The sequence below is a fragment of the Streptomyces lydicus genome (genome assembly GCF_000717345.1).
GTDB classification, from domain to species: Bacteria; Actinomycetota; Actinomycetes; order Streptomycetales; family Streptomycetaceae; genus Streptomyces; species Streptomyces lydicus.
This window is the reverse complement of the sequence record NZ_JNZA01000044.1, coordinates 1-54,021: the sequence shown is the minus strand read 5'-3', so window position 1 is coordinate 54,021 and position 54,021 is coordinate 1. Positions and strand designations below refer to the sequence as shown.

Here is a 54,021-nt window from a genome sequence, read left to right as displayed (position 1 = left end):
TGGGTGAGGGGTGGGAGTGGGGTGGGGGGAGGGGGAGGGGGAGGGCCCCTACGGGAGCGGATCGTTTCCTCAGCCGTTGACGGCCGTGCCCTCCAGCACCTCGTGCCACCACAGGTCACGCCCGGGCTTCCAGGAGACGGGGCGGGAGCACCGGTTCACGACGAGCACGGTCCGTCGGGGCGCACCGCCTGCGGCCGTGCCCCGGGCCAGTGCGTGGTCGAGCAGCGGCTTCACCGGCCGTACCGCCCCGTCCCAGAACGCGGCGTCCGCCGTGATCAGCACACGGGCGTCGGACTCCCGGGTGCGGGCGACCAGTTCGGGCACCGTCAGCGAGACCGGCAGCGTCGTACGTATCGCGTCCAGCCGGCCGCAGGCGAGCGTGGCGATCACCGATTCCGGCACCAGCGGCAGATGCACGGCGACCCGGTCACCGGCCCGCACCCCGAGCCGGGCGAGCGCCGCGGCGGCGCGTTTGGCCTGGTCGAGGAGCATGCCATGGGTCAGCTCCTCCAGCCGTCCCGGCTCTCCGGTCCAGGTCAGGGCGATCCGGGACGCGTCCGGCTCCTGAGCTTCCCGGGCGTCATCTGCATGCTGTGAGATCACACTGTGCAACATGCGTGCCAGGATGGCGATCATCGATCAACGATCGCTGAACGTCCGCTGTACAGGGTCGGGGTCGGCGCCCGGCCGGTCCTCGCACCACCGCGCACGACCGCGCTCACGGATCATGCCCCTAGGGTCTTGCCCCCTTCCGGTGCACTCCATCCCTTCCTCTCGCTCCTGATTCCGTATTTCGTGTCCACGGTCCTGGGCGTGCACGTGCGCGGGGCTTGGGTGGCGGGGCTTGTGGCGCGGGACTTGGGCACGGGTTTTTCTGCGCGGGGCGTGCGCGCGGACGTACGGGGCGGGGGCCGTGCTCAGCCCGCCGTCGCGCCCGCTTCCGTTCTCGTGGCCTCGAAGCCGCCCGCGACGTCGCAGACGTCGTCGAAGCCGCGGGCCTCCAGGAGTGCGGCTGCGATCACCGAGCGGTTTCCGCTGCGGCAGTAGAGGACGACGGGGCGGCGGGGGTCCAGTTCCGTGATGCGGCCGGGGAGGGTGGCCAGCGGGATGTTGTGGGCGTCGGGCAGGGCGCCGGCCTCGTATTCGGCGGGGTTGCGGACGTCGACCAGCTGGGCGTGCGGCGGCAGTTCGTCGTCGTGCCGTATGCGGTGGCTGTGGCGGACGAGTGCGGGGGCGTGGTCCAGCACGGCGGCCGGGTCGGGCAGGTGGCCGATGACGTGGTCGTAGCCGATGCGGGCGAGGCGCAGGCGGGCTTCCTCCTCGGTGCCGGGGTCGGCGAGCAGCACGATCGGGGTGCCCGGTGCGACGACGCTGCCGGCGTATTCCGCGAACCGGGTGTCCAGGCTGGTGTGGAGCGATCCGGCGAGATGCGCGCGGGTGTAGGCGGCGAGCGGGCGGCAGTCGAGGAGGGCGGCGCCCTGTTGGTCGCGGGCGGCGAGTGCTTCCCCCAGGGTGAGGGCGGGTGGCGGGGTGGCGTCCAGGAAGGGGTGGCCGTCCCGGTTGAGGGCGGCGTCATGGGCGAAGTAGCCGGGTGTGGCGGGCTGCCCGGTGGTGATCAGCCGCACGAAGTCGGCCTCGGGCATGGGCTGCAGGGCGTAATTGAGGCGACGCTGGTCGCCGATGGTGGAGCTGGTCTCGGTGGAGAGGCTGCGGCCGCAGGCGGAGCCGGCGCCGTGTGCGGGGAAGACCCGGGTCGCGTCCGGGAGCACCATGAGTTTGGTGTGCAGGGAGCGGTAGAGGCGTACGGCCATGTCTTCCGGTGAGTGTCCGGCCGCGGAGAGCAGGTCGGGGCGGCCGACGTCGCCGACGAAGAGGGTGTCGCCGGTGAGGACGCCGAACGGCACGTCGTCGTCGGGCCGTTCATGGATGACCAGGCAGAGGGATTCCAGGGTGTGGCCGGGGGTGGCGAGGACGGTGAGGGTGACGCCTTCGCCGTCACGTGCGCCGAGGCTGATGCGTTCGCCGTCGCGTAACCGCCGTATGGGGAAGCCGGTTCGGGCGGCCTCTCCGAAGGCGATGGTGGCGCCGGTGGCCCGGGCGAGCTCCAGGTGGCCGGAGAGGAAGTCGGCGTGAATGTGCGTTTCGATGACGAGTTCGATGCGCAGTCCGGCGGCCTCCGCGTCGTGCAGGTAGTCGTCGATGTCGCGACGGGGGTCGACCAGGACGGCGCGTCCGGTGGTCGGGTCACCGATCAGGTAGGACGCCTGGGAGAGGCAGTCGAGGTAGTACTGCGCGAAGTGCACGGTGGGCCTCCGGGGGTCCAGGGGTGGGCGGGCGCCGCGTACGCGGTGGGCGGTGCCCGCTCCGGCCGGGGGGTGCGTTGTGCGGATGCACGGATGTACGTACATTAAGGATTCGGGTCGGCGGGCGACAAGCTGGGGGTGGCCCGCAACGAGCCAGGAGTCGGTCTGACCGCACGTCTTGACCGAGCGTCAGGGCGAGGTCGCTTCAGGTGCGTCTCGCCCGTACCGGCTCGCCCTGCCTGCCCCGGCACCGCAGCGCACCGCACGGCACCGCTCCACCCCGCCCCACCAGAGTCCCGCGGAGGAACAACCATGACGACCGAGCAGCCGGACGGCGCGCACGCTCCGCGCCCCCTGGACCGGCGCTCCCCGCTCCCCCTCTGGGCGCAGCTCTTCGCGGATCTGCGCCGGCGGATGGAAGCCGGTGCGTTCACCGAGGAGTTCCCGGCCGAGCACCGGCTCACCGGCGAGTACGAGGTCAGCCGGCACACCGTGCGCGAGGCGCTGCGCAAGCTGCGCGCCGACGGTCTGGTGATCGCCGAGCGCGGCCGGGCCAGCCGGCTGGACACCCGCCGCATACAGCAGCCGCTCGGCTCGCTGTACAGCCTCTTCCGTGAGTTGGAGGGGCAGGGCGTGGAGCAGCGCAGCGAGGTGTTGCGGCTGGAGCGGACCGTGGACGGCACCGTGGCGGGGCATCTGGGGCTGGTTCCGGACGCGCCGCTGGTCGTGCTGGAGCGGCTGCGGCTGGCGGACGGCGAACCGCTCGCCCACGACACCGCGTATCTGCCCGCCGAGATCGCCGAGCCGCTGCTGGCGGCGGACTTCGGGCACACGTCGCTCTACGGCGAGTTGTCGCGGCGCTGCTCGGTGAAGGTCACCGGGGGTCGTGAGCGGATCCAGCCGTTCCTGCCGGACGTGCGGCAGGCGTGGTTGCTGGGGCTGGCCGACCGGGAGGCGGCGTTCGCCATCGAGCGGCTGGGGCGGGCCGGGGAGCGGCCGGTGGAGTGGCGGGAGACGGTGGTGCGCGGCGACCGTTTCAGCTTCGTCGCCGAGTGGTCCGACGAGAGCCGGGCCGTCGCGCTGGCACCGCGGGCCGCTGCGTCGCCCGGCTCCTCTTCACCGGTGGTTTCGGAATCCGCCGTCTCATCGCCGGTGGCTTCGGCCTCCGCCGTCTCGTGTCCGTCCGCCTAGCGTGTCCGTTCTCTTAGCCCTGGCGACGCTGCCGTGCGGGCTGCTGATCGGGCTGCTGCTGGGGGCGCTCGGCGGCGGCGGTTCGGTGCTGGCGGTGCCCGCGCTGGTCGGTCTGCTGGGGCAGTCGCCGCACGAGGCGACCGCGGGTGCGCTGGTCGTGGTCGCGGTCGGCTCGGTGTCCGGTCTGGTCTGCCACGCCCGGGCGGGCCGGGTCCGGTGGGTGGCCGGCGCGGTGTTCGGCGCACTGGGGACGGCCGGCAGCTACGTCGGGTCCCGTTGGAGCGCGGCATTGCGGCCCGATGTCCTGATGACCGCCTTCGCCGGGCTGATGCTTGTGGTGGCGGCGATGCTGGTGTGGCGTGAGGTGCGTGCAGCGCGCGCGGCGGAGCCGACCCCGACCCGGCCCTTACGGGACCCGGCGCGGCCCGCCCTGCCCGCCACGCCCGCCAGCCCCGCCACTCCCCTCGCCCCCTCGGACGACCCGGCCGGCGGCCCCTCCAACTCCGGCACCGCTCCCCTCGGGGCCGTCCGGGCGCACCGCCTCCCCCACTCCCGCACCGCGCTCCTCTCCCGGCCCGTCCGGATCGCCGTCACCGCGTCCGCCGTCGGGCTGCTCACCGGCTTCTTCGGGGTCGGCGGCGGCTTCGTCGTGGTACCGGCCCTGACCCTGGTGCTGGGCCTGGACATGCCGGTCGCCATAGGGACCTCGCTACTCGTCATCCTCATCAACTCCCTTACGGCGCTGGGCACCCGGGCCGGTACCGGAAGCCTGGACTGGCCGCTGCTGGCCGGCTTCGCGGCGTGCGCCGCGATCGGCAGTCAGCTGGGCAACCGCCTCACCACCCGTCTGCGCCCCCGAACCCTGACCACAGCCTTCGCCACCCTCGTCACCGTCCTCGCCCTCACCATGGCGACCACCGCCCTCCCGCACCTCTGACCCGACCGTTCACCCACCACCCACCACCCACAAACGACCAACCGTCCGCCACCGAGTACCCACCCCACCCCGACCGTTCACGCACCCCGTCCCCAGGAGGACCCCATGACCCCCGCACCCGCCGCCCCGTCCCGCCACCAGGTCCTCATCGTCGGCGGCGGCAGCGCGGGCATCACCGTCGCTGCCCGCTTACGTCGTGCCGGTGTCCACGACATCGCACTGCTGGAGCCGTCCGAGACGCACTGGTACCAGCCGCTGTGGACGCTCGTCGGGGGTGGCCAGGCGCCGTTGCGGGCCTCGCTGCGCACCGAGGCGGACGTCATGCCGCCGGGCGTGCGCTGGCTGCGGGAACGCGCCACCGCCGTCGATCCGGCCGCCCGCACCGTCACCACCGCCTCCGGCCGGGTGCTCTCCTACGGGCGGCTGGTCCTGGCGCCCGGTCTGGAGCTCGACTGGGACGGCGTGCCCGGCCTCGCCCCGGCGCTCGGCCACGACGGGGTGACGAGCAACTACCGGCCCGATCTCGCCCCGCTCACCTGGGAGTTCATCCGCCGGATGCGCCGTGGCACGGCGGTCTTCACCATGCCGTCCGGGCCGGTGAAGTGCGGCGGCGCCCCGCAGAAGATCGCGTATCTGGCGGCCGACCACTGGCGCAAGCGCGGGGTGCTGAAGTCGATCCGCACCATTCTGGTGCTCCCGGAGCCCGCGATGTTCAAGGTGCCGGTCTTCGACCGGGCGCTGCGGGAGACGGCCCGCCGCTACGGCATCGAGGTGCGGCTGAACTCGGAGATGACCGGTGTGGACGGCCCGGCGCGGGAGGCGGTGCTCACCGATCACACCACCGGCACGGCGGAGACGGTCCGTTACGACCTGCTGCACGCCGTACCGCCGCAGCGGGCGCCGCGCTGGCTCGCCGACGGCCCGCTCGCCGACCCGCAGTCCCCCTACGGGTACGTCGCGGCGGACCGCGAAACCCTTCAGCACCCTGACTTCCCCGACGTGTTCGTGCTCGGCGACGTCGCCAACCTTCCGACGTCCAAGACGGGCGCGGCGATCCGCAAGCAGGCCCCGGTCGTCGTCAGCAATCTCCTCGCCGGGCTCCGCGGGCGCCCGGCTTCCGCCCGCTACGACGGCTACACCTCCTGTCCCCTGGTCACCGCGCGGCACAAGATGCTGCTCGCGGAGTTCGACTACGACCTGCGGCCCACGCCCTCCCTTCCGTTCATCGACACCACCCGCGAACGCACCGACATGTGGTTCCTCAAGCGCTACGGCCTGCCGCAGCTCTACTTCAGGGCCATGCTCAAGGGGCTCGCGTAACGGCTCGGGGTGGCGGGCACCGCCCGCCACCCCGAGAGGCCGTTCGCGGCGCACGGCGGCTCGGGGCCGGGGTCGTGCGGTCCGCTTACGCGGCGAGCACCTCGGCGTCGGCCGGGTGCAGGTCCGCCACCACGCATGCCACGTTGTCCGGCGCACCCGCCGCGTGGGCCAGGGCGATCAGGTCCGCCACGGCCTGCTCGGGGGTTTCGGCGGCGGTCAGTACGTCCTGGAGGGACTCGGGCGGGACGACGCCGGTGAGGCCGTCGGTGCACAGGAGGTAGCGCTCGCCGGGGCGGGCGTCGAGGAGTTGGAGGTCGGGGGTGAACGGGCTGCCGCCGTCCAGGGAGCGCAGGAGCTGGGCGCGCTGCGGGTGGGACGGGGCCTCTTCGGGGGTGAGGCGGCCCTCGTCGATGAGGGACTGGACCAGGCTGTGGTCGTGGGTGATGCGGAAGAGGCCGGAGTCGCGCAGGACGTAGGCCCGCGAGTCGCCGAGGTGCAGGAGGGCCAGCTGGGAGCCGGCGCGGAGGAGGGCGGTGAGGGTGCTGCCGGTGGCCTCGTCGGCCGTCGGCGCGGCCCGGTGGGCGCGGCGGGCCGCTTCCTCCAGTGCCGACAGGGGGTCCGTGCCGGCCGGGGCGTCCTCCAGGTGCTGGAGCGCGCTCACGGCCGCGGCCGCGGCGCGGCCGCCCTCCGGGCCGTAGCCGTCGGCGACGGCGAGCAGTCGCGGGCCCGCGTGGGCGGCGTCCTGGTTGGCGGGGCGGACCAGGCCGCGGTCGGTACGGGCGGCGTAGCGCATGGTCAGTGGCGTGGCCGAGGCAGTCATGGGGGCGGTGTCCTTCCGCTGAAGTTGGTCGACGAGGAAGGCGGCCAGGTCGCGGCGGGCGGCGGTGTCGGCTTCGACCTGGGCCCAGTACGCGGCGACCGCCTCGGCCGCCGTGTCGGGCATCAGTTCGCACACCTCGCGGATGCGGGTCAGCGGCATGCCGAGCCGGCGCAGCCAGGCGACCAGGCGGGCCCGCTCCAACTGGGCCGGGGCGTAACGGCGGTAGCCGTTGACCGGGTCGACGTGGGCCGGCGGCAGCAGGCGCAGCTCGTCGTAGAGGCGCAGGGCCTTCGGCGAGAGCCGGGAGGCGCGGGCGAACGCTCCGATGGTGAGAAGTTCCGCACCGTCCGCGTCGTGGTTCATGCCCCCGCCTCCCTCCGGCGTCCGCCGGTCCGGCCGTTCCGTACGGTCCGGGCCGGCTGTTCTTCCTCGTACCGGGCGTCTGCCCGGCCCTGCCGATGCTGGGCCTTCCCCCAAGGACAAGGTCAACCGGCGGTTTCCGCCGCGTCCCCCGTCCCCTTTCCCAGCTGGTTGAGCGCCCCCGCGGTCAGCGCCTGGACGCCCATGGTGAGGGTCGGCCGGGGCACCGGGACGAACCGCGGGGAGTGGTTGGAGGGGATGTCCTGGGCCAGCCGGCCGGCGGCGAGGGCGGTGCGGAATTCCTCCGGGTCCCATCCGCCGAGCCACCAGTAGTAGAGCGGCGCCCCGGCGGCGGTCGCCAGGAGGCCGGCGTCCTCGCTGCCGGTGGCCGGCTCGTAGGCGAACAGCCGCTGTTCGCCGAAGACCCGGGTGAACTCCTCGTTGACCGAGCCGAGGGTGGCGGCGTCGTTGACGGTGACGGGGAAGGAGTCGAGGAGCTCCGTCTCGGGGTCGCGGTCGGCGCCGGAGGCGGCGGCCTCGGCACGGGCCATGCGGTCGATGGCGGCGAGCACGGAGGTGCGTACGGTCTCGTCGAAGGTGCGGACGCTGAGCCGTACGACGGCCCGGTCGGGGATGACGTTGGCGCTGTCGCCGGCGTGGAAGGAGCCGACGGTGACCACGACCCGGTCCTTGGGGGCGACTTCGCGGGACACCACGGACTGCACCCGCTGGACGAAGGACGCCGCCATGAGCACCGGGTCGGTGGTGGTCTCGGGGCGGGAGCCGTGGCCGCCGGTGCCGTGGAAGGTGATCTGCAGGCTGTCGGCGGCGGCCATGCAGGCGCCCGGGCAGTACGCGATCAGGCCGGCGCCGAAGGGGGCGACGTGCTGGGCCAGCACCACGTCGGGCGTGGGCACCAGGTCCTTGTCGTAGAGGCCGGCGTCGATCAGCGCACGGGCTCCGCTGCCGACCTCCTCGGCGGGCTGGAAGAGGGCGATCAGCGTGCCGGACCAGTGCGCGCGGCCGGCGGCGAGCAGGTCGGCGGCGCCCAGCAGGCAGGTGACGTGGACGTCGTGGCCGCAGGCGTGCATCCGGCCGGGGACCGTGGAGGCGTACGGCAGGCCGGAGTCCTCGGTGACGGGCAGCGCGTCCATGTCGGCGCGCAGCAGCACCACCGGGCCGGGGCCGTTGCGCAGGACGCCCGCGACGCCGGTGCCGGCGATGCCGGTGGTGACGTCGTAGCCGCTGCGGGTCAGCCGGCGGGCGGCCTCGGCGGCGGTGCGGGTCTCCTCGAAGCCGAGTTCGGGGTGGCGGTGGAGGTCCTCGTAGAGCGCCACGAGGTCGTCGAGGCGGTCGTCGAGCGGGGCGAGGACGGCGGTGGGGGCGGAGTCGGGGGCGGCCGCGGGGGCGGTGTGTCCGGTCGTGTCACTGTCGCTCATACGCGCATTCGACCATGAACGGCGGCCGGGCTTCGAGCCTCCCGGCGTACCCGGTCGCCGCCGCGCTGGCCGGACTTGGCGGTTGCCCGCAGCACTGTCCGTGACACCGCAGCCCGCTGCTGCAACCGTGGATCAACCCGCCTGCGAGCCGTGGCGCTGGCAGGCCCGAGCCGAGGACCGGAGGCCGACGTTGGCCACTTCACCCCACCGACCGAACGGCGAGCCGCACGACATCACCACACATCTGATGGACCAGGCCATGGGCCATCTCTTCTCCGCGGCACTGCGCACCGCCGCCCGGCACCGCCTCGCCGACCACCTCTCCGGGGGCCCGCGCACGGCCGAGCAGCTGGCCGCCGCGACCGGCACCCACGCCCCGCATCTCCGGCGGGTGCTGCGCTACCTCGCCACCCGGGGCATCTTCCGGGAGGACTCCTCGGGCGCCTACCGGCTGACGCCGGCCGCCGAACCGCTGCGTACCGACGTGCCCGATTCGCTGCACTCCGCGGTGCTGATGATGACCGACGCGATGTTCCTGCGGACCTCGGCCGCACTGCCGGACGCCGTACAACACGGCGGCCCCTCCTTCGAGCGGACCTTCGGGGCGCCGCTCTTCGAGCACCTGATGGCGGACCCGGTCGCCCGGCGGCTCTTCGACGACGGGATGGCGTCGCTGTCCGCGCCGGTGGACGAGGCGGTGGCGGACGCCTATCCCTTTCCGGAGACCGGCACGGTCGTGGACGTCGGCGGTGGCCGCGGCGGTCTGCTGCGGGCCGCGCTGCGCCGCCGTCCGCAGCTGACCGGGGTGCTGTTCGACCAGACGCCGCCGCTGGCCCACCACCTTCTGGACGGCGACGAGTTGAAGGGCCGCTGGCGCACCGAGGAGGGCGACTTCTTCGCGTCCGTGCCTCCGGGTGGGGACGTCTATGTGCTCAAGCATGTGCTGCACGACTGGTCGGACGAGGACTGCCGGCGCATTCTGCGGAACTGCCGTACGGCGACGGCGGCGGGCAGCCGGCTGCTGATCGTCGACGCGGTGCTGCCGCCGGGCAACGCGCCGCACTTCGGCAAGACCCTGGACGTCGCGATGATGGTGGTGGTCGACGGGCAGGAGCGGACCGCGGAGGAGTTCGCGACGCTGCTGTCGGCGTGCGGTTTCCGGCTGACCCGGGTGCTGCCGACGTCTGCGTTCCCGTCGGTGGTGGAGGCGGTCGCCGAGTAGCCGGCGGGCCCTCGGCCGTACGACACACCGCGCTCCCTCACCGGCGGCACCGCCCGCCCGCGTTGTACTGAGGGCGGCCCCGCCGGGCCGACGAGAGGAGCTGATGTGCCGGACCTCATGCAGGCGCGCCGCCGCGACGAGGAGCACCGCACCGCGACCCCGCTGGAGCTCTTCTTCGACCTGTGCTTCGTCGTGGCGGTCGCCCAGGCCGGCCGGCAGCTGGCGCACGCGCTGACCGAGGGGCACTGGGGACACGGCATCTCCGGCTATCTGATGCTGTTCTTCGCCGTCTGGTGGGCGTGGATGAACTTCAGCTGGTTCGCGTCGGCGTACGACACCGACGATCCGCTGTACCGGGTGGTGACGCTGGTCCAGATCGTGGGGGTGCTGATCCTGGCGGCGGGGGTGCCGCGCGCCTTCGCCGACAGCGATTTCACCGTCGTCTGGTGCGGGTACCTGGTGATGCGGCTGGCGATGGTCAGCCAGTGGCTGCGGGCCGCGCGCGGCAGCCGGGGCACCGAGCGGCGCACCGCGCTGGGCTACGCCCTGGGGGTGACGGTCTGCCAGGTCGGCTGGCTGGGACTGCTGCTGCTGCCCGAGGGCGATGTGCTGTGGGTGTTCGTGGTGGTCGGGCTGATGGAGCTGGCCGTGCCGGCCCTGGCCGAGCGCTCGTACCAGACGACCTGGCATCCGCATCACATCGCCGAGCGGTACGGGCTGTTCACCATCATCGTGCTGGGCGAGACGATCGCGGCGGCCACCGTGGCGGTGCAGTCGGCGCTGGACGAGCACGACGAGCTGGGGACGCTGCTGCCGCTCGCGGGCGGTGGGCTGCTGGTGGTGTTCGCGGCGTACTGGATCTACTTCGCCGTGCCCATCCATCTGCATCTGCGCTCGAACCGGCAGGCGTTCCTGTGGGGCTACGGCCACTACCTGGTGTTCGGCTCGGCGGCCGCGGTCGGGGCGGGCATCGAGGTGGCGGTGGCGCAGGCGTTCGACAAGGCGCAGCTGTCGGCGTCGGCGGCGGGCGCCTGCGTGACCGTGCCGGCCGCGCTGTTCATGTTCACCGTGTGGCTGATCCACTCCCGCCATCACAAGCGCGGCCCGGCGCAGCACCTGGTGCTGCCGGTGTCGTCGGTGCTGGTGCTGGCGTGCACCTTCGCGGGGTCCTGGGCGGTGCCGGCGGCCGGTCTGGTGGCCGCCGCGACGGTCGCCGCGGGCGTCACTCTTACGGCCCGTCAGGGCACCGCTCTGGAGCAGTAGGGCGGGGCCGGCCGGCGTGCCGTCACCCGTCTCGGGGAGTCCGTCCCCGCGCCGGTCGCGGCGCGGACCGCCGGATACCGCCGGCCGGGCCCCGTCCGGTCCCCCGTAAGCGTGCCGAACGGCCGTACAGGGTGTCGAACCACTCTGATCCCGCATCAGATTCGGCCATCTTCCCGCCCCTCCGGAAAGGGCACGTCACCAGCGCGGCGGGGGCTCCGCACCACCCCCTCTCCCGCCGCTTCCCCGCCGATTGGCCGTCAATTGGTCACCGATGGGCCCCACTTCTCGTCTATTCGTGCTCCTGTTCCCCACGGTTCACGGAGGCCACCGGAGGCGCGCTGACGCAGAAGCGGTAGGGTGCAGATTGCCCTTTTTATGACAGGGGAACTCCTACGGGAAGCCCCGGGGGCGACCGCCGTCCGTACCTGGAGGAGACGCCAGCCATGGCCCGCCACGCCCAGTCCCGCGCACGGACGAGACTGTCCCGGCGCAGCAAGGCCGTGAGTGGTCTCGCCCTCTCCACCCTGGTCGGTACCGCCCTGTGGGCGTGGCCGGCCTCGGGTGACGACCACGACATCCGGACCGACGCCAAGAGCACCACGTCCGCGACGGCTTCCGGTCCGGACACGCCACGGACTCCCGCCGTCGCGCCCAAATCCGCCCCGAACGCCGCACGCGGTCCGGTCACCGACCGGCCGATCCCCGGCCTCAGCGACGAGGTCCGCAACCGCATACCTGCCGACAGCCGGCAGGTCCTGGTCGTGACGGGCGAGGACATGGACTCCTTCGAGTCCCGGGTCGTCCTGTACACCCGGGAGGAGGACTCGGACGACTGGGAGCCGGGCCCCACCTGGTCCGCGCACAACGCCGCCCACGGCTGGACCGACGACCACCACTACGGCGACCTGCGCTCCCCCATCGGTATCTACTCCCTCACCGACGCCGGCGGCCGGCTGCCCGCGCCCGACGGCACCAAACTCCCCTACGACCACAACAAGAGCTTCGTCGCCGACGGCACCGGCGTGGAGGGCGAGCCGCTGGCCGGCGCCTTCGACTACGTCATCGCCATCAACTACAACCGGGAGGCCGGCTCCTCCCCGCTGGACCCGCGGCGCCCCTGGGGCGACGCCAAGGGCGGCGGCGTCTGGCTGCACGTCGACCACGACGGCCCCACCCAGGGCTGTGTGAGCCTCAAGCCGAAGGTGATGCGGCAGCTGCTGCGCACCCTCGACCCCGACCTGCACCCGGTCGTCGTGATGGGACCGGCCGATTACTGAGCGGGCCGACGCCTGGCCGCACCCCGCGGGGCCGCGGGACGCCCTGACCGACGTCCCGGGCCTGCGGGTCGGCCATGCGCAGCGGACCGGGCACGGCCGGCTGACCGGCACCACGGTCGTCCTCGCCCCCGAGGGCGGCGCGATTGCGGCCGTCGATGTGCGCGGTGGCGGCCCCGGCACCCGGGAGACCGACGCGCTGGACCCCCGCAATCTCGTTCAGCGGATCGAGGCGGTGGTGCTGACCGGCGGCAGTGCCTTCGGGCTTGACGCGGCGTCCGGTGTCGTCGGCTGGCTGGAGGACGCGGGCCGCGGCTTCCGGGTGGGGCCCGACCCCGCGCAGGTGGTGCCCGTCGTCCCGGCTGCCGCGCTGTTCGACCTGGGTCGCGGCGGCGACTGGCGGGCCCGCCCGGACGCCGCGCTGGGCCGCGCCGCCGTCGAGGCCGCCGCGGCCTCCGCCCCGGGCGCCCCGGTCGGCGAGGGCAACACCGGCGCCGGCACCGGAGCGGTGGCCGGCGGCTTCAAGGGCGGCATCGGCACCGCGAGCGCGGTGCTGCCCTCCGGCGTCACCGTCGCCGCGCTCGCCGCCGTCAACGCCGCGGGCTCGCCGGCCGACCCCCGCACCGGCGTGCTGTACGGCCGGATGTGGCAGGGGCTCGGCACACCGCCCCCCGCGGAGGTGCACGCCGCCGCGCAGCGCCGGCTGGCCGAGGCCGGGGAGACCTCCCGGGCCCGCGCGGCCGGCTCCGTCCACCCGCCGCTGAACACGACCCTCGCCGTGGTCGCCACCGACGCCGCGCTCACCCGCGCCCGGGCCCACAAGCTCGCCGGCACCGCCCACGACGGGCTGGCCCGCGCGCTGCGCCCGGTCCATCTGCTCTCCGACGGCGACACGGTCTTCGCCCTGTCCACCGGCGCCCGCCCGCTCACCTCCGAGGGACCGGCCGCGGACCCCGCCTTCGGCGTGCACGCCGAGGCCGGCGCCCTGAACGAGATCCTGGCGGCCGGCGCGGACGTGCTGACCCGCGCGGTGGTACGGGCCGTGCTGACCGCGGAAACGGTCGACGGCCCGGGCGGCCTCTTCCCGTCGTACCGGGAGCTGTACGGCGCGGCCGCCGGCTGAGCCGCCGTCAGTCGGGGCCGGTCAGACCCCTACGGCTCCCAGCAGCGACCCCGCGGCGTAGGTGACGGCCATCGCCACCACCCCGCCGCCCACGTTCCGCAGCACCGCCCGGCCCACCGGCGCGGCCCCCAGCCGGGCGCTGCTCCATCCGCACAGCGCCAGCGCCACCAGCACCGCCAGCACGGTGATCCACAGCCGCTGCCCGGCGGGCGGCAGCACGATCGCCAGCAGCGGGAGCAGCGCCCCGACCGTGAAGGCGAGGAAGCTGGCGCCGGCCGCGTGCCACGGGTTGGTGAGTTCGTCGGGGTCGATGCCCAGCTCGACCTCGGCGTGGGCGCGCAGCGCGTCGTGCGCGGTCAGCTGCTCGGCGACCTCCCGGGCGAGCTGCTCCTCCAGGCCCTTGCCCCGCAACAGCTGCGTCAGCTCGACGAGTTCGGCCTGCGGCTCGGTGGCCAGTTCCCGCTTCTCCTGGGCCAGGGCGGCCTTCTCCGAGTCCCGCTGGGTGGAGACCGACACGTATTCCCCGGCCGCCATCGACAGGGACCCGGCCAGCAGGCCCGCCAGCCCCGCCGTCAACAGCGCGCCGCGGCTGTCGGTCGCCCCGGCGACGCCGACGACGAGTCCGGCGGTGGAGACGATGCCGTCGTTGGCGCCGAGGACGGCGGCACGCAGCCAGTTGAGGCGGCTGCCGAGCCCGCCGCCGTGCGCCTCGTCGTGCTCCGGTGTCTGCAAGGTCATCGAAGGAGCGTCTCATCCGGACCCGGCCCGGCACATCCGGCGCGACGGTGGGCCGGACCGCTCACCCCGCGTGCGTCCTGGGGCCGTTGCCGGTCCGCCGGGTGGTACCCCCGCTCGACGTCCCTGCACCGGCGGTGATCGGCCGGTGGTAGAAACGGCCGTATGTCCGCACCACCCCCCTCCCGGCCTCCGAAGCCCCCACCGCCCACGCTCGTCCAGCCGGCCCCCCGCACCCCCCGCACTCCCCCGCCACGGCGCCGACTGTGGTGGCACCAGCTGATATTGGGGCTGTGGTACCGGCCGGTGGAGGTCATGGACGAGGCCCGGGACCGCGGCGCCTGGAGCGCGGCGGTGCTGCTGTCGCTGATCAGCGGCGGCATCGGCGTGGTGTCGATGGACGCGTTCCGCGGCCAGTGGGCGGCCGACCGCACGGCGGCGCTTCAGCTCGCCGGGATCGCCGAGGCATGTGTACTGGCCGCCAGCATCGTGCTGGGCGCGGTCACCCATGCGATCGCCCGCACCCTCGGCGGCACCGGCCGCTTCGCGCCGACCGCGAGCCTGTTCATCGTGGTGTTCTGGGTGACGGATCTGCCGCGGATGGCGATAGCCGCCTGGCTGCCGACCGGCGCCACCTTCGTGCAGGCCGCGACCTGGACGACGTGGGGGTTCGGCTACGTCCTCGCGGTGCTGCTCATACGCGGCCAGCACCACCTGCCGACGCGGAAGTCCGCGGCGGCGGTGTCGGTGCAGATGCTGGCCGCGCTGGCCCTGTTGAAGCTGGGCCCGGTCCGCTGATCAGCTGCGGCTGGTGAGCTGCCGTACGAGGCCCTCGAACGCCGCGCGCTCCGCGGCGCTCAGTTCCACACACTCCGCGGGCGGACCGGCCGGCCCGGTCTGCCGCGGCACCGACCCGAGCAGCTCCGGCGACGAGGGTCCGCCCGCCAGGGGGAGGCCCGGAGCGGCGGAGGGCAGTCCGCCGGGGCCGCGCAGCCCGTAGCGCTCCCGCATCTCCCGCCGGTCGCGGCGCATCGCCGCCTCGTACCGTCCGCGCCGCAGCAGTCTCGTCATCGCGACGGCCCACACGACGGCGACCGCGAACAGCACGCCGAAGCCGATCTGCTGCAGAATCGATGCGGAGGGGAGCATGCGGTCCTCCCGGACGAATGAGGCGCTGGGTGAAGCCAGTAGACACCACACCTCGGCAGTGACGACAGGGGATCTTGGGACTTAAGTCCCGAAGTGACACATCTCCTATGACATTTCGCCACATTCCCGGCACCTGATCAAGGTCGGCCGACCGCCCCGGCGGCGAGTGCGACCGGGTCGCCGTCCCGGCAGGGTACGGCCCGCCCCGTTGGACATGCCGGAGCCTTCCCCCGGTGAAGATCGTCGCCGACCATGACGGCACACCGCCCGCGACGTGAGGAGTACGCACGTGCCGCAGCCGCACGGCCGAGACCCCCGGACGCCCGCCGACGCCCCACCGCCCGCCGCTCCACCCGCCCGCGCCCTGGACGGCATCCTCGTCGCCGACTTCAGCCGCGTCCTGGCCGGACCGCTGGCCGCCGCCACCCTCGCCGACCTCGGCGCCGACGTGATCAAGGTGGAGCGCCCGGGCGCCGGCGACGACACCCGGGCCTGGGGCCCGCCGTTCACGGCCGACGGGACGGCCGCGTACTTCGACGCCGCGAACCGCTCCAAGCGCGGGCTGGCCCTGGACCTCGGCGATCCGGACGACGCGGCGGCGGCCCGCGAACTGGCCCGCCGGGCCGACGTGCTGATCGAGAACTTCCGGCCGGGCTCGCTCGCCAAGTACGGCCTGGACCACGCCGCCACCCGGGCCGCCAACCCGGGCCTGGTGCACTGCACGATCACCGGTTTCGGCTCGGGGCCGGGTGCCCGGCTGCCCGGCTACGACTTCGTCGTCCAGGCCGTCGGCGGGCTGATGAGCATCACCGGCGAACCCGGCGGCACCCCGCTCAAGGCGGGCGTGGCACTGGTGGACGTCCTGACCGCGAAGGACGCCGCCACCGGGATCCTGGCCGCCCTGCACCACCGTCAGCGCACCGGCCGGGGACAGCTGGTGGAGGTGAATCTGCTCTCATCCCTGCTGGGTTCGCTGGTGAATCAGGCGTCCGGCCATCTGGCCACCGGCCGCGATCCGGAACCGATGGGCAACCGCCATCCGAGCATCGCGCCGTACGAGACGCTGGCCTGCCGTGGCGGGCAGCTGCTCGCGGTGGCGGTGGGCAACGACCGCCAATTCCGGGCGCTGGCGGGGGCACTGGGGGCTCCGGAGCTCGCGGAGGATGCCCGGTTCGCCCGCAATCATGACCGGGTGCAAAACCGTACGGATCTCATCAAAGCACTGGAAAACCGGCTGGCCGCCGACACCCCGCAGGGCTGGACGGAACGGCTGTCCGCGGCGTCCGTCCCCTGCGGGCCGGTCAACACGCTCTCGGAGGCGCTGGAGTTGGCGGCGCGGCTCGGGCTCGATCCGGTGACCCCCGTCGGCGAGGGCCGGACCCCCCAAGTCGCCAGCCCGCTCCGCCTCTCGGGGACGCCGGTGACCCAACCCTTCGCACCACCCCGCCTGGACGAGGACGGCATCCCGCTGCGAACCTGGCTGGCGGGGCCGGACGACCATCCGCTACCTTCGCGAATGTGACCTTGGTCACAACATCGCCATACCCGCAACCAAATCCGCCCGTAGGTGCTGTTTACCAGCACGGAATCACAACACCCTTGTATGGAGCAGCTCGTGACATCGCCGGACAACACCGCGCCCGCTCGGTCCCGCACCCCGCACCAGCTTCTCCAGCCGGCCGAACAGACGGTGCCGGGCGCGCCGCGGCGCACCCGCCGAATGCGCCGCACGCTGGCTGTGACCGCCCTGTTCGCGGCGGGTGCGCTGGCCCTGACCGCCTGCGGTGGCGATGCCTCGGCGGGTGGGAACGACGACGGCAAGAACGGCCAGGCGGGCGCGGACGCCGCGGCCAAGAAGGACGCGTCGGACGCCAAGATCCAGGTCTCGTCGAAGGACGGCGCCACCGACGCCAGCATCAACGACACCGGGGTGAAGGTCACCGGCGGCAAGTTGACCGATGTGAAGCTGACCGCCGCCGACTCCGGCAAGGTGATCGCCGGCGCCATATCGGCCGACGGCTCGTCCTGGAAGCCCGGCGTCCAGCTGGAGCGCGGCACCAAGTACAAGCTCGTGGCGAATGCCAAGGACGCCAAGGGCCGTTCGGCCACCGAGAACGCCACCTTCACCACGGTTTCCTCGGCCAACAGCTTCATCGGCAGCTACACCCCCGACGACGGCAAGACCGTCGGCGTCGGCATGCCGGTGTCCTTCAACTTCGACAAGGTCATCAGCAACAAGAAGGACGTCCAGTCCCACATCAAGGTGTCCTCCAGCAGCGGCCAGGAGGTCGTCGGCCACTGGTTCGGCTCCCAGCGCCTGGACTTCCGGCCGGAGGACTACTGGAAGGCCGGCTCCAAGGTCACCATGAAGATCGACCTTGACGGCGTGAAGGGCGGCCAGGGGATCACCGGCGTGCAGTCCAAGACGGTGTCGTTCACCATCGGGCGCTCGCAGGTCTCCACCGTCGACATGAACACCCAGCAGATGACGATCAAGCGGGACGGCAAGACCTACAAGACCATCCCGATCTCCGGCGGCAGCCCGCAGCACCCGACCTACAACGGTCAGATGGTGATCTCGGAGAAGTTCGAGCAGACCCGGATGGACGGCTCGACGGTCGGCTTCGGCGGCGAGTACGACATCAAGGACGTCCCGCACGCCATGCGGCTGTCGTCCTCCGGCACCTTCATCCACGGCAACTACTGGGGCTCCTCGTCCGTGTTCGGCAACTCCGGCACCAGCCACGGCTGCGTCGGCCTGCGGGACAACAAGGGCGGCGGGGGCGACACCCCGGGCAAGTGGTTCTTCAACGAGTCGCTGGTCGGCGACGTCGTCATCGTGAAGAACTCGCACGACAAGATGGTCCAGCCGGACAACGGCCTCAACGGCTGGAACCTGTCCTGGTCGGACTGGAAGGCGGGCAGCGCGGTCTGACGCGCCCGGTACACACCACGGCGGTGGCCGGTCCCTCCGGGGGCCGGCCACCGCCGTCTTTCGTCCGCCCGCCTTGACGGCCCGCGCCGGGGCGCGGGACCGTCGAGGCGGATGGCCGGATCCAGGGGGAGGCGGGAGCATGGACGAGGGTCTGCGGTGGCACCGGTCCAGCTATTGCGACGAGGGCGACCGGGCGTGCCTGGAGGCGGCCTTCGAGCCGGACCGCGCCCGCGTGCACCTCAGGGACTCCCGGCAGCCCGGCGGTACCGCCCGGCTCACGTTCCCCGCCGCGGCCTGGTCGCTCTTCATCGCCGCGACCACGGCCGACTGAGCCGGCCGACCGTGGCGGCTGCTCAGCGCCGGGCCAGCAGCTCCACCACGCCCGCGAACCCCTCGCTCCCGTGGCCGTCCGCCACCCGGCGCCGCATCAGCTCGAAGACCGGCGTGAAGAGTTCCGGGCTGACGCCCTGCGCGCGGCTGACGTCGCCGATGCCGTCGTGGGCCACCTGCATGGCGAGCGGGGAGCCGGTGACCGCGTAATCGCCGGCGTCGACCTGCGCCGCCATCGGGGGCAGTGCGTCGGCCATCGCCGTCAGCCACGGCACCAGCAGCGTCGTGGTGAACTCCGCCACCGAGCCGCCCGCCGACCGCACCAGCGCGGCCGCGTGCGCGAAGCCGCCGAACATGCCGTACATCCCGCTCAGCAGCGCCAGGTCGTGGAGCGCCGCACGGCCCGGCTCCGCCCCCAGATAGACGCTGCGGGCGAAGGAGTCGAGCAGTTCCCGGTGCGCCTCGAAGGCGTCCGGCGCCCCGCTGTAGAGCACGAACGCCTGCGGGCTCGCGATGATCTCCGGGACCGCCATGATGCCGCCGTCCAGATAGGCGGCCCCCAGCCCGGTCACCCGCTCCGCCATCGCACGGGCCTCCTCGGGCGACCCGTTGGTCACATTGACCACCGTCCGCCCCTGCCAGGCCGCGCGCCCTCCGCCCTGCTCCAACAAGGGGACGACATCGGCGTAGTCGAGGATGCAGACGAGGACCACCTCGCTCGCGGCGACCGCCTCGGCCACCGACGCGGCGTCCCGCGCGCCCCGCGCCAGGAGTTCCGCCGCCCTGCCGGGCGTCCTGTTCCACACCGTCACCCGGTGTCCGGCCGCCAGCAGCGCCCCGGCCAGTGCCCGGCCCATGCTCCCCAGTCCGAGTACCGCCACGTCCCGCGTCGTCTTCTCCACCGTCGCCACCGGTCAACTCCCCGTCTCGTCACGTCATGAAGCGGCCGCCGGGCTTCGTGCCGGCGGCCGCTTCCTCAGTCTTGGCGGGGGCCCGGCACCGGACAAGTACGCACTAAAAGGTGCGTACGCACCTTCAGGTACGTGCCGGTGGCCTACGGGCCGGGGCTCACGGGTGGTAGTGCTCGGCGACCTTCGTGGCCGCGCCGTTCACCACCGTGACCCGGACGTCGACGGAACCGAGGCGGGCAGCCTTGCGCAGGTCGGCCAGGCTGCAGGAGGTGGTGCCGTAGCCGGAGCCGTCCGTGTGGACCCGGCCGTCGGGCGCCTCGCAGAGCGCCGCCGCACCGAGCGCCTTGGTGCTGTCGGTCAGGTGGAACGCCTGCTCCATACCGTCCTTGGGCGCCACCGTGAGCTTGTCCTCGGTGAGCCACTTCAGCGTGCCGACCCAGGTGCCGCCGACGCCCTTGTTCCCGGCGGAGGCGCCGCCCTGGCCACCTCCGCCGGACGCCGCCGTCTTCCCGGCGCCCGTACGCGAGACCCCCTTGCCCGGTGCGCTGCCGGAGCCGCCCTTCGCGCCGCCGTCCGCAGCGGTCGGGTCGCCGGCCGAGGAGGAGGACGCGGCCGGTGCCGGGTCGCCCCCGCTCCGGCAGGCGGTCAGCGAGAGCGCGGCGGCGGCCAGCAACGAGGCGGCCGCGAGACGGCGGGTGCGGCGGAGGGTGGCGGTGGCGAGCGGCATGGGACGTTCCCCCGGGCTGGCGAGTGGTGAAGGGTGCCCTTCGGCGTGGGCATCCACGACTCTGGCCGCGCCCGCTAAGGATCCACTAACAGGCGGGTAACAGCCCCTTCGGCAGCTCTTAGCAGGTCAACGGCCCCCACCGGGCCGTTCTGCCGGTGGGGGCCGTGAAGGCGCGGGGACGCGTCCGGGAGGGATCAGGCGGCGACCGTCACCCCGGAGGCGTCGGAGGCCGAGGTGTCCGCCGGGCTGCCGGCGGAGGCCCCCCGCAGTCCCTTGAGGAGGATGACCAGGGCGGTGCTGACGCAGGTGCCGATGGCGATGGCGAGCAGGTACAGCAGCGGCTGGCCGATCAGCGGGACGACGAAGATGCCGCCGTGCGGGGCGCGCAGGGTGCAGCCGAAGGCCATCGACAGGGCGCCGGTGACCGCGCCGCCGGCCATCGCCGAGGGGATGACGCGCAGCGGGTCGGCGGCGGCGAAGGGGATCGCGCCCTCGGTGATGAAGGAGGCGCCGAGCACCCAGGCCGCCTTGCCGTTCTCCCGCTCGGCCTTGGTGAAGAGCCGGCCGCGGACGGTGGTGGCCAGCGCCATCGCCAGCGGCGGGACCATGCCGGCCGCCATCACGGCGGCCATGACCTTCAGGCTGCCCTCGTTGGGGTTGGCGAGGCCGCCGACCGCGAAGGCGTAGGCGACCTTGTTCAGCGGGCCGCCGAGGTCGAAGCACATCATCAGGCCCAGGATCGCGCCGAGGATGATCGCGTTGGCACCGGAGAGGCCGGACAGCCAGTCGGTCAGGCCCTTCTGCAGGGCCGCGACCGGCTTGCCGACCACCAGGAACATCAAGAACCCGACGATCACCGAGGAGATCAGCGGGATCACCACCACCGGCATGATGCCGCGCAGCACCGGCGGGATGGTGACCCGTTGGATCGCCATCACCACCGCGCCGGCGATGAGGCCGGCGATCAGACCGCCGAGGAAGCCGGCGTTGATGGTGAGGGCGATGGCACCGCCGACGAAGCCGGGCACGAGACCGGGCCGGTCCGCCATGCCGTACGCGATGAAGCCGGCCAGCACGGGGACGAGGAAGCCGAAGGCCACGCCGCCTATCTGGAAGAGCAGGGCCGCCCAGCTGGTGGCCTCGGTCCAGACGAAGTGGTCGGCGACGGACGGCGCCTTGTTGATCGTGTAGCCGCCGATGGCGAAGGCGAGCGCGATGAGCAGACCGCCCGCGGCGACGAACGGGACCATGTAACTGACGCCGGTCATCAGCCACTTGCGCAGCCGGGTGGCGTAGCTGTCGGTCGCGCCGGCGCCCTTGTCCATCGGGGCGGTGGGCCGCGCGGGGGCGCTCACCTCGCCGCGGGCGGCCTTCTGGCGCACCTCGGCGATGAGTTCGGCGGGGCGGTTGATGCCCGCCTTGACGCCGACGTCGACGATCGGCTTCCCGGCGAAGCGCTCCTTGTCCCGTACCTCGACGTCATGCGCGAAGATCACGCCGTCCGCGTCCGCGACGAGCTGCGGGTCGAGCCGCTTGAACCCGGCCGAGCCCTGCGTCTCGACGAACACCTCGACGCCGGCGGCGGTTCCGGCCTTCTCCAGCGACTCGGCGGCCATGTAGGTGTGCGCGATGCCGGTGGGGCAGGAGGTGATGGCGACGATACGGAAGGGGACGGCGGGCTGCGCGGCGGGTTCCGGGGGCGTGGGCTCGGCGGCGGCCGCCGTGGGCTCGGCGGCGGCCGGGGTGGAGGGCTCCGGGGCGGCCGGGGGCGTGGCCTCCGCGGCAGCCGTCGTGGGCTCCTCGGCCGCCTCCCCCGCGCCGGCCTCGTCAGCGCCGGTCGCGTCGGCACCGGTCGTGTCGGCCGCGCCGGCCTCCGCCGCCTCCGGTGCGTCCCCGCGGATCAGCGACGCCGCGCGGCCCGGCTCGGTGGCGGACCGCAGTGCACCGGTGAACTCCCCGTCCATCAGGTGCCGGGCGAGCGTCGACAGGATCGACAGATGGTCCGCGTCGCCGCCCGCCGGGGCCGCGATCAGGAAGATCAGGTCGGCCGGGCCGTCCGGCGCGCCGAAGTCGATGCCCGAGGCGCTGCGCCCGAAGGCCAGCGTCGGCTCGGTGACATGCGTACTGCGGCAGTGCGGGATCCCGATCCCGCCGTCCAGCCCGGTCGGCATCTGCGCCTCGCGGGCGGCCACGTCCGCGAGGAAGCCCTCCAGGTCGGTGACCCGGCCGGAGGCGGCCATCCGCTCGGCCAGCGAGCGGGCGGCGGCGTCCTTCGTTTCGGCGGACAGGTCGAGGTCGACCAGTTCCGCGGTGATCAGCTCACTCATCGCGGGCTCCCTTGCGCGCGGTGCCGCCGGGGTGGCGGCGGGGACGGAACGGGGGGTGACAGGGGGCGGAGGGCAGACCGGGGGCGCGGCGGGCGCCGCGGGAGCCGGCCCGGTGCGTGGTGGTCATGGCACGGGCTCGCTCAGTTCGCGGTCGCACGGCACCTGGTCCGTGGTCCGCACGGCCGCCGGGTCCAGGTCCGCCGGGGTGGGCATCGCGCTTCCCGGCAGCTGGACGGCGGCCGCGCCGTGCGCCACCGCGGCGGCCAGCGCGGCCACGCCGGTGCCGCCCGCCGCGAGGAAGCCGGCGAGTGAGGCGTCGCCGGCGCCGACGTTGCTGCGGACGGCGGCGACCGGGGCGCTGCCGAAGTAGCTGCCGGTCTCGTCGACCAGGAGCTGGCCGTCCGCCCCGAGGGACGCCAGGACGGCGCGGGCGCCGCAGGACCGCAGCTCCTCGGCCGCCTTGACCGCGTCGCCCAGGGTCGCCAGCGGACGGCCGACGGCCTGTGCCAGCTCCTCGGCGTTCGGCTTGACGACGTCCGGGCGTTCGGCCAGCGCGGCGGTCAGCGACGGTCCGGAGGTGTCCAGGGCGATCCGGGCCCCGGCGCGGTGGGCCCGGGCGACCAGCTCGGCGTACCACTCGGGTGTCAGACCGCGCGGCAGGCTGCCGCAGCAGGCGATCCAGTCGGCGCCCGCCCAGCGCTCGCCGACCTTCCGCAGCAGCGCCTCGGCCTCCTCGCCGGTCAGCTCGGGACCGGGCGCGTTGATCTTGGTGAGGGTGCCGTCGGGTTCGGCGACGGAGATGTTGGAGCGTGTCTGTTCGGCCACCGGCACGCCCGCCACCTCGATGCCCTCGGCGCCCAGCAGCCCGGCGAGCGCGGCGCCCGCGGGGCCGCCCAGCGGGAGTACGGCGAGGGTGCGGTGCCCGGCGGCGGCCAGCGCCCGCGAGACGTTGACGCCCTTGCCGCCGGGGTCGATCCGGTCGGCGGTGGCCCGGAGCACGGCGCCGCGGTCCAGCGCCGGGATCTCGTACGTACGGTCCAGGCTCGGGTTGGGGGTGACGGTGAGGATCATGCGCGTACTACTTCCGTGCCTGCGCGCTCGATGGCGAGGGCGTCGTCGGGGCTGAGCCCGGTGTCGGTGATGAGCAGGTCCACGTCCGACAGCTCGCCGAAGCGGGCGAAGTGCTGCTGCCCGAACTTGGCGGAGTCGGCGAGGAGGACCACCCGGCGGGCGGCGCGGATCAGGGCCCGCTTGACGGCGGCCTCCGCGAGGTCGGGGGTGGTCAGGCCGCCGTCGGCGGAGAAGCCGTTGGTCGCCAGGAACAGCACATCGGCGTTGATCTCGCGGTAGGCGCGCAGCGCCCAGTCATCGACCGCGGCCCGGGTGCGGTGCCGGATCCGCCCGCCCACGAGGTGGAGGGTGAGCCCGGGGTGGTCCGCCAGCCGCGCGGCGACCGGCAGCCCGTGGGTGACGACGGTGAGCTCGGCCTCCAGCGGGATCTCGGCGGCGAGCCGGGCGGCGGTGGTACCGGCGTCCAGGATCACGCTGCCGTGGGTGCCGCCGTTGTCGCCGCCCGGCAGCTCGGCGAGCGCGGCCCGCGCGATGCGCTGCTTCTCGTCGGCGGCGACGGCGTCCCGTTCGGCGAGGTCCGGCTCGAAGTCCAGCCGGCCGGCGGGGATGGCGCCACCGTGCACCCGGCGCACCAGGCCGGCCCGGCCCAGCGCCTTCAGATCGCGCCGTACGGTCTCGGCGGTGACCTGGAACTCCTCCGCGAGGGAGAGCACGTCGACCCGCCCGCCTTCACGGGCGAGCCGCAGAATCTCCTGCTGGCGCTCCGGTGCGTACATCTGTGTCTGTGTCCGTTCCATGCCCGAACCTGTGGTTTCACCACCAGGCTACGACTCGATTTCCGAGAAGTAAACAGATTCGGGCCAACGTCAGACCCAAACGGACATGGAAGGCCCGGGGCCGCCCCGGGGCCGCCCCGAAACCGCGGCCTCCGCGCATACAGGAGCCCCGACGCCGCGAAGGGCACCGGGGCTCGTTCTTGCCGGACGGCTGGACAGGGGCAGGGAGAGGGGCAGAGGGCAGGCACAGCGGGCGCCGGGCCCGGGGCTCACCCCGCCGCACGGGAGGGGCGCACGGGACCGACGGGGGCGGCTTACGCCGCCGCGTCGAAGCCCGTGTCGTGCGCCATCCGCTTCAGCTCCAGCAGCGCGTGCTTCTCTATCTGCCGGATCCGCTCGCGGGTCAGGCCGTGCTGCTTGCCGACCTCGGTCAGCGTGCGCTCGCGGCCGTCCTCGATGCCGTAGCGGGCCTTGATGATCGAGGCCGTGCGGTGGTCGAGGCGGTCGATCAGGTCCTCCAGCTCCTCGCTGCGCAGCAGCGTGAGCACCGACTGCTCGGGGGACGCGGCGGAGGTGTCCTCCAGCAGGTCACCGAACTGGGTGTCGCCGTCGTCGTCCACCGACATGTTGAGGCTGACCGGGTCGCGCGCCCAGTCCAGCACGTCGGTGACACGGGCGGGCGTGGAGCCCAGCTCGCCGGCGACCTCCTCGGGCTCCGGGTCGCGGCCGTTCTCGCGGTTGAACTCGCGCTGCACCCGGCGGATCCGCCCCAGCTCCTCGACGAGGTGCACGGGCAGCCGGATCGTGCGCGACTGGTCGGCGATGGAGCGGGTGATGGCCTGGCGGATCCACCACGTCGCGTACGTGGAGAACTTGAAGCCCTTGGCGTAGTCGAACTTCTCCACGGCGCGGACCAGGCCGGCGTTGCCCTCCTGGATCAGGTCCAGCAGGGGCAGCCCGGCACGCGGGTAGCGGCGCGCCACGGCGACGACCAGCCGGAGGTTGGAGCGGATGAAGACGTCCTTGGCCTTGGCCCCCTCCTCGATCAGCGCCTCCAGCTCCTCACGGGTGGCACCGGCGGCATTGCCGTCGGTGACCTCACCGTCGAGGATCTGCTGGGCGTAGACACCGGCTTCGATGGTCTGGGACAGCTCGACCTCCTTGGCGGCGTCGAGCAGGGGCGTACGCGCGATCTCGTCGAGGTACATGCCGACCAGGTCGCGGTCGGCGATCTCCCCGCCTACGGCGCGAACACTGTGGCCCCCGTCGGAAGCGGTGGTGCTCTCCTGACGACGGGCGACGGCACGGGTTGCCATGCGTGTGCTCCCTTTGCGATGTTGGGGTCTCCCCTGCTCGAGCGAAGCCGAGAGCTCGGGGAAGGTCGCGGGACGGTGGGGCGGGCCGGTTGGTGGTGCACCGACTGGGATGCTCGCCGAGTGGCCCGTCCGAAGGAAACAACGGCTGGAATCCGGACAGAATTCCCACCCGGCACCGCTATTTTTCTGATCATGCAGTACCCTGCCGCCCTACCAAGGGGGCCGAATGCCGGTAGAACCCGGGGAAGTGCAGGTCAGGGCGGGCACGGAGCAGGATCTCCAGGCCCTTACCGATCTTTACAATCACTACATCCGTGAGACTTGCATCACCTTTGACACGGAGCCCTTCACCGCCGAGCGGCGCCGCCCGTGGCTGCTCTCCCACCCCCAAGACGGTCCGCACCGCCTTCTGGTTGCGCAGGAGGCAACGAAACGGGCGAAAAACCCGCACAACGGGTCAGCGAAGCCCGTCGGGTCGACTACCCCGGCACTGCTGGGATACGCCACCAGCAGCGCGTTCCGTCCGAAGGCGGCGTACGCCCCGTCCGTCGAGGTCACCGTGTACTGCGCCCCGCACGCCGCCGGCCGGGGCGTCGGCACACTGCTCTACGAGGCCCTCTTCGCGGCGCTGGCCGCCGAGGACGTGCACCGCGCCTACGCCGGAATCACCCAGCCCAACGAGGCGTCCACCCGCCTGCACACCCGTTTCGGCTTCCGGCACATCGGCACGTTCACGGAGGTGGGCCGCAAGTTCGGCCGCTACTGGGACGTGGCCTGGTACCAGAAGGACCTGCGCTAGCCCCGGCCCGGACCGGCGGCCGGCCGCTCCGGTTGACGGGGGCGGCCCCCGGGTGTCGCCTGGACGGAAGGGCAAGCGAGAGGAGCCCGTCATGGACCAGCACGCTCACCACCGGGCCGCCCGCTCACACGGCACCGTAGAGACCGAGCACGGCGCGACCCGCGCCCGGCCCGCCGAGCAGCCCTCACGACTGGCGGCCCTGGCCGACCGTGTCCCGGCGACCGTGTCGCTCCCGATCATCACGGCCCTCGCCTTCGGCTGCTTCACGATCTTCCGCGCCCACAGCGGCGGCATCAAGGGCGGCCAAGCCGTCCTCTACGGGCTGGCCGCGGCCGTGGTCACCGGCGCCCTGGGCCTCGTGGTGGCGCATTTCCAGTCGTCCATGCTCACCGAGACCCGGGCACTCGCCTACGGCGCGCTCTTCGGCTGCGCGGTGGGCTGGAACTACAGCCTCGGCGGCGAGTCGGTCCTCAAGTCGGTCGGCTTCGGCCTCGGGATGGGCGCGGCCATGTTCGTCACGGCCCTGTACATCTTCCGCGGCCACCGCGTCCGCGAGCCGCACGGCGAGCACCGCCCGCACAAGGAACACCGCAGCCGGCACCTCCCCATGCCCACCCACTGAGCCGTCCGCTCCCGAGCCTCGCCGACCCCGCCCCGGCGGCCCGCGCGCTCACCCGGGGTACGGCGTCGCGTCGTCCGGCGTCCGGCACACGGCGCACAGCGGCCGGCCCCCGCCGGCCCATACTTCCGGCCACGGCTCAGCCCCGGGCGGTACCAACGGCCTAGGACGGAAGCCCGTTACGCGGCCCGGCCGGCGAACCTAGCCTCGGGCCATGGACACGACGAGCGGCACCCTCGACGAAGCCCTGCAGCGCCTGCACTCCTCCGGCCCCGAGTTCCGGGGCTTCCTGAGCAACCACGGCCCGATGGCCGTCGAAGCCCTGGTCCGCAACGGCCGGCAGCACACCGTCCACCGCTGGCTCGACGCCTACGCGCGCAAGCTGGAGGACGTACCGAGCGCCCGGGACCGCATCACCGACGCCAACTGGCAGGCGGCGCTGGGTGACCCGCGCCGGGTCACCGACTGGACCCGGTACTTCACCGACCGGCTCGCCGAACAGCCCTGGCGTGCGGTGCTCGCCACGTGGTGGCCACGGCTGCTGCCCGGTATCGCCGGCGCCGCCACCCATCCCGTCATCCGCGTGGGCCACGCCGTACGCAGCCTGCTGACGGAGGGCGAACAGGGCCCGCGCCGCGCGGAGTTGGCGCACGCCCTCGGCTACTGGGCGGCCCGCCACCTGCCGCTGCCCGCCACCGTGCGCCCCACCGGCCGCGCCACCCCGGCCGAGGCCCTGGCCGCCCTCCCCCGCGTCGCCGACCAGCGGGTGACACCGGTGGACGGCTACGCCCAACTGCCCGGCACACCCGGCTGGTTGAGCACCACCGAGTCGCTGCACGTCCCCCGGGACCCGGACGCGGCACGCGAGGGCCTGACGGCGCTCGTACGGGCCGCCACCCTCACCTACGCCGGCCACGGGCACGGGAACGGCATCATGCTGGTGCACGCCGCCACCGCGCCGAACGCGGTACTGCGCACCCTGCCCGCGCTGCCCCGGGCCCTGTGGGCGGACTCCTACGCGGTGGCCTGGGCGGCGGCCTCGGCGATCACCGCCGTCTACGCCGCCGACGCGCCGCGACCGGCCCCGGACGCCGCCGGGCTCGCCCCGGAAGAGGTCTTCGAGCGGGCGGTCGCCAACGGCAACGAGCACGCGATCAAGTTCGCGGACACCGCCCTGGACGTGGCGGCGGCCGCCGAGGACGGCGACACCCGCGCCCTGTCGGCGGCCCTGAACGCCGTACGGCTGATCGACACCGAGGACTGAGCGGGCGGTGCGGTGGGCGGTCCGGCCGATCGGCGGCCCGCCCGTCCCACCGCTCAGCCGTACTGCACCGACCGCTTCGACAGCCCCATCCAGAATCCGTCAATCACGCTCCGCCCGCTGTCGAGCTGCCCGTGGGCGTCCGCGGCCCCCAGCGTCACGAACAGTGGCGCGAAGTGTTCGGTCCGCGGGTGGGCCAGCCTGCCGGCCGGGGCCCGGTGCGCGAAGTCGAGCAGGGCGTCGACGTCCTGCGCCGCCAGCGCCTGCCGGCCCCAGTCGTCGAACTCCGCCGACCAGGCGGGCGTCCCGCCGTCGGCGTGCCGCAGCGCCGCCAGGTTGTGGGTGAAGAAGCCGCTGCCGACGATCAGCACGCCCTCCTCGCGCAGCGGTGCGAGCCGCCGGCCGACCTCGAGGAGCCGGCGCGGTTCGAGGGTCGGCATCGACAGCTGGAGCACGGGCACGTCGGCGTCCGGGTACATCTCGACGAGCGGGACGTAGGCACCGTGGTCGAGCCCCCGGTCGGGCAGGTCCGCCACGGGCGTGTCCGCCGTACGCAGCGTCCGCCGGATCCGCTCGGCGAGCTGCGGGGCGCCGGGGGCCGGGTAACGCACCCGGTAGTAGCGCTCCGGAAAGCCCCAGAAGTCGTAAACGAGCGGCACCGTCCCGGTGGCGCCGAGCGCGAGCGGCGCCTCCTCCCAGTGCGCGGAGACGATCAGTACGGCCGTCGGGCGCGGCAGCCCCGCGGACCAGGCGGCCAGTTCGCCCGGCCACCACGGGTCATCGGCCAGCGGTGGGGCGCCGTGGCTGAGAAACAGCGTCGGCATGAGGGACATCGCATACTCCACGGCGGCACACTGGGCGGTAGTCGGTACACCGAAAACATTCAGCCACCGCAACCGCAGTACTTGAATGTTCAAGCGTTACGGATCCAGTCTAACGCGACGTTGTTAAAACTTAAATAACTCTCGGAGCGGTGAGAGAGTGGTTGGTATGAGCACCGAACCCGCAGTAGAGCCACGCTGGCTCACCGACGAGGAGCAGTTCGCCTGGCAGTGCTATCTCCACGCCACCACGCTGCTGGAGGACCACCTCGACCGTCAGCTGCAGCGCGACGCCGGGATGCCGCACGTCTATTACGGCCTGCTCGTCCAGCTCTCCCGTGCGCCGCGGCGACGGATGCGGATGACCGAGCTGGCCCAGAACGCCAAGATCACCCGCTCCCGGCTCTCGCACGCCATCGCCCGCCTGGAGAGGAGCGGCTGGGTGCGCCGGGAGAACTGCCCCTCCGACAAGCGGGGCCAGAACGCCTATCTCACCGACGAGGGCATGCGGGTACTGGAGAAGGCCGCACCGGGGCACGTGGCGGCGGTACGCGCCGCGATCTTCGACCGCCTGACCCCGGAACAGGTCGGCCACCTCGCCGAGATCTGCCAGGTGATGACCGAGGGACTGCAACCGCAAGGCGCCGACCTCCCCTGGCTCCGCTGACGCATCGGCGGAGCCGGGAGAGGCCGGCGCCTGGGGGGTGAGCGAACCGGTCCGGCCGGTGCGCTCACGAGTGAGGCACGTGAGGTAAGTGAGGTAGGAGTCCGGTAAGAGTCCGCCCGGCCTCCTCCGGCTCAGTGCGCCAGCACCGGGATCTGGACCTCGTCCCCGGCCGCGGCCGGGGCGTCCTCCGAGGAGGCCGCCCGCGAACCGCCGCCGGGCCGCCCGGTGGTGATGAGGGTGAAGGCGATCGCCCCGGCCAGCGCCAGGATGCCGACCGCCCACCAGATGGCGGTGGAGTAGCCGTGCACCATCGCCTGGAGCTTGAGCAGGTCAGCCGAGCGCGCGCCGGCCGCGTGCGAGGTGGCGTACGCGGTGGTGGCGCTGGCCGCGATGGTGTTCAGCAGCGCCGTACCGATCGCACCGCCCACCTGCTGCGAGGTGTTGACCATCGCCGAGGCGACACCGGCGTCGCGCGGCTGGACGCCGTGCGTGGCCAGCGACATGGCCGGCATGAACGCCGTACCCATCCCGAGGCCCATCAGCAGGAAGCCGGGCAGGATCAGCGCGGGGTAGGACGTGTCCAGGTCGATCTGGGTCAGCACCAGCATGCCGAGCGCGGCGACCGTGAAACCGGGCGCCATCAGCAGCCGCGGCCGGACGCGGGTCATCAGCCGGGCACCGATCTGCGTCGAGCCGGTGATCATGCCGACGATCATCGGGAGGAAGGCCAGGCCGGTCGTCACCGGGGTGTAGCCCTTCACGATCTGCAGGTAGTAGGTCAGGAAGAGGAAGAGACCGAACATGCCGATCACGGCCAGGCCCAGCGAGGCGTAGATGCCCGCGCGGTTCCGGTCCATGACCACCCGCAGCGGCAGCAGCGGGGCCTTCACCTTGGACTCGACCAGCACGAACGCCAGCAGCAGCACGGCCGCCGCGGCGAACAGGCCGAGCGTCGGGCCGGCCAGCCAGCCGTCGGACTCGGCGCGGGTGAAGCCGTAGACCAGCGAGACCAGGCCGAGGGTGGCCAGGATGACGCCGGGGACGTCCAGCCGGGCGGGGTTGCGGCTGCCCGCGGGCTCCCGGATGACCAGCAGCGCGCCGGTCGCGGCCACCACGGCGAACGGGATGTTGACGAAGAACGTCCAGCGCCAGTTCATGTACTCGGTCAGTACGCCGCCCAGGATCAGGCCCACGGCGCCACCGCCACCGGCGATCGCACCGAAGATGCCGAACGCCTTGGCGCGCTCCTTGGCCTCGGTGAAGGTCACCGCCAGCAGGGACAGCGCGGACGGTGCCAGCAGCGCACCGAAGACACCCTGCAGCGCCCGGGCGCCCAGCAGCACGCCCTCGTTGGCCGCGGCGCCGCCGAGCGCGGAGGCCACGGCGAAGCCGACCAGCCCGATGACGAAGGCCCGCTTGCGTCCGAACAGGTCGGCCACCCGGCCGCCGAAGAGCAGCAGACCGCCGAAGGCCAGCGCGTAGGCGGTGATCACCCACTGCCGGTTGGCGTCGGTGATGCCGAGGTCCCGCTGGGCGGAGGGCAGCGCGATGTTCACGATGGTCGCGTCGAGGACGACCATCAGCTGGGCGAGGGCGATGAATATCAGCGCTTTCCAGCGCCGGGGATCGACGGGTACGGCGGTTTCAGGCATGGCGGGATCCACCTAGTGGTGCGTAAAAGAGCGAAGAACGGGACGGGTGGTGCGGGTGGAGCGTCGGGGCGGGCGCCCGGCCGGTGCCGGCGCGCCGCCCCGGTGGTCGGTTACGAGCGGCGCCTCAGGTCGTCCAAGGTGGCTGCGGAACCGGGCAGTTCGGAGCGCGCCGGCGCCTGCAGACCGTCCAGGAACAGCTGCAGATGCCGGTGCACGAAGCGGTCGAAGTCCTGGCACCCGCTACTCGGCAACGGCCGGGTGAGCTGGGTGATCGCGACCATCAGGTCACCGACGGCGACGTCGGTGCGCAGCTGGCCGCTGTCGCGCGCGGCGCCCATGACGGCCTCGACGGCCGCCTCCAGGCGTTCGCGCGCCGCGAGCAGATCGGGGTGGTCACGGTCGATACCGTCGGAGAGCAGCGGACACAGGGCCCCGATCCGTTCCGCCACCGCGTCGTGGACGAAGCGCCTCAGCGCCTGGAAAGCATCGGACTCCTCGGCAAGGGCACTCTCCGCACGGTCCGCGGTACGGGACATGACGGAGAGCGTGACGTGGTGGATCAACTCCGGGCGATCCGCGAAGTGACGGTAGAGCGTCGCATTGCCGACCCCCGCACGTCGAGCGATTTCATCGAGCGGGGCCTCGGCCCCGAACTCGACCACCGTCTCGCGGGCGGCCGCGATGATCCGTTCGCGGTTGCGCAGGGCATCGGCCCGCAGACGGTGCGGCTGCCCCTGCTTCCGGGACTTCACGCACGTGGCGACGTCGGTCATACGGCTCACTCCTCTCAACGGCACGGTGGGGGGAACGGCGGCCCACGACGTACCGCCGCGGACCACGCCCCCCGGTCTCGAACCGGGGAAGCACTCCCCGTTTCTCGAACGTCTGGTTAAACGGGGAGACCGTCCCCGGTTATTTCCCACCCCGGCTGTGACCCGCACCACAGCTCCGGGTGGCCGGGTGACCCCAGTGGATGTAACCCCGCGCGCGGGGGAGCAGCGGGCGCCCCAAGGTGGGCGGTATGAGGCTGAAGGTAACCGCGGTGCTGGCCGCAGGCGCGGCCACCGCGGCTGCGGCCATAGCGCTGGGCTCGCCGCCGAGCGCGGTGGCCATACCTCCCGGGCCGGGCGTCCCGCCGAGCGGCCCGTGCGCCCTGCACGGCATCACCGACGACGTCGCCGAGTCCGCCGACACCCCCGCCGGCTTCGCCCGCTCGTCCGGTGTCGTCCGGGCCCTGACCCTCTTCATCGACTTCCCGGACGCCCGCGCCACGATGCCGCCGAGCATGCGCTTCGCCGAGTTCTTCCCCGCCGCGACGGAGTACTTCCGCATCAGCTCGTACGGCAGGCTGAGCTATCTGCCGATACCGCTGTTCCGCTGGATCCGCATGTCACGGCCGCTCGCGGCGTACGGCATCCAGCGCGGCACCAACTTCGACCCGGCCTCGGACGGCGGCTACCACGCCCTGGCCCAGGAGGTCGTGCGCGCCGTCGACCCGATGGTCGACTTCCGCGCGTACGACGTCATCAACATCATCGCCTCCCCCAACGCCGGCCCGCCCGCGACCCGTACGGTCCTGTCGGTCACCTTCAGCGGCGGCGACATGGGGATGAAGACCGCCGACGGGGTGCCGTTCCGGAACGCGTCCTTCATCTGGAGCCGGCAGACCGGACTGAGCGCCTTCCGCGTCCTCAACCACGAGAACGCCCACAGCTTCGGCCTGCCCGACCTCTACTACACCGACGAGCGGCACGCCCCGCCGCCGGTCGGCCACTGGGACCCGATGGACGAGGACTGGGGGCCGAGCAACGACTTCGTCGGCTGGCACAAGTGGAAGCTCGGCTGGCTCTCCGCCGGCCAGGTGCACTGCGCCCCGCCCCGCGGCACCCCCGGCGAACACACCCTCACCCCGATCGCCTCCCCCGACGGCACCAAGATCGTCGTGATTCCGACCTCGCCGCACACCGCCCTGGTGGCCGAGGCCCGCACCCGCGGACTGCTCGACCCGGCCGTCTGCCGGCCCGGCATCCTGCTCTACCACGTCGCCACCGACGTCCCCTCGGGCGGCGGCCCGCTCCGCATCGTGGACGCCACCCCGCACAGCGGCGGCTGCTTCCAGGCCAGCAGATACGTCGACCCGGAACTGACCGACGCCACCTTCCGCCCCGGCGAGTCCTACACCGACCCGGCCAGCGGCGCCTCCGTCACCGTCCTCACCGAAAACCCCGACGGCACCTACCGCATCCGCGTAACCCCCGCCCGAGCCTGACCTACTCGCCCCCTCCCCCTGCTCCCCCTCCTCCCCCTTCCTCCCGCCAATGCTGCCGTCCGATGCTGATCAGTCGCAGCTGCCGGCGGGCGTTGCGCACCACCCGCTCGGCCGCCCCCTCGGCCCCGTCCTCCTCGGCGTCGAGCAGCGCGGCGGCCGTCGTCACCAGCCGGTCCACATACAGCTCGGCCAGCATCCGCACGTCGTCGTCCCCCCAACCCGCCGACACCGGCTGGGTCTTGAGCGCCGCCGCGACCTCCTCGGCGAACCGGTCCAGCTCCCCCGCGATGGCCTGCCGCACCGCCCGCACGCCACCGTGCCGCTCACGCGCCACGAACCGGATGTGCAGCGGGTACTGCCGTACGTGCTGCTCGACGACCGCGACCGTACGGTCTATCCGCTCCTCGGCCGCGTCCTGCTCGGCGAGGATCGCCCGCACCATCACATGCAGACTCCCCAGCGCCTCCTCGACCAGCGCGACACCCAATTCCCCCATGTCCCGGAAGTGCCGGTAGAACGCGGTCGGGGCGATCCCCACCATCCGCGTCACCTCCCGCAGCCCCAGGCTGCTCAGGCTCTGCTCCTCCAGCAGGCCGAGCGCCGCGTCGAGCAGCGCCTGACGGGTCTTCTGCTTCTGGGCCTGCCGGACTCCTACGGTGTGACTCATGTCATCCAGTAAACAACCGTTCTCCGAACTTCTCCACCCGGGAGGGGTCGTATGCTGGAGTCACTGAGTGAACAACTGTCCTCCGAGTGGGAAAGGCAGATCATGCTCTTCCTCGTCGCAGCCCTCCTCCTGATGGGGATCGCGCTGGGCACCGCGGCACACCTCCCCGTCCCCGTCACCCTCCTCGCGGCAGCCGTCATCGCCGGCTGGCTGCTCGTCTTCTTCCTCCGCGAACGCCGCCACCGGTCCGAGGTGACCTCCCGATGACCACGCTCACCCACGCCACGCCGAGCGCCACTTCCGCGACCTCCGGGTCCACCGGACGCCCCGCCTCCCGTTCGCGCTCCCACGCCGACGGCATGGCCGTGGCCTCCTTCATCCTCGGCCTGCTCGGCACCCTGGTCCTCAACCTCGTCCTCGGCCCCTGCGCCCTGATCCTCGGCGGCCTGGCCCTGGCCCGCGGCACCAACCGCCGCGGCCGCGCCCTCCTCGGCCTCGCCCTCGGCACCGCCGACCTCCTCCTGCTCGCCCTCCTGGTCACCACGGACGGCACCGTCAGCTGGCACATCGGCACCTGACCCGGACCCACCCGGCCCCCGAGTGGCGACGGCACACGGCGAACCCCCCACACAAACGCCCACGACCACCACATCCGCTACGCTGTCCTGGGCTCAGGCCCATGCCTCCGTAGCTCAGGGGATAGAGCACCGCTCTCCTAAAGCGGGTGTCGCAGGTTCGAATCCTGCCGGGGGCACCAGCGCAAAGGCCCCGGACCGATCATGGTCCGGGGCCTTTTGACGGCGGTCTTTGACGGCAGTCGCCTCACTCTCCGCCCGGAGCACATCCGGATCCTCTGTAGCGCGCATTACCAATCGCTCGGACGCGGACGACCCCGCTCAGGGTTACGCGATCGCTACGCCAGCCGTCGAAGCACTTCCCTGGCGCTTGGCAGCCGACACGCCTGGCGTGCATACCACGCGTCACAAGTGCTCAAGCGACAGGAAGCCCTACTTTTTGCGAGTGGTGAGTAACCTCGCAGATCGCCGGTTCCGTTGGCAATTTCAGGCATCCGCTCGCCAAGATTCAGCTACCTCGACACAGAGCCCGCCGGGCTTCCTACGGCATCCGGCGGGCTCTTCTCGGGCCACGTGTCAGTTCTCAGAGACGGGACCCTTCCATGCACCGTACACAGCACGCGATTGATCGCGGGCTAGTCCACCGGGCGATGCACCTCACACTGCTCACCCTCGGCGCTGTAATCGCCGGGCTTGTCACCGGGATCTTCGCTGCGCGTGCGGGCGACTTCACCTTTTATGGCGCGACCGCCGCCGGAGCAGCGGCGGCCGTAGTCGTCTTCACGCTCGGGATCAAGGCCCTGGAGTACCTCCTCCGGGAGTGACCAGGGCGAACGCTCCCGGGATTCACGCCCCCGCCGATTTCCAAGGCGGGGGCTGTTCCGTTAAAGAGACTCTGTTGATCCGGCTCCGCCGCTCATGCTGGAGGGCAGACGACGCTTGAGCAGCCAGTCCATGTGGCTGATCGCCTCCCGCTGAGTGTCGTGCACGACGTGCGTGTACACGTCCATCGTGATGCTGATCTGGCTATGCCCCAGGATCTCCATGATGACCCGTGGGGCGACGCCGGCCGCCGTAAGCAACGTGGCGCAGCCGTGCCGTGCGTCGTGCAGCCGGACCACTCGCAGTCCCGCATCGGCTGCTACCCGCGTGAAGGACCGGTAGACGTTCCGCGGCTCGACTGGCCGACCGTTCCTCGTGGCGAACACGTACCCCTTCTCGGACCACGCGACTCCGGTGCGCGCGAACGCTTCCCGCTGCCTTAGCCGGTGCCAGCGAAGCGGCGCGATGCACAACGCGGGCATCGGGACCACCCGCTTGCGGCGGCTCTTGGGGTCGTCGTCGTACAGCATGCCGCGCCGGCGCTGCGTCTGCTGACGCACGTGCAACACCCGGTTGTCCAGATCCACATCCGACCAGCGCAGGCCCACCAGCTCCCCGCGCCGCAGGCCCATGGCGATGGCCAAGACGAACGCGGCATAGAGCGGGTCTCGCCGTGCGGCCTCCAGGAACGCCAGCGTCTCCTCCAGAGACCACGGACTGATCTCGCGCTGCTTCACCCGGGGCGGTTCCACGAGCGATGCGACGTTCCGCGTAATGAGTTCCTCGCGCCCGGCAGCCGTGAGTGCGGTACGGAGCACACGGTGTGCTTCCTTCGCGGTCGCGGCCGTGCTGGTGCTCTGCATGCGCGTGGTGAAGCGGCGCACGTCGGCGACGCTGAGCGACTCCAGCCGCTTGGTCCCCAGCAGAGGGATCAGGTAGCGGCGCACGTGCATCTCGTACTTGTCGTACGTGCTCAGCTTGCGGCGCGGTTCGATGTACTGCGCCAGCCAGTACGGCAGCCACTCGGAGAGTTTGGCGGAGCGGGTGGGCGTCGGGATGCCCTGACGGGCGCGGCGCACCAGTTCCTGACGCTTCTCGTCGCACTCCTCCCACGTGCTGCCGTACACCGTCTTGCGAGCGCGGGTGCCGTCCGGCTGGGGAACGTACACGCGGCCCTCGTAACGGCCGTCCTTTCGCTGCCAGATGCTTCCGGCACCGTTCGGGTTTCGCTTGCGCGCCATCAGGCGGCCTCCTCAAGACGGTTCTTCATGTACGTGGCCACCGCGTCTGCCGGAACGCGGCGCAAACGCCCTTCGGTGAAGCTCGGGAGCCGCTTGGACCGGATCAGGTCGTAGACCTTGAAACGGCTCATCCGGAGCGCGCTCATGACCTCGGGCACGGTCAGGGCCTGGTGACTTGTGGGCAGGGGGGAGTTCATGTGGTGACTCCTCTGGGATGACCTGCGAATGGAGTTGGGGGCCTCTCAGGAGCCCGCGCCTGTCCGAGGTGCGCATTTCTGCGTCATCGCGTCACGCACGTCATTTGCGGCTCTGACCTGCGGTTATGAGGTGACGCGGGCAGCTCGGGGCGTGTCACGGTGCGGGGCGGAGTTCTGTCACCTGTGACGCGGGTGACGTGGGCTGACGCAGGTTTTGCCGTCTGCGTCACCGCTGTCACCGCTGGTCAGGGGCCGGGTTCAGGTGGCTGGTGACGTGGGTGACGCAGGATCTCTTCTCTTAGGAAAAAGAGGGTGGTGTCTGTGGTGGTGCGGCGCGGCTCAGGACGTGAAGAAGGAGCCGCTTCGCGGCGCGCCTTGCGCAGCGGCGGCAAGCCGCCGGAACAGCAAGAGGAGCACGCCTGTCGCGGGGGTGCTCCTCTTGCTTGTTCAGTGCGCCGCCGTGACGGCGCGGGTCAGAACGCGGCTTCCTGCTGGTGTGGGGGCAGTGTCGCGGGGCGGGTCATCTCGATGTAGCGGGCGGCGCTGGTGCGGCCCCAGTCGATGAGGACGCCGCGTGCGGCGAGGGTCGGCTGGAGGCGCTTGAGGCGGTCGGAGAGGACCTTGCCGGTGGTGGGCCAGCCCTTGGGCAGGGGACGGCACTCCTCGCCGCTGTAGAGGCTTGTGAGGCAGTGCAGCCACTCCGAGGACGTCATACGGACTTCCGTACCCGCGTCGAGGCCGGCCGCGTGGTTCAAAACCGTCTGCGCCAGCAGGTCACCTTCGATGACGTCGTCGTTGAGGTCATCGAGGCTGGCCCGGTACGCGGCCAGCGAGCCGAAGCCGGTAGCCGCATCGAGCTGCGCGCACAAATGGGCGAAGTCGGCCATCCGCAGGTCCGTGGGGGTCTCCGCCTGCGCGGCACGCACCTTGACCGTCAGGTCCAGCAGGGAACCGAGCACGGCCGGCAGAATCTCCGCGTACTCCGTCCACAGCTCTGCCTCGGTTCGCCGCACCCGGGGCCGCACCAGACGGAGCGGCAGGAGGCGTTCGGCGAGGTCCGGCCGGATGACACCGACGTCGATACCGGTCAGGAGCATCGGGCGCCGGTAGCGGGAGCGGACGACGTCCCCGTCGGTGAAAAGCGCGCGCTTGATGCTCTCGGCGCCGGTCACGATGCAGCACATGAGGTCGGACAGGTCCGGGGGCAGGTGAGAGAGGTTGTCCAAAGCGGTGACCCACCCGGCGGCGACGGCCGTGATCATGTTCTCCTCGTCCTTCGGCGCCCGGCGCAGGTCACCGCTCATCCCCTCGATGATCCGCACCAGCATCCGGCCGCCGGTGGACTTTCCCGCCCCCTGGGGGCCGGTGAGGAACGGGGCGGGCACGGGCACGGACGGCTCCAGGCAGCCGATCAGCCAGGCGATGGCCAGGCACTCGGTCTCGGCGCTGGCGAAGTTGCACAGGCGGAGCAGGAGATCGATGCCCTTGCCGTTGGTGTCCTGGGCGGGCAGGGGGAGTTCGCCGGTGAGCTGGGTGCGCCGCCAGCAGACTTCCTGCGGGTCGGGGGTGCGGATGTCCCAGCCGGTGGGGTGGATGCGGACGGACTTGCCGTCGTCGCGGCCCAGGTCGAGCCAGGTCGCACCGTCGAATCCGGGCGCCACGCGGATGTGGGTGGGCTGTACGTCCTCGGTCAGTGCGAGTGCTTCGATCAAGTCCAACGCCTCCTTGAGTGCCGTGCCGTTGAACACGCCGACCCCGTCCCTGTACAGGCCGACCATGAGTTCCTGCCGGTGGCTTCCGGTCGTGCCCTGGGAGCGGATGGGCCGGGCCACAGGGTGGCCGTTCTTCTGCGCGTACACGGTGCCGTCGATGGTGCGGAAGTACCGGAAGTGCGCCTGCGCGTAGTCGGTGATGACCTCGCGGGCCGGGGTCTTCTCGTCCTCGGACATGGCTCACATCCCCAGTGCAGTGCGGGCGTTGGTCCACGCGTCCGTGCAGTGCCGGACGCTCTCACCCTTGGCCTGCGCGGCGGTGAACAGCCGCGCGACGTGGGTGTCGGTGAGGCAGCCGCACCGGCCGTGCGTGGACAGCACGGCGAGGAACGTGCGGTAGACGGTCGCGTGCACGCCGCTGCTCGCCTCGGTGATGCGCTGCTCGGCCATGGCGATGCCCCGGTCCAGGTAGGCGGGCGTGCGGTGCCGGCACTCCCCGTTCCCGGCCCGTGCGGGCACGGCGACCGCATGCGGTGCCGGGCGGGTTGTGGACGGCTTCTTCACGGCGAGCGCGCGGACGCCATCTGGCAGGGCGGTCATCGAGCTGGTGCCGGGACCGAGCCACCGGGCGTAGGACATGGTCGACTTGATGTCGACGCCGTCACGGACGCCGTTCACGGAGCGCATCGTGCCCCGGTAGATCCAGTGCTCACCGCGCGTTGTCGGCACGATCCGCGTGGCGGGCAAGGCGGCTTGAGCCCATGCGATGGCGTCGGCGTTGTCGAGGTCGACGACGGTCAGCCCGGCGCCGCCGGGGTGGTAACCGACGCACACGGCCTGCCGCCACGCCGCCACCCACGGGGGCGAGGTGATGACGGCCGCCTCGATGGTGGCAGCGGCCCAGGCGTGGCAGGCCCCGGGGCAGCGGCACGGGCCCGCAGTTTTCATGTTCGGCCGGCCGCCGCAGGCGTTCTTGACGCATGCCGGGCAGTTCCCGAAAGGGACCTTGCCCTTGCGCAGCGGCAGCACGGGCAGGCCGTAGTTTGCGAGGCGAAGAGCTGTGCGCAGGTGCTCGCTCATGCCGCCACCTCCAGCATGCGGGAGGGGAGGAGAGCGCGGCCGATGCACTCCGTGAAGGCGGGTGGGATGGCCTCGGTCAGCTCCTCGCGCACGTCGGTCCACGTGATGCCCATCGCCTGCTGCATCTCCGGCACGGTGGCCTTGCCCCCGCCGGCCCCGTACGGGGCGACGTAGGGCCCGTCGCGGTAGACGCCGTGCCGATAGCCGCGCACGTACCCCCGGTGCTTGGGGTGCGCCGGCTGCGGCATCGTCCAGCCGCCCAGCTCGAAGTTGCGGTGCCGCAGAACACCGAGGTGGAACATCTCCCCGCACAGCCACACGTCGCGGCGGACGGGGGCTTTGCCGGTGGGCTGCTCGATGACGTAGGGCAGGCCGGTGGCGTCGAGGAGGGCGCGGAGTTCGGGGATGAGCTGGACGTGTTCGCGTCCCCAGCCGCGCGACTTGTTGGTGCCGACGGTGAGGGCGCATCCGGCCTGGCACGGCGGGGAGGTGTGCACTGCTGCGAACCGGGCGATCTCCCCCGACACGATCAGGCCGGCGAGGTATTCGAGCGCGTCGGCCCGGACGAACGAGTGCGGATAGTTGGGGCGGTCGACGATGTCGACGCCGATGACGTCGAAGCCGGCCCGGTGGTAGCCGGTGGCCGCGCCGCCGGCGCAGCAGAAGAGATCGAGCAGTAAGGGCCGGTGGTCGTCTCGCCGGATGTCGGTGAGATGGGTCATGCTGGAGACCTCCAACAGGTCTGTAGCGGGCTGGTTGGCAAGAGCGGCCCCGGATTCATTGGCGTGAGACAGGGGCCGCTCTTGGCGTAGCTAGCCGTGGAAGTGGTTGCGCTTGATCACGGCCTTGCGGATGTTCACGGTCGTGCCGCCCTGGTGGCCGTTCGCGCTGAAGAGCTGCACGGCGATCCAGCCACCGAAGATCACAGCGGCCAGGATGATGAGCTGGGTGATGAACGCGGTGAGCGCGGCGATGAACGAGGTGAGCAGGATCAGCCCGCCGCACACCGCGAGGAAGCCGATGCCCCCGAGGGCGACGTTCACGGCCGCGCGGGACACGGCCGGCTTGGCGGCGACCGGTTCCGGGCGGGCAGCGTCGATGGCGTAGCCGGTGACGACGCGACCGTCCGGGAGGACGATGCTCGCCACCGCGGGAACGGTGTCCGGCTGCACCCGCACGACCGGCGCCATGGCGGTGACGGCGGGCGGGTACGGGGTGGGTTGGTGGACTTCCACGGCCCGCTGTACGGGCACGTGCGGGGTGTGGTCGGGGTACATACGGAATCCCTTCCGGCACGTGGCCAGGGAGGCAGAGACACCCCTTCGGGGCGCCGTGGGGAGGGTTGTTTCGGGGGTCTGACCTGCGTGCTTCCCTGACTCCCTGAACGATCATTTGTGCAGGTCAGGGCCAGGGAGGCGGGTCAGGGAGGTGTTCAGGGAGTTCTCCCTGCTTCCCTGACCCGTGGGCGGTGCGCTCCCTGTTATCCGCGAGCGGAAGCGGAACCGTCTTCGTCGCGGTTGGCGAGGGCGCGGGAGACGCGGTCGCGGCCGACGACCATGCGGCCGTCGGACTTGTACGGCTCCGCGCCGGCGTCCTCCAGCACGCGCTTGAGGTCGCCCGGCGTCCACGTGCCGTAGGCGTCCTCGCTGAGCGCGGACAGCCGCTTGAGGACATCGGCGGTCAGCACGCGGGACGCGGCGCCGAGGACGGAAGCGATGTCGGCGAGCGGGTCACGCTCCTCGCCCCGCTCGATGGCGTGCAGTGTGGTGACGCCGTCGCGCAGGGCCTTGGCCCGGTTGGCGATCTCCTTGGCGTCGTCGGTGCTGATGTAGTGCGTGCGCACCGTGATGGATGCCTGGCCGGCGGGGATGTCGATGCCGGAGGAAGCGACGACCAGGGTTCCCTGGTCCAGGCCCTGACGCAGCAGATGCGGCGCGGCGCCGCCGTCGACGGCCTTGTCTCCCAGCGCCATGCGGGCCTGAGACTCGGTGCCCAGGGCGAGGGAGGCGCGGGTGTGGGCGCCCTCGCGGACCAGCTTGGGCAGGTTCTGGTCGGTGGGGTCCTGCGTGCCCTGCCACAGCAGCACGTTGACCGCACGACCCTGGTTGTGGATCTTCCGGCAGGCGGTGAAGTAACGGGACGTGGCCTTGCTGCCGCCGTAGAACCGCTTCTGTTCGTCCCGCGCGGGGCACATGAACGCCACCTGCGCCTCGTCGACCAGCAGGATCAGCGGCGGGAACGTCGTGCCGGGCGGTGCCTGGAGGCGGCGGTTCATCTCCTCCACACCGTCCTCGACCATCTCGGTCGCCTCGATCACGTGCTCATCGGTCGGCCCCTGGATCAGGACGGTGGCAAGCCCATCGAACATGTCCCAGTCGCCCACCCCCTTGAGGTCAGCGATGCGGAACTCCGCGCTGCGGTCGAAGGCCAGCCACAGAGCCAACGCCCGCAGGGCGGCCGTCTTGCCCTGGTTGGACAACCCGGTGACCAGGAGCATGCGCTGATACAGGCTCAGCAGCGCAGCATCCCCGCGCAGGTCCTGCCCCCACGGGGCACGGCCCTTGGCGTAGTCGGCGGTCAGCGACTCGTCGATGACCAGCGGAGACGGGCCGATCGGTTCGTCCAACGCCCCGGAATCGGCGATCCACAGCCGGACTGTGCGCGCGGCCTGCGGGAGGGTGATGAACACCTCGTGCTCGTGCCGGGTCAGGTTCTCGGCAAGCTTCCGCCGCCGGTTCTGCACCTCGACCGTGGACACCCCGGAAGGCAGAGTCACGTCCACCTCGACACCGCATCCCGCGATCCGGATCGGCCCGAGCATGGACGCGCCGGCGTCGCCCATCTCCTTGATGGCGTTGCGCAGCGCAGGGACTCCGAGGTCGCGCAGCGCCTTGACCACGATGGACGGGGTGATCGGCTCACCATCACCCGACCGCACGTTCGCGGGCAGTGCCCAGTCGGTGCGGCCTGCTGCTTGCGGCCGACCGACCACAGGGCGAGCAGAGCGAGGAACGGGCCGATCGCCAGCGCGGGGCCCCAGACGACCTGCACGATCCGGATCAGCAGGGCAATGAAGTCGATGGTGGCCGTGAGCGGGGTGATGACGTCGCCGACGTGGCCGGAGTTGAGGGCCATGACGACGCCGAGGGCGACCAGGACGCCGATGCTCATGCCAGCGCCGACGGCCGCGCCCTTAGCGGCCTCCACGGGCGAGTGGAGGAGATCCATGCGGCGGTGGTGGCGGGCGGCGCGGAAGCGCTGCAACCGCTCCTCCCACTCCTCTGCCGCCTCCAGGTTCCCCGCGGCTTCCGCCGCCCGGATCATCCGCTCGTACCGGGACCCGGTACGGCCATCCCAAGCCCGGCGGGCCACGATCCGCCCGCCGTTGAGGGTGTAGAGGCTGTGCCGGGCCGCCGCCCGCATCGTCGCCCTGGTGGACTCGTGCGTGGCGGCCGTCTTCACCGCCCGTCCAGAGCGCACCCACAGCGGCACCGGCGGTGCCGGCGGCGCGTCGGGGACGACGGTGAGCACGGTGGGGGCGGTGTCGGGGGCCGGGGGGTCGGTGGGCTTGTGGAGGTGGACGACGTTCTCAGACATGCTGGAAGCTCTCCTGACTGCCCCTTCGGGGGCGGAGTGAGCGGGAGAGCCGGGGTGGCCGTGTCCGTGGAAAGAGGCGGCCACCCCGGCGCAAGGGATGGGCTGGTCAGAACCAGCCGGACGACTTCTTCTTGGCCTTGTCGCGGGCGGCCTCGGTGATGAGCCGCTGACGCTCGCCGTGCAGGGCGGTCAGCTCCGCGCTCAGCCGCATCTCGGCAGCGCTGCCGGTGGAGTCGACCTGTTCCTCGGCACGACCCGTGCTGCGACCCCGGGCGGCCCGGTAGGAGCCGCCGGCCAGGGCGCGGGCCATAGCCCGGCGCTCACGGCCGTTCATCGGCCACGACTCGCCCCGGCGGACCGCTTCCAGCTTCTTCGTGGTCGCCTGGATCTCTCGGTCCAGGCGGCGCAGGTCGGAGTTACCCATGCGGGCTGCTCCCTTCGGACCCGTCAGGGTCGGGGTAGGCGCAGGGCACGCAGGTGCCGAGCGACGTGGGGATGACGTATCCGGCGTCGTGCAGACAGGCGGGACAGACGCGGCGGGCCCGGTTCGCGGCGGCCAGCGCCGCCCAACGGCCCGGCGTCATCGGCCGTACCGGCTTGGCCAGGTCGACGCGGTAGAGGTAGGCGACCAGCGGCCCCCGGCGGCGACGCGGCCGTTCGAGCTGAGCGGCCACGCACTGCCCACCGGGCCGCAAGCCACGCGCCCGGAGTTGTCGGCGGGTGGCGTAGCCGTCCGGGGCCAAGCGCCACCGGAACACCGGCAGCGCCGCCATCAGGCGGCGACGCGTTTCCACGCGGCCCGGAGGCGGACCTCGGAGGCGGAGTGGCCAGCTGCGCGGAAACGGGTGGCCATCTCGCGGTAGGACAGTTCGGGCGTCTCGCTGTGCCGGATCTGGTCGACCAGCGCGTCCAACTCCTCGTCGGTGAGCGTCGGTCCCGCGTCCAGCGGGAGCGCCGTAACCGGCTCCATGGGGCCCCACACCGGAAGCTCCCAGCGGGGTGTGACGCCGGGTGTGACGCGGGTCGTCACGCTGGTCAGCGCGCGTCCGGTGTCCTCGCCCTCCCGCGTCTCCTCCAGCGTCGACCACGCCCGCGAGAGGGTCTGAGCGGTCTTTGCCTGGACGCGTGCGACGCGGGCCCCGGCACCCGTCACGGCCATCAGCCGGGTCTCCTCGGTGACGGCCTCCGAACGGAGTCGGGCGCGGGCCACGGCCGCTTCGTCGCGAGCCTCTTGCTGGATCCCGCGGATCGCCCCGAGCGCCGCTGGGGTGAGCGCGGTCCGCTCCCACAGGCTGTGGACCAGCCACAGGGCCTTGGCTGCGATGGGCAGCCATGCCACGGCCAGCCATGCGCCGGCGGACTCCTGGGAGGTGAGCGCGTGGGCCACCAGGACGCCGGTTGCGAGCAGGCCGAAGGACCAGCCGACGCCGGTCACCGCGGGACTGTGATCGCCCTGCGCGGCGAGACGGCGTTCGTAGGCGAGGGTGGCCAGCCATCCCCCGTCGATGCCGAGACCGACGACCAGGGCGACAGGCCAGGGCACTGCCTCACCGAGCCACATCACGACCACGGCGAGGGTGAGCACCATGGACACCGCAGTCATTGCCACTGCGGGCACGGTCTTGGTACTCACGCCACGTCCCCCGTCCCGGCCTGGTTGGCCAGCTCCCGGCGGGCGGCGAGCACCCGGCGGCGCGCCCGGCGGATGCGCCGCTCATCCAGCTCCGAAGGCGTCCGGTCGAGCGTGGCGATCTGGGCGTCCAGCAGGTCGCCCTCCGCGGTGATGAGCGGCATCTCAGCGTCGATGGCGTCGAGTTCGGCGTCGGTCGGCTCCAGCCACGGAGCGAACGCCGTCAGGGCCTGGGCGACAGTAATGTCATCCATGGGTCGTTGTGTCCTCTCAGGTGGAACGGCCCGTCAGCGGCCCCGGGATTGCGCCCCGGGGCCGCGCGCCGTTCAAAGGGAAATGCCGGCCGCTGAGAGCGGCGGTGCCCGGCGGGGCCGGAGTGCCCCGGCCGGGAGTCGAACCCGGCCTGCGACCGTCGGGGCTGCCGCTCACACAGCGGCGATGAACACAGCTGCGACCAGCAGCCACAGGTGGTGGAAGGACTGGTCCAGCGCGTAGGCGCCGGTGCCCAGGTGCGCGGCCGGGCCGCCCTTGGTGGGGACCGGGTGCGCGGGGTGGGCGGCGGTGCCGAGGCTGTAGAACTCGGCCTTGCGGGTGACCTTGGCCAGCCACGCGAGCGTGCTGCGGCGGTCGAGCGCCGGCAGCGCCTACGTACTTCGATGTGTCGTGAACGTCCTCCTCCTGTTGCTCGGGCACGGGTTATGCACTGCAAGGGGGACCAAGTCCCCACTCTCCGGCCGTTGCTCGCGGTCACCGGGCCACCTCGCCAGTACGGGCCGAAACCCTGTTCCACCTGGCCTTTAGCGGACTTGCAGCGTCCTCCGCCCTCTGCAGCACCCCCGGAAACCGGCAAAGGAATACCAGGACTGTTGTAGCCATTGTCTGTACATTGGCTACAGTCAGGATGTTGGCAGAACCACAGCGGCAGGGTCAAGGGCATTGCCCGCATTGACTGGACAATGCAGCTCAGCCGCGGCTTTCATGGGAGGCATGGCGGTGACTCGACTCGGGCGGAACCCGATGTATCAGCAGATCGCGGACACGCTTCGCGACCAGATCACGGACGGCACGCTTGCGCCTGATGCCAAGCTGCCGACCGAGGCGGAGCTGAAGGAGAAGTACGCAGTCTCACGGGAGACCGTGCGTAAGGCGCTGGCGATGCTCGTCAATGAGGGGCTGGTGATCTCTGCGCGTCCGCAAGGGCACTTCGTTCGGCGCCGGCAGCCGATGGTCTTCCGGCCGCAAGCAGAGTTCCGCAAGCGTCCCTACTCCCCGGAGATGGACGCCTTCATGACCGAGTTCTCCGCGGAAGGGCGCGAGCCCCGCCAGGTCATCGAAGTGTCCATCGTGGAACCGCCGGCAGACGTGGCAAAGCGCCTGCATCTGGGCCCAGGTGACCTGGTCGCCGTACGCAAGCGCGTCCGCTACCTGGACGGAGAGCCGTTCAATATCAACGACAGCTACTACCCGCTGAGTATCGTGCGCGACTCGGAGATCATGCGGCCCGAGGACATCGGGCGCGGAGCCAACGAGGTGCTGGCGGAGCTGGGGTACCGGCAGGTCCGGGCACTGGATGAGCTGTATGTGCGGATGCCTACACCGGATGAGGCCCGGAGACTCGACCTCGGTCCCGGCACGCCCGTGGCCCAGCACATCACCAGCGGTCACACCGCCGAAGGCAAGCCGGTGCGTGTGGCCATCACAGTCTTGCCGGGAGACCGTCACGTGATCTCTTACGAGCGGCAGCGCGAGGTACCGGAAGAGGAAGCATGAGCGACCTGGAGATCAGGGCCGCCCGCCCTGACGAACTGGCCGACGTGGAAGAGCTGCTGATAGGGGCCTCAACGTGGCTCGCCGATCGTGGCATTGACCAGTGGCAATACCCGCCGCACCGCGACCGGATCACCGCAGCACTGCGACGTGGTGAAGTGTTCCTCGCCCTGCGGGATCAGCGTCCCATCGCAACGATTCAGGTCGATGAATTCGCAGACCCTGAATTCTGGCGCGCCAGCGATCAGCCGGACTCAGCGTTCTACGTGCACCGCATGGCCGTCAGACGGCAGGCCGCAGGGGAAGAGATCGGCGCGGCCCTGTTGGACTGGGCAGCCGAGCAGGCGGCGGCCGCAGGTAAGGCGTATCTGCGGCTCGACGCCTGGAAAGACAACCCCGGTCTTCATCGCTACTACCGGGCGACTGGCTTCGATCTGCTGCGCATCGTCGATCTCCCGCACCGCCGGTCTGGGGCCCTGTTCCAGCGGCCCGTACGACTCGGCGCCGCCCCCCAATCCGGTTCCTAGGGCCTGTCCGACGGGTCGCACGACCATCGCGCCGGTCTCTCGCTCTGCTCGGTGTGGGTCGGGATGCGCAGGTGCGCTGCGGACGGCCCGTGGGACCAAAGGGCTGGAACGTGGTGCGGACGAGCTGACGACAGACCCGCCGGACAGCCCTTAGCGGCTTGCCCCGCCGCCCTCTTGAGATGGCGAGAGGCCGAAGTTCTTGCCCCATGAGGCCACTACGAATGTCGTGACCACCGTGGCGACAGCGACGCCAAGTGCGGACGACGAGAGAAGAAGAGCGGTAACAATCCCGACCAGCGCCAATGTGAAGATCGCCAGGGTGAGCGTCCGGCGTCGCGTTACCGTGCGGTCGCGATGGGCGCTTAGCAGGCTCTCGTCGTCGATGTTGACTGAAACGAGGTCCCTGAGGTTGGGCCCTGCGAGCACCGTGAGCATCCGCTCCACTTCAAGCAGGGCCTGCTTGCGCCCATCCTCCCGCTCCAGTTCGATGCCATCCCGGAGTGTGCGTATGTGTGCCGCTGCCGCAGCGTACTGCCGCACCACCTGCGGCATGGGGTTCTGGCCATCGGGAAGCGCCCGTTTCACTGCGTATTTCTCCAGGGAAAGCGCGAAGTCTTCCAATGCTCGAACCGCCGGGATGTGTGGGGCGTGATAGGGCTGCTCAGTCTCAGGCTCCGCCCCTGACGTTTGGAAGGGAGCCAGCAGCGCCTCGTACGAGCGTCGCGCCGTGGTGGAGACGACCTCGGTTGTCCATCGCTGCATACCCGGCCCCATGGCCAGCAGGTTCAGTCCAACGGTGATGACGATCGGTCCGACCAGCAAGGCGCATGCGAGCGCCTCGCGCCACTGGTACGAGCTTCCGCCCATCACAACGGCAAACAGGGCTCCGCCGGCATTGAAGGCCAGTACGGACGTAGTGATCACCTTGATTGTCGTCGCTTGTGACGACGCTTGGAACAGCACGTCCTCTCGCTGCACGTAGTCCAAGGTTGGACCGGGCAGTGTCGCCAGATCACTTGCTTCGATCTTCTCCGCGAGGTCAGCTCGACGTCCTTGTGCTCGCTTGATCGCCCGCTTCCACAGCGCACGCTCCAGCAACGTCCGTTTGCCCCGCCGCTGCGATGTCGCGGTCATCATCACGACCCACAGCGACATCGTCCAGGCGGTGATCGCGAGTGCCCCTAAATCGCCCCGGGTCATGGCTTCCTTCCACGTCGATTCACCTTGATCACGGAGGAACGCTCCGTGTCCCGATGTTCCCCCCACCGCACGCGCTGAGATGGCGATTCGGTTCCACAGGGCCCCACACGACCCGTCGGACAGGCAGGCCCTAGTGCCGCATCAGACAACGTTCGCGGCCAGGCTCCCGTTCGCTGCCTGAACGGGAGCGGTGAGACTATCGGCCGGCCTACCCGATGAGATGGCGGAGGAAGTCGGTAACGAACTTCTCGACCTCTTCCTTGGTGCTTGCGTCGCGCACGTCGATTCGGTCGATGTACTTGACTCCCGCATGACGCAGGAGGCGTTCCCGGCTCTTGTCGTCAGAACTCCTGCCCTTGTGATGTGGGCCGTCGACCTCGATCACTCCCGCGTACCCGCGGTAGGTGATCAATAGATCGGGTTCGAAGACATGATCACGGACCTTCATTGCGCCGAGCGGGAGTATCCCGAGCGTGTCGTTGTCTGGCAGTCCTAGTTGCCGCTCGCGAAGAACAGCGTAGACACGCCACTCCCACTCGTTGGTGAAGTGCAGTCCGTCGGCCTGGGGGTGAGGTGATCCGACCCGGACCTTGCGTGCATGGTTGGAGGGGCGGGCCTTGCCGCCGCTTGCCAGTTGCTCCCGCCAGTCCTGATCGACTTCCGGCAGGATGGCTCGCACTCGCAGGTTCTGGAGGCCGAAGTTCTCCCGTTCGGAGACCTCGTGCATCGCAGACAAGACGCGTTGCTGGACCTCGTCAGTGAAGCGCTCCTTCTGGGCGTGATCGAAGTCGAGTACGACATCGAACCACGATTTCCCCCAGTCCTCTTCCTGGAAGTGCAAGTCGCAGGTCTCTGCCTGAGCGAGCAGAGCCGCGATGTCCTCATGCCCTCGCTGATGCAGCAGGGTCGCACTGACTGCGAGCACCTTCTCAGCGCGAGCGCGATTGAAGTCTTCGTCGGAGTAGTTGTCCGGGTTCTGCAGGATCTCCTGGAAGGGAGCGGAAGCTGCGGCCATGGTCTGATTCTGGCAGGGGCCACTGACAATGGCGGCCAATCCGGGGGCAGTTGCGGCTCACGCCGGTGAGCACTGATCAAGGCAGACCGCCACAGCGGCAGCAGTGGAGTGACGGCAGTCTTTGACGGCAACACCAGCACACGTTGCCGTACCGGGAGGACCGAACGCACACCATTCACAGCAGCCGGGCAAGCCCCATCGCTGACCAGAGGAACGCCCGGATGATCTCCTAAAGCGGGTGTCGCAGGTTCGAATCCTGCCGGGGGCACAGAGAGAAGGGCCAGCTCAGGAGGGATTCCCTTCCAGGCTGGCCCTTCGTCTTGTTCGAGGCCGTGCCACGCGCGTGCCACTACGGTCCTGCGCGACACGGCGGCCGTCGACGGCAGGTCCACAGACTGCCCGACGCGCCGGAAGCTTACGGGGCCATGATCACTCGCGCCAAAGCAGCTCCAACCCAAAGCCGTTCCGCCGGCCTACGTTTACCCATCCCCTCCGCAGCTTCGGCGACACCGAATAGGTGGCCCATAGCTCGCCAGCGCTCTAAGCTGAGAGCTCATCAGGTCATGGGGAGGCAAGTGTGAAGGACCTGCAAATCAGGCAACTGGAGAATGCACTGGTCGAACAGTTTGACGGACTGATCGACATGACCGACTTGGAGGGCCGGGACGCTAATTCCGTACGGACAGCCTTCTTGAGCCGCGCACTAGCGGCACTGGCCGTGCTCGAAGTTACTGGCCTTGACCGGAAACAAGCCGCAGCCTGCATCATTGATGGATTCGACGACCAGGGAATTGATGCCGTAGCGGTCGACAATGATGCGCCCCACATCTGGATCATCCAGGCAAAATGGAGCAAGGAAGGCAATGCGACATTTGACCAGAAAGCGCTTTTCGCCGCCAAGGAGGGACTAAAAAAGCTAGTAAATAGCCAATATGATCGATTCAATAAGAAACTCCAGCCCCTGGCGCCAGATCTAAATGCCGCCCTAAGCAACCCTCGAGTTCAAATTACGATCGTGCCCGCATTGGCCGGGGATCGGGAACTGTCCGCCGGAATTCAACGCGACTTTGAGGATCTGCTCAGCGACTACAACGACCCGCAGGAGATTCTTCGAGTCGAGCCACTTTTGCTCCCCCACTTCATCAGCGCCTTGAGATCAGGGCTCGATGATCCGAAGGTGGATCTCGCAGCCAGGATGCCAGATTTCCGGTACCACGATGAGCCCTACCTGGCATACTATGGAACTTTGACAGCCGATCAAGTGGCCCACTGGTACAGCGAACACCGCCATCGACTTTTCCAGCGCAACATCCGCTTCCCTCTCGGCCTAACAAAGATCAATGCAGGGCTGGTGGAAACCGTACTGCGCGAACCGGAACACTTCTGGTATTTTCACAACGGAATTACCGTACTGTGCGACCAATTGAACGTGAGTCCGCGTGGCGATCTAGAACTCTCAGGCGCCAGCGTGGTAAATGGCGCACAAACAGTAGCGTCCCTACACGAGGCCGCTGAGCGCTCCAAAGAATCAGTAGCGCGCGCACGCCTCAGTGTGCGAATTATTCCACTTAAGGGGACCCCTAATAGCTTTGACCGTCGCGTCACCATCGCGACCAATACACAGAATGGCGTAGCTGAGCAGGACTTCAGGGCGCTTGATCAGATTCAAACCCGCCTTCGATACGACTTCGATGTAACTCTGAACAAGAAGTACGTCATTAAACGCGGCGAAGTTCCTCCGGCACCCTCCGACGGCTGCGACATGCTGGAGGCAGCGATTGCTCTCGCATGTGCACACCAGGAAGCCAAGTTCTCTTTCCAGGCGAAATCTGAGACAGCCCTTCTATGGAAGGATGAAACCTACCCAAAAATCTTCCGCAGTAAGGACGCCCGTCAGGTTTGGCGTGCGGTTGTACTATTCAGGGAGGTGAAGCAAGAGGTAGAACGTCAGCAACAACACCTAGAAGGGCGCGCTAGTATCTTCGCCGAGCAGGGTCAGCACCTGATTGCCCATCTTGTATTTCAAAGCAATAGGAACTGGTCGTCTTGCTCGGACAGTGAATGGGAAAAGATCGCCAAGCAGATTCCTGCCTCTGTGGATGCCGCCCTGCGATGGGCGATGCACGCCTTGGATGAGTCCGGAAGCCAGATCGGCGCAGCATTCCGCACAGCTCAACGTTACGGGCTAGTGGTACAAAGTGCCGCTTCCGGGATCCTTTCAGGGACTCCGACCCCCGAGCTCTCTTCGGAATATGAAGCAACGGAAAGGGAGAAGCGAGCACGCCAAGCGAATGCCGTTACCGTAATTGTGGATGCGGGGGCCATTGATGAAGGTACCCGACTTGAGTTCCGTCCGATTGTGGAACCGGAACGGCGCGCGTTGACTGAGTGGCTTTCGGAAGACCAGCGCCGCGGGTCGGCGACTTGGGTGGTGAGCAGGAGCAGGAGCAGGGTACTCCTGTGGGAATGGGATGGAGAGCGCTATTCTCCCAGCGCGTTGGTTATGGAGATGTTCAAACAAGCCAATAAATCAGGCCCTAAAGCGGTACAGGGAACGCGCCGTTGGTTTGTCCCCGGGCAAGGTTCGCTCGTCGATATCGCGAACAGAATTCGCGGCGAGTCAGAGTAGGGATCGCACGCGCGCCATCTGAGCTCTACTTAATGTGCCCAGGCAGCGCTCACACCCAGTTGCTTCTGGCGGCGTGGACGCGCTGCAGGGACGAAGAGGTCGCGTGCCACAACCCTGCGAGCTACAGCGGTCAGCCATGGCCAACAACGGCGACTGCCGGAGGAAGAGCTACCCGCTACCTCGCCCGCCGAAGCCGCAGGTCACGAGCAAACGCCCCAGCCTCTCTCCTGAAGCGGGTGTCGCAGGTTCGAATCTTGCCGGGGGCACCCCGCGCCGCGTATGCGACGAACACGACGAAGGCCCAGGTCGGCCGGTGAGGAACCGGGCGCCTGGGCCTTGGTCGTTCTCGGGTCGGGATCAGGCCGCCGTTGCCGCCGTGCCGGAGCCGTGCCAGATCAGTGGATCTGGCCTCCATGGGGCGACACGGTGCTCTCCCTGCCACCTTGGGCGCCGCCGGCGCAGCCGGCCGCCCTTCGGGCCGGCGAACAGCAGCCGGGGCCGGCCGTTACCAACTTCCCCGACTGAGGTGCTGCCTGAGCCCGCCTCACCTGAACGAAGCGCCGCTCCAGATCGACGTCTCGGCGTTGGAGGGCGGCCAGTTCCCCGGAGGGGGCGCGGCGCGGAGGTGACGTACAGCGCGGATTCCTTGCCCAGCGCGGACCGGTCAGGCTCGGGTCGGGTGACCCAGCAAGGCCGACGCCGTCTGCAGTGGGGTGAGAGCGGTCGGCGGCACGAGCGCGGCAGCCGGGCGGCACGCGAAGCCGAGGCGGCTCAGGGCTCGGGTCACCTCTCCGGCGGAGAAGTCCCGGCGGTCCTGCCGGGTGATGATCTCCCCGACCTGCTTGACGGGGTAATGGCGGCGGCCGATGAGCACGGACTCACCCGTGACGGGTTCGGCTTTGATGCCCTTCATCGCGTCCTGCACCTCGGTCTTGAGCAGGTCGAAAGGGAAGCGGGCGATGACGACGCGCATAGTGCCTCTACAGGGTCGAAGAGAAGCCGGAAACGGATCGCCGGCCCGGACGGGAGAGGGATCAACGGGTGAGGACGACGACGCCCAGGGCATGCCCGTCCTCACCGATCACGGGTGAGGCCCGCAGCGCGCGTTGACGCATGGCGCGTTCCGCGTCGTGTGCAGACATCACGGGCGAAGTGAAGGGCCCACGGTCGTAGATGAGGTCCCGCAACCGGGTCTCCTCGGTGTACCAGGAGCTTTGGCGGTGGGCTGTCATCTGGGAACGGGTGATCAGGCCCGTACACCGCCCGTCCTCGTCACGGACGAGGAGGTGGTCGGCACGGGCCCCGATGAGGACGGACAGGGCGACGTCGACGATCATGTCGTCGCCGACCTGTGGTCCCGGCGACGACATGACGTCACCGACTGCCTTGCCGGAGCAGTCCGCCTGGGGGTAGGTCTGCAGCATCAACGAAAGCCTCCGTGACGATGGTGATCCGACGGGCCGAGCGTGATCGTCCGGGACCGGTTCAGGCGGCCGGGGCCGAGGAGGTCTGCCGCGCAGCCGGTGTCGCGGTGCGGGCTGATCCGGCGGCACGGCGCGCCTGGGCGGGGCGGCTGCGGCGGCCGCGGGTGGAGGAGCCGCTGCGCTTGGCACGTTCGACGACCGGTGCGGCGATGGTGACCGGGGTGCCGGAGGGGGTCCGGGCGCCGGTGATGCGGTTCAGTTCGGCCTCGCCGGAGCGGACCTGGGTGGACTGCGGGGTGATGCCGGCGTCGGCCATCAGGC

The 54,021-nt window shown here is 71.0% G+C and carries 52 protein-coding genes, 1 tRNA gene and 3 pseudogenes; 23 read left to right on the top strand and 33 right to left on the bottom strand.

What is annotated here, in order from left to right; all coding sequences use genetic code 11:
• Positions 1-69: 69 nt before the first annotated feature.
• Together OO62_RS32015 and OO62_RS32010 are read right to left on the bottom strand one after the other, a co-directional pair.
• On the bottom strand, positions 70-615 hold the full coding sequence (locus OO62_RS32015) for an AMP-binding protein (protein ID WP_077194765.1): 546 nt from the start codon (positions 613-615) through the stop codon (positions 70-72).
• Between the two features lie 302 nt (positions 616-917).
• On the bottom strand, positions 918-2,303 hold the full coding sequence (locus tag OO62_RS32010; protein WP_033271171.1) for an MBL fold metallo-hydrolase: 1,386 nt from the start codon (positions 2,301-2,303) through the stop codon (positions 918-920).
• 312 nt (positions 2,304-2,615) lie between these two features.
• Between OO62_RS32010 and OO62_RS32005 the strand changes: the two genes are divergently transcribed.
• The 3 genes from OO62_RS32005 to OO62_RS31995 all read left to right on the top strand — a co-directional run bounded on the left by OO62_RS32005 (position 2,616) and on the right by OO62_RS31995 (position 5,751).
• Entirely contained in the window at positions 2,616-3,494 is an 879-nt protein-coding gene (locus OO62_RS32005) for a GntR family transcriptional regulator (protein WP_228332464.1), read from the top strand.
• A 1-nt stretch (position 3,495) separates the two neighbouring features.
• The gene (locus OO62_RS32000) at positions 3,496-4,431 is read left to right on the top strand and encodes a sulfite exporter TauE/SafE family protein (RefSeq protein ID WP_051733787.1); all 936 of its coding nucleotides are present in this window, start codon (positions 3,496-3,498) and stop codon (positions 4,429-4,431) included.
• Positions 4,432-4,536: 105 nt separating this feature from the next.
• Entirely contained in the window at positions 4,537-5,751 is a 1,215-nt protein-coding gene (locus OO62_RS31995) for an NAD(P)/FAD-dependent oxidoreductase (protein WP_033271170.1), read from the top strand.
• An 85-nt stretch (positions 5,752-5,836) separates the two neighbouring features.
• Here OO62_RS31995 and OO62_RS31990 read toward each other — a convergent pair whose 3' ends face one another.
• A complete protein-coding gene (locus tag OO62_RS31990) occupies positions 5,837-6,934 on the bottom strand; it encodes a MerR family transcriptional regulator (RefSeq protein WP_033271169.1) in 1,098 nt (365 codons plus the stop codon).
• Between the two features lie 122 nt (positions 6,935-7,056).
• A complete protein-coding gene (locus tag OO62_RS31985) occupies positions 7,057-8,370 on the bottom strand; it encodes an amidohydrolase (protein ID WP_033271168.1) in 1,314 nt (437 codons plus the stop codon).
• A gap of 190 nt (positions 8,371-8,560) precedes the next feature.
• Between OO62_RS31985 and OO62_RS31980 the strand changes: the two genes are divergently transcribed.
• From OO62_RS31980 to OO62_RS31965, 4 genes are all read left to right on the top strand, one after another.
• Positions 8,561-9,592, top strand: coding sequence for a methyltransferase (locus OO62_RS31980; protein ID WP_033271167.1), 1,032 nt, complete (start codon positions 8,561-8,563; stop codon positions 9,590-9,592).
• A 105-nt stretch (positions 9,593-9,697) separates the two neighbouring features.
• A complete protein-coding gene (locus OO62_RS31975) occupies positions 9,698-10,855 on the top strand; it encodes a low temperature requirement protein A (RefSeq protein ID WP_033271166.1) in 1,158 nt (385 codons plus the stop codon).
• Positions 10,856-11,298: 443 nt separating this feature from the next.
• The gene (locus OO62_RS31970; protein ID WP_033271165.1) at positions 11,299-12,132 is read left to right on the top strand and encodes a L,D-transpeptidase family protein; all 834 of its coding nucleotides are present in this window, start codon (positions 11,299-11,301) and stop codon (positions 12,130-12,132) included.
• Complete coding sequence (locus OO62_RS31965; protein WP_033271164.1) at positions 12,125-13,252, top strand: P1 family peptidase; 1,128 nt, start codon at positions 12,125-12,127, stop codon at positions 13,250-13,252. The genes OO62_RS31970 and OO62_RS31965 overlap by 8 nt, the downstream gene beginning before the upstream one ends.
• A gap of 21 nt (positions 13,253-13,273) precedes the next feature.
• Here the strand turns inward: OO62_RS31965 and OO62_RS31960 are convergent, their stop codons facing one another.
• The gene (locus OO62_RS31960; protein ID WP_033271163.1) at positions 13,274-13,990 is read right to left on the bottom strand and encodes a VIT1/CCC1 transporter family protein; all 717 of its coding nucleotides are present in this window, start codon (positions 13,988-13,990) and stop codon (positions 13,274-13,276) included.
• Positions 13,991-14,302: 312 nt separating this feature from the next.
• Here OO62_RS31960 and OO62_RS31955 point away from each other — a divergent pair, with 312 nt between their 5' ends.
• On the top strand, positions 14,303-14,785 hold the full coding sequence (locus OO62_RS31955; protein ID WP_033271162.1) for a YIP1 family protein: 483 nt from the start codon (positions 14,303-14,305) through the stop codon (positions 14,783-14,785).
• Here OO62_RS31955 and OO62_RS31950 read toward each other — a convergent pair whose 3' ends face one another.
• Positions 14,786-15,136 (bottom strand): hypothetical protein, encoded by a 351-nt coding sequence (locus OO62_RS31950; RefSeq protein ID WP_033271161.1) that lies wholly within the window; start codon positions 15,134-15,136, stop codon positions 14,786-14,788.
• 289 nt (positions 15,137-15,425) lie between these two features.
• On the opposite strand from OO62_RS31950, the gene OO62_RS31945 reads away from it, so the two are divergent.
• From OO62_RS31945 to OO62_RS31935, 3 genes are all read left to right on the top strand, one after another.
• Positions 15,426-16,658, top strand: coding sequence for a CaiB/BaiF CoA transferase family protein (locus tag OO62_RS31945; RefSeq protein ID WP_199838878.1), 1,233 nt, complete (start codon positions 15,426-15,428; stop codon positions 16,656-16,658).
• 81 nt (positions 16,659-16,739) lie between these two features.
• Complete coding sequence (locus OO62_RS31940) at positions 16,740-18,071, top strand: L,D-transpeptidase (protein WP_078617465.1); 1,332 nt, start codon at positions 16,740-16,742, stop codon at positions 18,069-18,071.
• 139 nt (positions 18,072-18,210) lie between these two features.
• The gene (locus OO62_RS31935) at positions 18,211-18,402 is read left to right on the top strand and encodes a DUF397 domain-containing protein (RefSeq protein ID WP_033271160.1); all 192 of its coding nucleotides are present in this window, start codon (positions 18,211-18,213) and stop codon (positions 18,400-18,402) included.
• A 22-nt stretch (positions 18,403-18,424) separates the two neighbouring features.
• On the opposite strand, the gene OO62_RS31930 is transcribed toward OO62_RS31935, so the two are convergent.
• The 6 genes from OO62_RS31930 to OO62_RS31905 form a co-directional block, all read right to left on the bottom strand.
• On the bottom strand, positions 18,425-19,312 hold the full coding sequence (locus tag OO62_RS31930) for an NAD(P)-dependent oxidoreductase (protein WP_033271159.1): 888 nt from the start codon (positions 19,310-19,312) through the stop codon (positions 18,425-18,427).
• A gap of 157 nt (positions 19,313-19,469) precedes the next feature.
• Positions 19,470-20,039, bottom strand: a complete 570-nt coding sequence (locus tag OO62_RS31925; RefSeq protein WP_033271158.1) for a hypothetical protein — start codon at positions 20,037-20,039, stop codon at positions 19,470-19,472.
• 194 nt (positions 20,040-20,233) lie between these two features.
• On the bottom strand, positions 20,234-22,366 hold the full coding sequence (locus OO62_RS31920) for a PTS fructose transporter subunit IIABC (protein ID WP_033271157.1): 2,133 nt from the start codon (positions 22,364-22,366) through the stop codon (positions 20,234-20,236).
• A gap of 123 nt (positions 22,367-22,489) precedes the next feature.
• Positions 22,490-23,437, bottom strand: coding sequence for a 1-phosphofructokinase (pfkB, locus tag OO62_RS31915; protein ID WP_033271156.1), 948 nt, complete (start codon positions 23,435-23,437; stop codon positions 22,490-22,492).
• Complete coding sequence (locus OO62_RS31910) at positions 23,434-24,213, bottom strand: DeoR/GlpR family DNA-binding transcription regulator (RefSeq protein ID WP_033271155.1); 780 nt, start codon at positions 24,211-24,213, stop codon at positions 23,434-23,436. Before OO62_RS31910 ends, pfkB begins: the two co-directional genes overlap by 4 nt.
• Positions 24,214-24,527: 314 nt before the next feature.
• Positions 24,528-25,529 (bottom strand): sigma-70 family RNA polymerase sigma factor, encoded by a 1,002-nt coding sequence (locus tag OO62_RS31905; RefSeq protein ID WP_033271154.1) that lies wholly within the window; start codon positions 25,527-25,529, stop codon positions 24,528-24,530.
• Between the two features lie 226 nt (positions 25,530-25,755).
• Here OO62_RS31905 and OO62_RS31900 point away from each other — a divergent pair, with 226 nt between their 5' ends.
• The 3 genes from OO62_RS31900 (at position 25,756) to OO62_RS31890 (ending at position 28,211) form a co-directional block, all read left to right on the top strand.
• Entirely contained in the window at positions 25,756-26,328 is a 573-nt protein-coding gene (locus OO62_RS31900; protein WP_033271153.1) for a GNAT family N-acetyltransferase, read from the top strand.
• A gap of 91 nt (positions 26,329-26,419) precedes the next feature.
• Positions 26,420-26,950 carry a hypothetical protein gene (locus OO62_RS31895; RefSeq protein WP_033271152.1) on the top strand — a complete coding sequence of 177 codons (531 nt, stop codon included), beginning with the start codon at positions 26,420-26,422 and terminating at the stop codon, positions 26,948-26,950.
• Positions 26,951-27,161: 211 nt separating this feature from the next.
• The gene (locus OO62_RS31890) at positions 27,162-28,211 is read left to right on the top strand and encodes a questin oxidase family protein (RefSeq protein ID WP_033271151.1); all 1,050 of its coding nucleotides are present in this window, start codon (positions 27,162-27,164) and stop codon (positions 28,209-28,211) included.
• 53 nt (positions 28,212-28,264) lie between these two features.
• Here OO62_RS31890 and OO62_RS31885 read toward each other — a convergent pair whose 3' ends face one another.
• Entirely contained in the window at positions 28,265-29,041 is a 777-nt protein-coding gene (locus tag OO62_RS31885) for a dioxygenase family protein (protein WP_033271150.1), read from the bottom strand.
• Positions 29,042-29,198: 157 nt separating this feature from the next.
• On the opposite strand from OO62_RS31885, the gene OO62_RS31880 reads away from it, so the two are divergent.
• A complete protein-coding gene (locus OO62_RS31880; RefSeq protein WP_033271149.1) occupies positions 29,199-29,696 on the top strand; it encodes a MarR family winged helix-turn-helix transcriptional regulator in 498 nt (165 codons plus the stop codon).
• A 131-nt stretch (positions 29,697-29,827) separates the two neighbouring features.
• On the opposite strand, the gene OO62_RS31875 is transcribed toward OO62_RS31880, so the two are convergent.
• Both OO62_RS31875 and OO62_RS31870 read right to left on the bottom strand, forming a co-directional pair.
• Positions 29,828-31,348: an MFS transporter gene (locus OO62_RS31875; protein ID WP_033271148.1), complete on the bottom strand. Its 1,521-nt coding sequence runs from the start codon at positions 31,346-31,348 to the stop codon at positions 29,828-29,830.
• A 110-nt stretch (positions 31,349-31,458) separates the two neighbouring features.
• Positions 31,459-32,121, bottom strand: coding sequence for a TetR/AcrR family transcriptional regulator (locus OO62_RS31870; RefSeq protein WP_033271147.1), 663 nt, complete (start codon positions 32,119-32,121; stop codon positions 31,459-31,461).
• 248 nt (positions 32,122-32,369) lie between these two features.
• Between OO62_RS31870 and OO62_RS31865 the strand changes: the two genes are divergently transcribed.
• Entirely contained in the window at positions 32,370-33,617 is a 1,248-nt protein-coding gene (locus OO62_RS31865) for a M6 family metalloprotease domain-containing protein (protein ID WP_033271146.1), read from the top strand.
• A 1-nt stretch (position 33,618) separates the two neighbouring features.
• On the opposite strand, the gene OO62_RS31860 is transcribed toward OO62_RS31865, so the two are convergent.
• A complete protein-coding gene (locus tag OO62_RS31860; RefSeq protein WP_033271145.1) occupies positions 33,619-34,284 on the bottom strand; it encodes a TetR family transcriptional regulator in 666 nt (221 codons plus the stop codon).
• Between the two features lie 51 nt (positions 34,285-34,335).
• Here OO62_RS31860 and OO62_RS31855 point away from each other — a divergent pair, with 51 nt between their 5' ends.
• From OO62_RS31855 to OO62_RS31840, 4 genes are all read left to right on the top strand, one after another.
• On the top strand, positions 34,336-34,551 hold the full coding sequence (locus OO62_RS31855; protein ID WP_051733786.1) for a hypothetical protein: 216 nt from the start codon (positions 34,336-34,338) through the stop codon (positions 34,549-34,551).
• Entirely contained in the window at positions 34,548-34,862 is a 315-nt protein-coding gene (locus tag OO62_RS31850) for a hypothetical protein (RefSeq protein ID WP_033271144.1), read from the top strand. Before OO62_RS31855 ends, OO62_RS31850 begins: the two co-directional genes overlap by 4 nt.
• A 103-nt stretch (positions 34,863-34,965) precedes the next feature.
• Positions 34,966-35,041, top strand: a tRNA-Arg gene (locus OO62_RS31845).
• A gap of 468 nt (positions 35,042-35,509) precedes the next feature.
• A complete protein-coding gene (locus OO62_RS31840) occupies positions 35,510-35,683 on the top strand; it encodes a hypothetical protein (protein WP_157850180.1) in 174 nt (57 codons plus the stop codon).
• A gap of 60 nt (positions 35,684-35,743) precedes the next feature.
• On the opposite strand, the gene OO62_RS31835 is transcribed toward OO62_RS31840, so the two are convergent.
• The 12 genes and pseudogenes from OO62_RS31835 to OO62_RS41050 form a co-directional block, all read right to left on the bottom strand.
• Positions 35,744-36,922, bottom strand: coding sequence for a tyrosine-type recombinase/integrase (locus OO62_RS31835; protein ID WP_033271142.1), 1,179 nt, complete (start codon positions 36,920-36,922; stop codon positions 35,744-35,746).
• Positions 36,922-37,119 carry a helix-turn-helix domain-containing protein gene (locus tag OO62_RS31830; protein ID WP_033271141.1) on the bottom strand — a complete coding sequence of 66 codons (198 nt, stop codon included), beginning with the start codon at positions 37,117-37,119 and terminating at the stop codon, positions 36,922-36,924. Before OO62_RS31830 ends, OO62_RS31835 begins: the two co-directional genes overlap by 1 nt.
• A gap of 473 nt (positions 37,120-37,592) precedes the next feature.
• On the bottom strand, positions 37,593-39,068 hold the full coding sequence (locus OO62_RS31825) for a hypothetical protein (RefSeq protein WP_033271140.1): 1,476 nt from the start codon (positions 39,066-39,068) through the stop codon (positions 37,593-37,595).
• A 3-nt stretch (positions 39,069-39,071) separates the two neighbouring features.
• Positions 39,072-39,911, bottom strand: coding sequence for a bifunctional DNA primase/polymerase (locus OO62_RS31820; protein ID WP_033271139.1), 840 nt, complete (start codon positions 39,909-39,911; stop codon positions 39,072-39,074).
• A complete protein-coding gene (locus OO62_RS31815; protein ID WP_033271138.1) occupies positions 39,908-40,633 on the bottom strand; it encodes a DNA cytosine methyltransferase in 726 nt (241 codons plus the stop codon). The genes OO62_RS31820 and OO62_RS31815 overlap by 4 nt, the downstream gene beginning before the upstream one ends.
• Before the next feature lie 90 nt (positions 40,634-40,723).
• Complete coding sequence (locus tag OO62_RS31810) at positions 40,724-41,188, bottom strand: hypothetical protein (RefSeq protein WP_033271137.1); 465 nt, start codon at positions 41,186-41,188, stop codon at positions 40,724-40,726.
• Positions 41,189-41,391: 203 nt separating this feature from the next.
• Positions 41,392-43,508: pseudogene (locus OO62_RS36715) on the bottom strand (ATP-binding protein).
• Between the two features lie 106 nt (positions 43,509-43,614).
• Positions 43,615-43,932 (bottom strand): hypothetical protein, encoded by a 318-nt coding sequence (locus OO62_RS31800; RefSeq protein ID WP_033271136.1) that lies wholly within the window; start codon positions 43,930-43,932, stop codon positions 43,615-43,617.
• A complete protein-coding gene (locus OO62_RS31795; protein ID WP_033271135.1) occupies positions 43,925-44,281 on the bottom strand; it encodes an RRQRL motif-containing zinc-binding protein in 357 nt (118 codons plus the stop codon). The genes OO62_RS31800 and OO62_RS31795 overlap by 8 nt, the downstream gene beginning before the upstream one ends.
• Positions 44,281-45,141: a protein spdB gene (locus OO62_RS31790; protein WP_106974925.1), complete on the bottom strand. Its 861-nt coding sequence runs from the start codon at positions 45,139-45,141 to the stop codon at positions 44,281-44,283. The genes OO62_RS31795 and OO62_RS31790 overlap by 1 nt, the downstream gene beginning before the upstream one ends.
• The gene (locus tag OO62_RS31785; RefSeq protein WP_033271133.1) at positions 45,138-45,392 is read right to left on the bottom strand and encodes a DUF6284 family protein; all 255 of its coding nucleotides are present in this window, start codon (positions 45,390-45,392) and stop codon (positions 45,138-45,140) included. Before OO62_RS31785 ends, OO62_RS31790 begins: the two co-directional genes overlap by 4 nt.
• Before the next feature lie 171 nt (positions 45,393-45,563).
• Positions 45,564-45,767, bottom strand: a pseudogene (locus tag OO62_RS41050) (transcriptional regulator); the annotation flags it as partial.
• Positions 45,768-46,155: 388 nt separating this feature from the next.
• On the opposite strand from OO62_RS41050, the gene OO62_RS31780 reads away from it, so the two are divergent.
• Both OO62_RS31780 and OO62_RS31775 read left to right on the top strand, forming a co-directional pair.
• Positions 46,156-46,908, top strand: a complete 753-nt coding sequence (locus tag OO62_RS31780; RefSeq protein ID WP_033271132.1) for a GntR family transcriptional regulator — start codon at positions 46,156-46,158, stop codon at positions 46,906-46,908.
• Complete coding sequence (locus tag OO62_RS31775; protein WP_033271131.1) at positions 46,905-47,432, top strand: GNAT family N-acetyltransferase; 528 nt, start codon at positions 46,905-46,907, stop codon at positions 47,430-47,432. The genes OO62_RS31780 and OO62_RS31775 overlap by 4 nt, the downstream gene beginning before the upstream one ends.
• 150 nt (positions 47,433-47,582) lie before the next feature.
• Here OO62_RS31775 and OO62_RS41045 read toward each other — a convergent pair whose 3' ends face one another.
• Both OO62_RS41045 and OO62_RS31765 read right to left on the bottom strand, forming a co-directional pair.
• A complete protein-coding gene (locus OO62_RS41045; RefSeq protein WP_228332465.1) occupies positions 47,583-48,632 on the bottom strand; it encodes a hypothetical protein in 1,050 nt (349 codons plus the stop codon).
• 208 nt (positions 48,633-48,840) lie between these two features.
• On the bottom strand, positions 48,841-49,647 hold the full coding sequence (locus OO62_RS31765) for a hypothetical protein (RefSeq protein ID WP_033271130.1): 807 nt from the start codon (positions 49,645-49,647) through the stop codon (positions 48,841-48,843).
• Positions 49,648-50,224: 577 nt separating this feature from the next.
• Between OO62_RS31765 and OO62_RS38545 the strand changes: the two genes are divergently transcribed.
• Positions 50,225-52,276 carry an AIPR family protein gene (locus OO62_RS38545; RefSeq protein WP_078617464.1) on the top strand — a complete coding sequence of 684 codons (2,052 nt, stop codon included), beginning with the start codon at positions 50,225-50,227 and terminating at the stop codon, positions 52,274-52,276.
• 664 nt (positions 52,277-52,940) lie between these two features.
• On the opposite strand, the gene OO62_RS31760 is transcribed toward OO62_RS38545, so the two are convergent.
• The 3 genes and pseudogenes from OO62_RS31760 to OO62_RS31750 form a co-directional block, all read right to left on the bottom strand.
• The gene (locus OO62_RS31760; RefSeq protein ID WP_033271129.1) at positions 52,941-53,249 is read right to left on the bottom strand and encodes an SCO5918 family protein; all 309 of its coding nucleotides are present in this window, start codon (positions 53,247-53,249) and stop codon (positions 52,941-52,943) included.
• Positions 53,250-53,310: 61 nt separating this feature from the next.
• Complete coding sequence (locus OO62_RS31755) at positions 53,311-53,700, bottom strand: CBS domain-containing protein (RefSeq protein WP_033271128.1); 390 nt, start codon at positions 53,698-53,700, stop codon at positions 53,311-53,313.
• A 61-nt stretch (positions 53,701-53,761) separates the two neighbouring features.
• Positions 53,762-54,021, bottom strand: a pseudogene (locus OO62_RS31750) (DEAD/DEAH box helicase); the annotation flags it as partial.

Excerpts from the sequence above, each read along its gene's own strand:
- OO62_RS32015 (WP_077194765.1), bottom strand. The coding sequence starts at position 615 with ATGTTGCACAGTGTGATCTCACAGCATGCAGATGACGCCCGGGAAGCT.
- OO62_RS32005 (WP_228332464.1), top strand. The coding sequence starts at position 2,616 with ATGACGACCGAGCAGCCGGACGGCGCGCACGCTCCGCGCCCCCTGGAC.
- OO62_RS31995 (WP_033271170.1), top strand. The coding sequence starts at position 4,537 with ATGACCCCCGCACCCGCCGCCCCGTCCCGCCACCAGGTCCTCATCGTC.
- OO62_RS31990 (WP_033271169.1), bottom strand. The coding sequence starts at position 6,934 with ATGAACCACGACGCGGACGGTGCGGAACTTCTCACCATCGGAGCGTTC.
- OO62_RS31985 (WP_033271168.1), bottom strand. The coding sequence starts at position 8,370 with ATGAGCGACAGTGACACGACCGGACACACCGCCCCCGCGGCCGCCCCC.
- OO62_RS31970 (WP_033271165.1), top strand. The coding sequence starts at position 11,299 with ATGGCCCGCCACGCCCAGTCCCGCGCACGGACGAGACTGTCCCGGCGC.
- OO62_RS31960 (WP_033271163.1), bottom strand. The coding sequence starts at position 13,990 with ATGACCTTGCAGACACCGGAGCACGACGAGGCGCACGGCGGCGGGCTC.
- OO62_RS31955 (WP_033271162.1), top strand. The coding sequence starts at position 14,303 with ATGGACGAGGCCCGGGACCGCGGCGCCTGGAGCGCGGCGGTGCTGCTG.
- OO62_RS31950 (WP_033271161.1), bottom strand. The coding sequence starts at position 15,136 with ATGCTCCCCTCCGCATCGATTCTGCAGCAGATCGGCTTCGGCGTGCTG.
- OO62_RS31940 (WP_078617465.1), top strand. The coding sequence starts at position 16,740 with ATGGAGCAGCTCGTGACATCGCCGGACAACACCGCGCCCGCTCGGTCC.
- OO62_RS31935 (WP_033271160.1), top strand. The coding sequence starts at position 18,211 with ATGGACGAGGGTCTGCGGTGGCACCGGTCCAGCTATTGCGACGAGGGC.
- OO62_RS31925 (WP_033271158.1), bottom strand. The coding sequence starts at position 20,039 with ATGCCGCTCGCCACCGCCACCCTCCGCCGCACCCGCCGTCTCGCGGCC.
- OO62_RS31920 (WP_033271157.1), bottom strand. The coding sequence starts at position 22,366 with ATGAGTGAGCTGATCACCGCGGAACTGGTCGACCTCGACCTGTCCGCC.
- pfkB (WP_033271156.1), bottom strand. The coding sequence starts at position 23,437 with ATGATCCTCACCGTCACCCCCAACCCGAGCCTGGACCGTACGTACGAG.
- OO62_RS31910 (WP_033271155.1), bottom strand. The coding sequence starts at position 24,213 with ATGTACGCACCGGAGCGCCAGCAGGAGATTCTGCGGCTCGCCCGTGAA.
- OO62_RS31905 (WP_033271154.1), bottom strand. The coding sequence starts at position 25,529 with ATGGCAACCCGTGCCGTCGCCCGTCGTCAGGAGAGCACCACCGCTTCC.
- OO62_RS31900 (WP_033271153.1), top strand. The coding sequence starts at position 25,756 with ATGCCGGTAGAACCCGGGGAAGTGCAGGTCAGGGCGGGCACGGAGCAG.
- OO62_RS31895 (WP_033271152.1), top strand. The coding sequence starts at position 26,420 with ATGGACCAGCACGCTCACCACCGGGCCGCCCGCTCACACGGCACCGTA.
- OO62_RS31890 (WP_033271151.1), top strand. The coding sequence starts at position 27,162 with ATGGACACGACGAGCGGCACCCTCGACGAAGCCCTGCAGCGCCTGCAC.
- OO62_RS31885 (WP_033271150.1), bottom strand. The coding sequence starts at position 29,041 with ATGTCCCTCATGCCGACGCTGTTTCTCAGCCACGGCGCCCCACCGCTG.
- OO62_RS31880 (WP_033271149.1), top strand. The coding sequence starts at position 29,199 with ATGAGCACCGAACCCGCAGTAGAGCCACGCTGGCTCACCGACGAGGAG.
- OO62_RS31875 (WP_033271148.1), bottom strand. The coding sequence starts at position 31,348 with ATGCCTGAAACCGCCGTACCCGTCGATCCCCGGCGCTGGAAAGCGCTG.
- OO62_RS31870 (WP_033271147.1), bottom strand. The coding sequence starts at position 32,121 with ATGACCGACGTCGCCACGTGCGTGAAGTCCCGGAAGCAGGGGCAGCCG.
- OO62_RS31865 (WP_033271146.1), top strand. The coding sequence starts at position 32,370 with ATGAGGCTGAAGGTAACCGCGGTGCTGGCCGCAGGCGCGGCCACCGCG.
- OO62_RS31860 (WP_033271145.1), bottom strand. The coding sequence starts at position 34,284 with ATGAGTCACACCGTAGGAGTCCGGCAGGCCCAGAAGCAGAAGACCCGT.
- OO62_RS31855 (WP_051733786.1), top strand. The coding sequence starts at position 34,336 with ATGCTGGAGTCACTGAGTGAACAACTGTCCTCCGAGTGGGAAAGGCAG.
- OO62_RS31850 (WP_033271144.1), top strand. The coding sequence starts at position 34,548 with ATGACCACGCTCACCCACGCCACGCCGAGCGCCACTTCCGCGACCTCC.
- OO62_RS31840 (WP_157850180.1), top strand. The coding sequence starts at position 35,510 with ATGCACCTCACACTGCTCACCCTCGGCGCTGTAATCGCCGGGCTTGTC.
- OO62_RS31835 (WP_033271142.1), bottom strand. The coding sequence starts at position 36,922 with ATGGCGCGCAAGCGAAACCCGAACGGTGCCGGAAGCATCTGGCAGCGA.
- OO62_RS31830 (WP_033271141.1), bottom strand. The coding sequence starts at position 37,119 with ATGAACTCCCCCCTGCCCACAAGTCACCAGGCCCTGACCGTGCCCGAG.
- OO62_RS31825 (WP_033271140.1), bottom strand. The coding sequence starts at position 39,068 with ATGTCCGAGGACGAGAAGACCCCGGCCCGCGAGGTCATCACCGACTAC.
- OO62_RS31820 (WP_033271139.1), bottom strand. The coding sequence starts at position 39,911 with ATGAGCGAGCACCTGCGCACAGCTCTTCGCCTCGCAAACTACGGCCTG.
- OO62_RS31815 (WP_033271138.1), bottom strand. The coding sequence starts at position 40,633 with ATGACCCATCTCACCGACATCCGGCGAGACGACCACCGGCCCTTACTG.
- OO62_RS31810 (WP_033271137.1), bottom strand. The coding sequence starts at position 41,188 with ATGTACCCCGACCACACCCCGCACGTGCCCGTACAGCGGGCCGTGGAA.
- OO62_RS31800 (WP_033271136.1), bottom strand. The coding sequence starts at position 43,932 with ATGGGTAACTCCGACCTGCGCCGCCTGGACCGAGAGATCCAGGCGACC.
- OO62_RS31795 (WP_033271135.1), bottom strand. The coding sequence starts at position 44,281 with ATGGCGGCGCTGCCGGTGTTCCGGTGGCGCTTGGCCCCGGACGGCTAC.
- OO62_RS31785 (WP_033271133.1), bottom strand. The coding sequence starts at position 45,392 with ATGGATGACATTACTGTCGCCCAGGCCCTGACGGCGTTCGCTCCGTGG.
- OO62_RS31780 (WP_033271132.1), top strand. The coding sequence starts at position 46,156 with ATGTATCAGCAGATCGCGGACACGCTTCGCGACCAGATCACGGACGGC.
- OO62_RS31775 (WP_033271131.1), top strand. The coding sequence starts at position 46,905 with ATGAGCGACCTGGAGATCAGGGCCGCCCGCCCTGACGAACTGGCCGAC.
- OO62_RS41045 (WP_228332465.1), bottom strand. The coding sequence starts at position 48,632 with ATGACCCGGGGCGATTTAGGGGCACTCGCGATCACCGCCTGGACGATG.
- OO62_RS31765 (WP_033271130.1), bottom strand. The coding sequence starts at position 49,647 with ATGGCCGCAGCTTCCGCTCCCTTCCAGGAGATCCTGCAGAACCCGGAC.
- OO62_RS31760 (WP_033271129.1), bottom strand. The coding sequence starts at position 53,249 with ATGCGCGTCGTCATCGCCCGCTTCCCTTTCGACCTGCTCAAGACCGAG.
- OO62_RS31755 (WP_033271128.1), bottom strand. The coding sequence starts at position 53,700 with ATGCTGCAGACCTACCCCCAGGCGGACTGCTCCGGCAAGGCAGTCGGT.